This is a genomic window from Kitasatospora sp. NPDC051170, from assembly GCF_044455705.1.
GTDB lineage: Bacteria > Actinomycetota > Actinomycetes > Streptomycetales > Streptomycetaceae > Kitasatospora.
Genome location: NZ_JBITFA010000019.1, coordinates 114,336 through 162,610, shown reverse-complemented (window position 1 = coordinate 162,610; position 48,275 = coordinate 114,336). Strand labels below are relative to the sequence as shown.

Sequence of the window (48,275 nt, the reverse complement as noted above, 5' to 3'; positions counted from 1 at the left end):
AAGCTAAGCCTCATAGCGCCGATGGTACTGCAGGGGGGACCCTGTGGGAGAGTAGGACGCCGCCGAACAATCATTGTGAAGAACCCCCATCCGGGATCCGGATGGGGGTTCTTTGCGTTTCCGGAAAGCCCGGGATATCCCGGATATCCCCGGACTTTCGGAGGCCCGTCCACCCCGCCGGATGGGGGGTTCAGGGCCCGGGGCCGCTGTGACACCGTCAAAAAGCCGCTAAAAGAGCCTGCTCAGAGCACGGATCAGCGGAAATCCTCCTCGCTCGACCGTAGTGTCGAAGGGGAGGGGAACAGGTGTCCGGGGGTGGCTCCCGGGCTGGGCCGGATCAAGAATGGTGCTCATGGGACGAGGCAGGCTGCGGATCTATCTCGGGGCGGCCCCCGGGGTCGGCAAGACGTACGCCATGCTCGCCGAGGCGCACCGGCGCCAGGAGCGTGGGACGGACGTCGTGGTGGCGTTCGTGGAGGACCACGGCCGGCGGCGGACCGCGGACATGGTGGCCGGGCTGGAGATCGTGCTGCGGCAGCAGGTCGTCCACCGGGGGGCCAGGTTCTCCGAGATGGACCTGGACGCCGTGCTCGCCCGGCGCCCCGAGGTGGCGCTGGTGGACGAGCTGGCGCACACCAATGTGCCGGGGTGCCGCAACGCCAAGCGCTGGCAGGACGTCGAGGAGCTGCTAGCGGCCGGGATCGACGTGGTCTCCACCGTGAACGTCCAGCACCTGGAGTCGCTGGGGGACGCGGTCGAGGGCATCACGGGCGTGCGGCAGCGCGAGACCGTCCCGGACGAGGTGGTGCGGCGGGCGGACCAGATCGAGCTGGTGGACATGTCCCCGCAGGCGCTGCGGCGCCGGCTGGCGCACGGCAACGTGTACGCGCCGGAGAAGGTCGACGCCGCGCTCGCTAACTACTTCCGGCCCGGCAACCTGACGGCTCTGCGCGAGCTGGCGCTGCTGTGGACCGCGGACCGGGTGGACGAGTACCTGCAGAAGTACCGGGCCGAGCAGGGCATCGAGGGCGTCTGGCAGGCCCGGGAGCGGATCGTCGTCGGCCTGACCGGCGGCCCGGAGGGGGCGACGCTGATCCGCCGCGCGGCCCGCATCGCGGCGCGGGTCTCCGGTGGTGAACTGCTCGCCGTCCACATCTCCCGCTCGGACGGTCTGGCGGGCTCGGGCTCGCCGCAGACGCTGATCGAGCAGCGCGCGCTGGTGGAGAACCTCGGGGGCTCCTTCCACAACGTCCTGGGCGACGACCCGGCCGGCGGGCTGCTGGACTTCGCGCGGGGTGTGAACGCGACCCAGATCGTGCTGGGCACCAGCCGCCGGCCCGGCTGGCAGTACCTGTACGGGCCGGGCGTGGGCACCACGGTGACCCGGGAGGCCGGGGACATCGACGTCCACATGGTCACCCACGAGCACGCCGGGCACGGCAGGCGCAACAAGGTGCCCGTGCGGCGGGTGACCGACCTGGGGCGGCGCCGGACGGTGGCGGGCTGGCTGGTCGGGCTGGCCGGGCCGCCGCTGCTGGCGGTGGTGCTGACGGCGATCGGCGGGCTGGGCCTGTCGACCGACATGCTGCTGTTCCTGTCGCTGACGGTGCTGGCCGCGCTGGTCGGGGGCCTGCTGCCCTCCATCGCCTCGGCCCTGGTCGGCTCCTCGGTGCTGAACTACTACTTCACGCCGCCGCTGCACACCTTCACCATCAACGAGCCGCAGAACATCATGGCGGTGGCGATCTTCACGGTGGTCGGCATCTCCGTCGCCTCGGTGGTGGACCTCGCCGCCCGGCGCACCCATCAGGCGGCCCGCGCCCAGACCGAGGCGCGCACACTCAGCGCGCTGGCCGGGACGGTGCTGCGCGGCGCCCCGAACGGGGACGGAGTGCTGACGGCGCTGATGGAGCAGGTGCGGGAGACCTTCGGGCAGGAGAGCGCCGCGCTGCTGGAGCGCCCCGAGCCGATGGGCCCCTGGGTGCCGGTGGCGGTCGCCGGGCCGCGCCCGCCGGAGCGGCCGGACGACGCGGACGTGGACGTGCCGGTCGGTGAGAGCCTGGCCCTGGTGCTGCGCGGCCGGGTGCTGCCCGGCGGGGACCGGCGGCTGCTCGGCGCCTTCGCCGCCCAGGCCGCCGTGGTGCTGGAGCGCCGTCGGCTGACCGGGGAGGCCGCCGCGGCCAGGCGGGAGGCGGAGGGCAACCGCATCCGCACCGCGTTGCTGGCCGCCGTCTCGCACGACCTGCGCACCCCGTTGGCGGGCATCAAGGCTTCGGTGAGCTCGCTGCGGTCGGCGGACGTCGACTGGGACCCGGAGGACGAGGCGGAGCTCCTCGCCGGGATCGAGGCGGGCGCCGACCGGCTGGACCACCTGATCAACAACCTGCTCGACATGAGCCGGCTGCACACCGGCACCGTCACCCCGCTGATCCAGGAGACCGACCTCGACGAGGTGGTCCCGTACGCGCTCGGCGGCGTCGCGCCGGAGTCCGTGCGGCTGGAGGTGCCGGAGACCCTGCCGATGATCCGGGCGGACGGCGGGCTGCTGGAGCGCTCGCTGGCCAACCTGGTCGAGAACGCCGTCAAGTACAGCCCGGAGGGCGTGAAGGTGCTGGTCAAGGCCGAGGCGCTGCGGCGGCCCGGCGGGCCCGGCCGGGTGGAGCTGCGGATCGTCGACCGGGGCCCGGGGGTGCCCGAGGACGCCAAGGAGCGGATCTTCGCGCCGTTCCAGCGCTACGGGGACGCCCCGCGCGGCGCCGGGGTGGGCCTGGGGCTCGCGGTGGCGCGCGGGTTCGTCGAGGCGATGGACGGCACCGTTACCGCCGAGGACACCCCGGGCGGCGGCCTCACCATGGTCGTCAGCCTGCCCGCCGTCGAGTGGCCCCCGGACGCGCCCGAGCCGGTCGAGTCGGACCAGCCGGTCGAGTCGGGTCAGCCGGTCGAGCCGGACGAAGTCGTCGAGCCGGACCAGTCGGACGAGTCGGTCGAGCTGGTCGAGCCGTCGGAGCCCGGGATGGCGAAAGTCGTACCGTCAGTTAGTTCCACCGTCATCGAGTCAGACAGCTCAGACCGCACTGAAAGGCGGAGCCCGTAAATGACCCGGGTCCTCGTCGTGGACGACGAACCGCAGATCGTCCGCGCGCTGGTGATCAACCTCAAGGCCCGTAAGTACGAGGTCGACGCGGCCCATGACGGCGCCGGCGCCCTGGAGCTGGCCGCCGCCCGCCATCCGGACGTCGTCGTCCTGGACCTGGGGCTGCCCGACATGGACGGCGTCGAGGTGATCCGCGGCCTGCGCGGCTGGACGCGGGTGCCGATCATCGTGCTGTCGGCCCGGCACGCCTCCGACGAGAAGGTCGAGGCCCTGGACGCGGGCGCCGACGACTACGTCACCAAGCCCTTCGGGATGGACGAGCTGCTCGCCCGGATGCGCGCGGCCGTCCGGCGCGCGGAGCCCGTCGCGGGGGAGGACGACTCGCTCGTCGTCACCGAGAGCTTCACCGTCGACCTCGCCGCGAAGAAGGTCAACCGGGACGGCACCGACGTCCGCCTCACCCCGACCGAGTGGCACCTGCTGGAGGTGCTGGTCCGCAACGCCGGCCGGCTGGTCAGCCAGACCCAGCTGCTCCAGGAGGTGTGGGGGCCCGCCTACCGCACCGAGACCAACTACCTGCGGGTCTACCTGGCCCAGCTGCGCCGCAAGCTGGAGCGCGACCCCTCGCACCCGCGTCACTTCATCACCGAGCCGGGCATGGGCTACCGCTTCGAGAGCTGAGCCCGAGCCGGTTCGGGAGCGTCCCGGAGAGTGACCCCCCGGCGGCCGACGCCTGCCGTCGGGGGGCCGGAAACCGGTACCCTTCCGGCATGAGTGGTGACAAGAACGGCGACCAGCCCCAGGGCCGCCTGCGCCGCATGCTCAGTCGGCTGACCTCCTCGACCGAGGAGCTGCAGGCCGAGGAGCTGCGCCAGGAGAGCGCCGCGGAGTCGGGCAGCCGTCCGATCGCCGCCTGCGGTGACCGCGACCTGGTCACCGTCGCGGGCACGCTGCGCACGGTGACGCTCCGGCCGCGGGCCGGGGTGCCGGCGCTGGAGGCCGAACTCTTCGACGGCACCGAGGCGTTGGACGTGGTCTGGCTCGGTCGCCGCTCGATCGCGGGCATAGAACCCGGCCGCCGGCTCGTCGCCAGCGGCCGCATCAGCCACGCACGCGGGCGCCGCGTGCTGTTCAACCCCCGATACGAGTTGCGTCCGGTCGGACACGGGAGCGAATGAGCGTGAGCAACCAGCCCGGCGGTGACGCCGCCACCCGGCTCGGCCCCGACACGGCCGCCCTCCAGGGGACCGCGGTCCCCTCCCCGGAGGCCCCGGCGCCGCTGACCCCCGAGGAGGAGGCCGCCCGCAGGGCCGCCGCCTCCAAGGAGGCCGCCGACACCGTCCTGAAGGCTTTCGGCGGCGTGCGCGGCATGATCGACATGACGCTGCCCGGCCTGGTCTTCATCGTCACGTACAACCTGACCCACCAGGTCAGCAGCGCCGCCTGGGCCGCACTCGGCCTGAGCGGCCTGTTCGTGGTGGCCCGGCTGGCGCGGCGGGAGACCATCCAGCACGCCTTCAGCGGCGTCTTCGGCGTCGCCCTGGGCGCCTGGATCGCGATGAAGAGCGGCAAGGCCGAGGACTTCTACCTGCCGGGCCTGCTGTGGAACGTCGCCTACTGCGCGGGCTTCGCGCTCTCCGCGCTGGTGCGCTGGCCGATGATCGGCCTGATGCTCGGGCCGATCACCGGCGAGATGTTCACCTGGCGCAAGGAGAACCCGGGCCGCTTCCGCGCCTACACCAAGGCGACTTGGGCCTGGGTGGTGATCATGGGCCTCAAGCCCGTGATCCTCTTCCCGCTGTACTTCACCCACAACGTCAACCTGCTCGGCTGGCTGAAGGTCGCCCTCGGCATCCCGCCGATGCTGCTGGCGATGTACGTGACCTGGCAGATCCTGCTGAAGGCGCCGCCGCCGATCAAGGCGCAGCTGGAGGAGGACGAGGAGGAGCCGGCCAAGTAGCCGGCCCGCACGTACGGGCACAAGACGCAGGGCCCGCACCCTTTCGACGGGGTGCGGGCCCTGCTGCGTGCCGTGCGGTCCTACTGGGCGCCGGGGGAGGACGAGAGCAGCTGCTCGAGCTCCTCCTCGCGCTCCTGCGCGGCGACGAAGAGCAGCTCGTCGCCGCCCTCCAGGGTGTCGTCCTTGCCCGGCACGAGCACCCGGCCCTCGCGGATGATGGTCACCAGCGCGGTGTCCTGCGGCCAGGCGACGTCGCCGACGCGGGTGCCGACCAGCTCGGTGTCGGCGGCCAGGGTCAGCTCGACCAGGTTGGCGTTGCCCTGGCTGAAGCGCATCAGGCGCACCAGGTCGCCGACGCTGACGGCCTCCTCGACCAGCGCGGACATCAGGCGCGGGGTGGACACGGCCACGTCCACGCCCCAGGACTCGTTGAAGAGCCACTCGTTCTTCGGGTTGTTCACCCGGGCGACGACCCGCGGCACCGCGTACTCGGTCTTGGCGAGCAGCGAGACGACCAGGTTGACCTTGTCGTCGCCGGTCGCGGCGATGACGACGTGGCAGCGCTGCAGGGCGGCCTCGTCCAGCGAGGTGATCTCGCAGGCGTCGGCGAGCAGCCACTCGGCCATGGGGACCCGCTCCACCGAGATGGAGTTGGGGTTCTTGTCGATCAGGAGGACCTCGTGGCCGTTCTCCAGCAGCTCGCCCGCGATCGAGCGGCCGACGGCACCGGCCCCGGCAATGGCGACCCGCATCAGTGACCCTCCTCCTTCGGCCCCTGCGCGAACGCGGCCTCCACGGCCGTCAGGTCGCCCCGGCGCAGCATCACGTGCACCAGGTCGCCCTCCTGCACCACCATCTGCGGCGAGGGCAGCACACCCTCGCCGAGCCGGGTGACGAACGCCACCCGGGCGCCGGACGCCTCCTCCAGCTGGCCGAGGCGCCGGCCCACCCAGGCCGGGTCGTACGCGACCTCGGCGAGCTGCACGCCGCCGCTCGGGTCCTGCCACAGCGGCTCGGCGCCGCTGGGCAGCAGCCGGCGCAGCATCTGGTCCGCCGTCCAGCGGACGGTGGCGACGGTCGGGATGCCCAGGCGCTGGTAGACCTCGGCGCGGCGGGGGTCGTAGATCCGGGCCGCGACGTTCTCCACGCCGAAGGTCTCCCGGGCCACCCGCGCGGCGATGATGTTGGAGTTGTCACCGCTGGAGACGGCGGCGAAGGCGCCGGCCTCCTCGATGCCCGCCTCGCGCAGGGTGTCCTGGTCGAAGCCGACACCGGTCACCCGGCGCCCGTTGAACCCGGCGCCCAGACGGCGGAACGCCGTCGGGTCCTGGTCGACCACGGCCACCGAGTGACCCTGTTTCTCCAGCGCTCTGGCCAGGGCCGAGCCCACGCGGCCGCAGCCCATGATGACGATGTGCACCGGCGCCTACCTCACGCGTTCCGTAGGGGTCTTGACCTGCGCAAACACCGATCATCTCCGTTTCCCGCCCGGCTCTGTGCGGGGCGAGTGCTGTGTGGGGGGCCGACTCGGGGAGGCTCCGAACGGCGTCGACGAGGGTCGACAACGTCAGTGTTGCCCGCCGACTCGTATCCGACACGCTAGCCGGTCCGTACAACACAGTCGCGATGAAGGGGGGTAACTCCGGCGCAAGCTCGCGGAGGGAACCCCTACGATTCCTTAACGTGCCTATGCCGACTGACCTACCGAAACGCATCCTGATCGGGCGTGCGCTGCGCAGCGACAAGCTGGGCGAAACGCTCCTGCCCAAGCGGATCGCGCTGCCCGTCTTCGCCTCGGACGCGCTCTCCTCGGTCGCGTACGCCCCCGAGGAGATCCTGCTCACGCTCTCCGTCGCGGGGGCCTCGGCGATCCACTTCTCCTGGCAGATCGGCGTCGTCGTGGCGATCGTGATGCTCGCCGTGGTCGCCTCCTACCGGCAGAACGTCCACGCCTATCCCAGCGGCGGCGGCGACTACGAGGTCGCCACCGTCAACCACGGCCCCAACGCGGGCCTGGTGGTGGCGAGCGCGCTGATGGTCGACTACGTGCTGACCGTAGCCGTGTCCACCGCCTCGGGGGTGGCCAACGTGGTCTCCGCCGTCCCGGCCCTGCGCGGGCACGAGGCGGTGCTGTCGGTGGTCGTGATCGTGGTGCTGATGGGGATGAACCTGCGCGGTGTGCGCGAGTCCGGCTCCGCGTTCGCCGTCCCCACCTACGCCTTCATGATCGGCGTGGTCGGGATGGTCGGCTACGGGTTCTTCCGCAGCACCGTGCTCGGGCAGGACATGCCCGCCGAGAGCTCCGGGTTCACGCTCGAGGCGACCCCGGGCAACGGCTCGCTGGCCGGGTTCGCGATGGTGTTCCTGCTGCTGAAGTCCTTCTCCTCCGGCTGCGCCGCGCTGACCGGTGTGGAGGCGATCTCCAACGGCGTGCCGGCGTTCCGCAAGCCGAAGAGCAAGAACGCGGCCACCACCCTGCTGATGATGGCCTCGATCGCCGTGGTGATGTTCATGGGCATCATCTGGCTGGCCCGCCTCACCCACGTGCAGATGGCCGAGAACCCGGCCGAGCAGCTCGTGGGCTCCGGGTCGGGCTACCACCAGAAGACGGCGCTGGCGCAGATCAGCGAGGCCGTGTTCTCCGACTTCACGCCGGGCTTCTACTTCGTCGCCGCCGTCACCGGCCTGATCCTGGTGCTGGCCGCCAACACCGCCTTCAACGGCTTCCCGGTGCTCGGCTCGATCCTCGCCCAGGACCGCTACCTGCCCCGGCAGCTGCACACCCGCGGCGACCGGCTGGCCTTCTCCAACGGCATCATCCTGCTGGCGATCGCCGCGATCGTGCTGGTCCTGGCCTTCGACGCGGACCCGAACCGGCTGATCCAGCTGTACATCGTCGGCGTCTTCGTCTCCTTCAACATGAGCCAGTCCGGGATGATCCGGCACTGGACCAGGCTGCTGCGCACCGAGACCGAGCCGGCCAAGCGCCGCCACATGCAGCGCAGCCGGGCGATCAACACCTTCGGCCTGGTGATGACCATGGCCGTGCTGATCGTCGTGCTCGTCACCAAGATCAGCCACGCCTGGATCGCGATCGCGGCGATGGCCGTGCTGTTCGTGATGATGAAGGGCATCCGCCGCCACTACGACCGGGTCTCCGAGGAGCTCCTGGCCGTGGAGGAGGCCGACGACACGGTGATGCCCACCCGGGTGCACGCGATCGTGCTGGTCTCCAAGCTGCACAAGCCGGCGCTGCGGGCCATCGCGTACGCGCGGCTCGCCCGGCCGCACACGCTGGAGGCGATCACCGTCAACGTCGACCCGGACGACACGGCGGCGCTGCGGCGGGAGTGGCACGAGCGGGGCATCGAGGTGCCGCTGAAGGTGCTGGACTCGCCGTACCGGGAGATCACCGGGCCGGTGCTGGACTACGTGAAGAACCTGCGTCGCAGCAGCCCGCGCGAGGTGGTGTCGGTGTACATCCCCGAGTACGTGGTGGGCCGCTGGTACGAGCACCTGCTGCACAACCAGAGCGCGCTGCGGCTCAAGGGGCGGCTGCTGTTCAAGCCCGGGGTGATGGTCACCTCGGTGCCGTGGCAGCTGGAGTCCTCGGAGCGCCGCAAGCCGCAGAGGGCCTGGTCGGCGCCGGGCGCCGTCCGCCGTGGCGAGCCGCGGGCGCCGAAGGCCGTACAGTCGAAGGATTCCGTGCGCACCGGTTCGACCGGCGGCGCGCCCACCGACCGCAGCAAGGACTCCGACCAGTGACCCGCAACACTCCGTCCCGTTCCTCGGGCTCCTCCTCCGGCAAGGGCAAGGGCGGCGCCCGCCGGGGCGGCTCCCAGCCCGGGCAGGTGGCTCGTCCGCGCTGGGGCCGTCCGGCCCGCCCGGAGGCCACCGACCGCGACGGGCTGACGGCGCGCACCGCGCCGGTCGTGCCGGGGGAGCCGGAGGAGCGCAGGGCCGAGAAGCCGGCCAGGGCCGCGAAGGCGGACAAGCCGGCCAAGGGCGGAGCGCAGCCGGCGAAGGGCGAGAAGCCGGCCAAGGGCAGCGCGCAGCCGGCGAAGGGCGCGAAGGCTTCCGCCGCGTCGGGCGGCGCCGGGGGCAAGGCGCCGCGCAAGCAGGCGGTCCGGCCGCCGAAGGCACTGCGGGCGGGCGCCGCCCCCGTACGGGCGCAGCGGCCGCAGGCGCCGTCCGGGGAGCCGCTGGCCGGTGAGCGCTACGAGGTCGAGGTCGGCCCGGTCGCGCACGGCGGCGGGCACTGCGTGGCCCGGCACGAGGGGCGGGTGCTGTTCGTGCGGCACGCGCTGCCCGGCGAGCGGGTCGTCGCGCTGGTGACCGAGGGCACCACCACCTCGCGCTTCCTGCGCGCGGACGCGGTGGAGGTCCTGGAGCCGGCCAAGGAGCGCATCGAGGCGCCGTGCCCGTTCTCGGGCCCCGGCAAGTGCGGCGGCTGCGACTGGCAGCACGTCACCCCGGGTGGCCAGCGCAAGCTCAAGGCGTCGGTGCTGACGGAGCAGCTGGCCAATCTGGCCGGGCTCACCCCGGAGGAGGCCGGCTGGGACGGCAGCGTCGAGCCGGTCGGCGACAAGCTGCCCGCCGGGCAGGTGCCGGCCTGGCGCACCCGGGTGCAGTACGCGGTGGACGCGCAGAGCGACAAGGTCGGGCTGCGCAAGCACCGTTCGCACGAGCTGCAGCCGATCGACCGCTGCCTGATCGCCGCCGAGGGCGTCACCGAGCTGGGCGTCGAGGCCCGTGACTGGCCGGGCGTCGCCACGGTCGAGGTGATCGCCGCGACCGGGTCCTCGGACCGCCAGGTGGTGCTGACCCCGCGTGACGGCGCTCAGCTGCCGATCGTCGAGCTGGACAAGCCCGTCTCGATCGCCCGCGTGGACGACCACGGGGGCGTGCACAAGGTGCACGGGCGCTCCTTCGTGCGCGAGCGCGCCGTGGGGCGGACCTGGCGGATCAGCAACGGCGGCTTCTGGCAGATCCACCCCGAGGCGCCGGACACCCTGGTCGACGCCGTCCTGGACGGACTGGACCCGCAGTGGGGCGAGAACGCGCTCGACCTGTACTGCGGCGTCGGTCTGTTCGCGGGCGCGCTGGCCGACCGGGTCGGTGAGGACGGCGCGGTGCTCGGCATCGAGTCCTCCAAGCAGGCGGTGGCCGACGCCCGGCACAACCTGGCCGTGCTGGAGAACGTGCGGATCGAGTGCGACAGGGTCGAGACGCTGCTGCCGCGCACCGGCATCACCGCCACCGACCTGATCGTGCTGGACCCGCCGCGCGCGGGCGCCGGGCGGGAGACCGTCGCGCACCTGGCGGGCCTGGAGGCGCGGCGCATCGCGTACGTGGCCTGCGACCCGGCGGCGCTGGCGCGGGACCTGGCGTTCTTCCGCGAGGGCGGGTACCGGCCGGTGTCGCTGCGGGCCTTCGACCTGTTCCCGATGACGCACCACTTCGAGTGCGTGGCGATCCTGGAGCCAGCCGGGCAGTGACCCGGTGAAGACGGAAGGAGGCGGTCACCCCCGGGGGTGACCGCCTCCGCCGTATGTCCCGCTAGTCGTTGTGTTCCTCTTCCTCGGCGCGGTGCGGCAGGTCGATGCCGTGCTGCGCGGCGAGCCGCAGGAGCGTGGCGACCCGGCCCTCGTACGCCTGGACGCCGTCGGCGTCCCCTTCGGCCCGGGCCGCGGCGAGGTCCTGCCGGGCCTGGGCGAGCTGCTCGCGCAGCTCCTGGTCGAACATGGCTGTCATCTGCCGGCCTCCGCACCGGTCGGTGCCGCTCGGGGAACGCTCAGGAGTGTTCAGGGGTATTCAGGGGTGTTCAGGAGTGTTCAGAGTCCCGGATGGTGAAGGACTCTTCAAGTCTCCCGCCTCCCGGGCGGGGCGCGGCGGGGAGGCGATCGGCCCCGGGGGACGGTCCGGGGACGGCCCGGGGACGTCCGGGCCGGGGTTGTCCAGGCCGGGGATGTTCGGGCCGGGATGCCCGGCAGAGTGCAAAGCCCGGGTAAAAGATGACGGTCAAAGGGCCGATCGGGCCGTGTCAGGGGCTTGACGAGGCAATTCGCCGGGGCGAAGGTGAGCCGCTGACATGTCATGTGTGCCGTTGCACCGCCCGTCCCCGGCAGAGGCCGCGTGACCGTCGTCGCGCGTCGTCGTGGGAGCGGGAGGGGGAGCGTCATGGAGCTGGAGCTGCGGCACCTTCGGGTGCTGTGTGCCATCGCCGACACCGGGAGCGTCGGCCGGGCCGCCGCCCTGCTCGGCGCCTCGCAGCCGGCGACCAGCACCCAGCTGCGCCGGATCGAGCGCCACCTGGGGGCGCCGCTGTTCGAGCGGACGGCCGCCGGGGTGGCGCCGACGGGCTTCGGGGCGGAGGTGGTGGCCGCCGCCCGGGAACTGCTCACCCGGGCCGACGGCCTGGGCCGCCGGACGCAGGGCGACACCGACCCGGCCCCGCGCGAACTGCGGCTGGCGGCCACCAACTCGCCGATCCTGCCGGGCCTGGTCACCCGGGCCCGGCACCAGCGGCCCGGGCAGCGCTTCACCCTGTCCTCCGTCTACCGCTCCTCGGACATCGTCGACCTGCTGGAGCGCGGCGAGGCCGACGCGGCCGTGGCGGTGGACTACCCGGGGCGGGAGCTGCGGCACTCCGCGGCCGTCGCGCACCGGGGGATCGTCACCGAGCCGGCCTTCGTCGCGCTGCCGGCCGGTCACCGGCTGCGCCACAACACGGAGGTGGCGCTGGTGGACCTCGCGGGGGAGGAGTGGTTCCTGACCCCGGACGACGGGGTCGGCTGGCACCGGGTGTTCCACGGGGCGTGCGCGGCGGCCGGGTTCGCGCCGGCGACGGTGCACGAGTACCTCGGCGGGCGGCTGGAGCTGCAGGAGATGATCGCCGCCGGGCTCGGCGTCTCCGTCGTGCAGGCGACCACCCGGCCGCTGGCGGAGGTGGTCGTCAAGCCTCTGGTGGGGACGCCGATCTGGATGCGGCAGCTGCTGGTGTGGCGGCCGGCCGGGGTGGGCGGGGAGGTCGTGGAGACGCTGTTCGGGGCGGCGGCCGCGGCGTACCGGGACCTCATCGCGGCGGCGCCGACCTTCCAGGCGTGGGCCGCGCGGACGTACCGGTCGTAGGGGCTCCGGCGGGCGGCCGTGTTATGGCTGGCTCCCCTGATGTCATATGACCTGTGACATTGTTCTGACGGATGCCCGCTGGCAGGATCATGACCGTTCCCCCCATGCCCCCACGGCACGTCCTCCCCGCGCCTCCCCCACAGGAGAAGGGCCCCCACCAGTGCGCCATCGGATACCCCTCCCCACCCTGCTGGCCGGCTTCGTCGCCGGCTGCTGCGCCGCCGCGACCCTGCTGCCGGCGGTGGCCTCCGCAGCCCCCGTCCCGTCCGAGAAGCCGTCAGCGGGCGCCCCGGCGAAGGCCGATCCGGCCTCCGTCGTGCCCGAGCCGCTGGGGGCCTTCCTCACGGCCTCCCCCTCCTCGGAGGAGCTCGCGCCGGTCGCGGCCCCGCTGCCGCCGGCGCTGCTCGGGCAGGTCGTGATGGGCCAGCCGGCCGGTACGACCGTCCAGATCGCCGCCCGGCCCTCCTCGGCCTCGCCCGTCGCCAAGCCCGCTGCCAAGCCGGTGGCCTCCGCCCGTACGGCTGCCGCCGCCGCGAGCTGTACGCCCGCCGACTTCGGCAGCCGCAGCGGGGCGGACCTGGTCTCGTTCCTCAACGGGGCGAGCACGGACTGCGTCAACACCCTGTTCAACGTCACCGGCACCGACGCGGGAAGCATCTTCAAGGAAGACAAGATGCTCACCGTCACCAAGGCCCTCCAGGCCCAGGCGCCCGGCTACACCGGCGACAACTCCACCGGCATCCTGCAGCTGGTGCTCTTCCTGCGGGCCGGCTGGTTCGTGCAGTCCCACAACGCGGACGCCGTGGGCCCGTACGACGGCGCGCTCACCACCGCCTCGCGCGCCGCGCTGGACGCGTTCTTCGCGAACCCCCACCGCAAGGACGTCAGCGACGCCAACGGCACGGTGCTCACCGAGGTGCTCGTCCTGACGGACAGCGCCAACGTGCAGGGCGGCTACCTGGACGTCTACAAGCAGATCCTGAACAGCTACGACAACTCGTACAACGCCTTCCCGAAGATGCTCAAGGCGGTCAACTCGATGTTGTCCGCGCCGCTGTGGCGCGGCAACTGGAACCCCGACTTCCAGGCCGCCGTCGCCGCGGACCCGAGCGTGGCCACCGCGCTGGGCTCCTTCGCGCTGGGCCACACGGACCTGCTCGGCACGGCCAACGAGTACCTGGACGTCAACGCGGGCAACGACCTCGGCCGGATGGCCGGCGACGGGCCGAAGGTCGAGGCGGCCGTCAAGGGGCAGGTCAAGGCCGTCCTCGACGGCGCGCAGATCACCGGCGTCACCGGCCCGCTGTACGTCCACACCGCGTTCAACGCCAACTACTACGACGGCGGCCTCTGTTCGTACTACGACATCTGCAACCTGCCGGCGAAGCTGACCGCGGCCGTGCTGCCCAACCAGCTGGTCTGCGACAACCGCACCATCCTGACCGAGGCGCTCTCGCCCGCCGACCTCGCCGCCGTCTGCACCAGCCTGCGCGGTGAGGACACCTTCTTCCACAACATGGTGAAGGACAACGGTCCGATCCCCGGCCAGTACGACAAGAACCTCACCCTCGGGGTCTTCGCCAACCGGGCCGACTACCTGACGTACTCCTGGGCGATCTTCAACAACTCCACCGACAACGGCGGACAGACCGTCATGGACCCGACGGACCCGAACAACCGGGCCGTCTGCGTGATGTACCAGAAGGCGTGGAACGACGGCTTCACCGCCAACGTGTGGAACCTCAACCACGAGTACACGCACTACCTGGACAACATCTACGACATGAAGGGCAACTTCTCCACCGAGATCTCCGTCCCGGACATCTGGTGGATCGAGGGCGTCGCCGAGTACGAGTCCTACGCCTACCGCGGCACCACCGACACCCAGGCGATGGAGGAGGCCGCGAAGCACACGTACAAGCTGAGCACCGTCTTCCAGAACACGTACGGCAACTCGGACACCGTGCGCACCTACCCGTGGGGCTACCTGGCCGTGCGGTACATGTTCGAGAAGCACCCGGCGGACGTCCAGACCATGCTCGGCCACTTCCGCGCCGGTGACTACCAGGGCGGCTACGCGGTCTACAACGGCCTCGGCACCTCCTACGACGCCGACTTCGACGCCTGGCTCGACCAGTGCGCCGGCGGGGCCTGCTACGCGGCCGGCCCGACCTCGCTGATCGGCCAGTCCGTCAGCGGCGCGACCGTCTCCCTGACCGACAAGTCCGTGCAGACCGGCTCCGGCCGGATCGTCTCCTGGCACTGGACCTTCGGCGACGGCGCCTCCTCCGAGGAGCGCAACCCCAGCCACACCTACGCGGACAAGGGCTCCTACACCGTCGCCCTGACCGTCACCGACGACACCGGCCGCACCGCCAGCACCCCGGCGACCGTCACCGTCGCCACCGGCGGCGGCACCACCGCCCCGCCGACCTGCACCGACCAGCGCACCGACGCGCTCGGCAAGAACTGCTCCCGGCCGGGCCTGTCCGCCACCGCCGGCAACGTGGACTACCTGTACGTCTACCTGCCGGCCGGCACCAGCACCCTGAAGATCACCACCACCGGGGGCACCGGCACCGCCTACCTGTACTACAGCGACTCCACCTGGGCCTCGCCGAGCTCCTTCACCGCCTCCTCGACCAACGCCGGGACCACGCAGAGCATCACCGTCAGCAACCCGACCGCCGGGTACCGCTACGTGAGCCTCTACGCGAAGACCGACTTCAGCGGGGTGACGGTCAGCACCCAGTTCTGATCCTCCCGTTGTGCTCCGGGGCCGGGTCCGCGGCGGTTCGCCGCGGACCCGGCCCCTTCGCGTGTCGGGGGCCGGTTCGGGGGCCCCGATGACGGGCAGGTAGCCCAGGGGCGTGCGGGAGGTGTGCGGGCGGTGTGCGCGCGCCCTTGTTGTGCTAGCACATCGGCGCTAGCTTGAAGGGTATGGGTAAGAAGCAGCTGAACGTGAGGGTCGACGCCACGACCGCTGAGATGGCCCGGGAGCGGGCGGAGCAGCAGGGGATCAGCATGAACCAGTACATCGAGCGCCTGGTCCAGCAGGACATGGGCGAGTCCGGACGCGCCTTCGTCGACGCCGCCGCCCAGTTCATGAAGGAGTACGAGACGGCGTTCCTCGCCGAGTTCGCGGAGCCGGGAGACCTGCAGGACGTGCGCCGTTGAAGCTGGAGATCGACCTCTCGTGGCTGCTCATGACCGCGGAGCAGTACACGCCCGGTGACCCGCAGGTCACCGACTACGGCTCGCTGCTCGCGGCCGTCACCCGGCACCAGGCGGAGATCTTCGACATCGCCGTCTACCCCGAACCGCACGACCGCGCCGCCGCGTTGATGCACCAGTTGATCCGGGTGCCGGCGCTGGAGAAGACCAACGAACTGTTCGCCACCGCCGTCGCGTACGCCTACCTCGTCGCCAGCGGCTGCACCGTGGCCACCACCGCCCGCGAGGTGCGCAGCCTGTCCCGGGCGATCCGGGAGGGGCGGCTCGGGGTGTCGGGGGTCGCGGAGAGGCTCGCGGCCTGGGTGGTCGACGAGGCCGAGGGGGAGGGGGTCAGCGGGGCGGAGGACGAGGACGAGGACGACGAATGACCGTGTCGTCCTCACCCTCGCGTCTTGGGCCCTGTCCGGGCGATCTTGCCGGGACAGGGCCCAGTGCCGCGTCGGGCAGCACTAGTTCTGGGGAGCGGGCTCCGCGATGAGGGCCGTCGCGAACGGGCGGAAGCCGATGCGGCGGTAGATCCGGGCGACGTCCTCGTCCGCGGCGGAGAGGAAGAGCGTCCGCACGCCGTTCGCCCGGGCGTCCGCGACCAGGGCGGCCGTGACCGCCAGGCCCAGGCCCCGTCGGCGCGCCGCCGGGAGGGTGCCGACGCCGGCCACCTCGGTGACCGCGCCCACCGGGTTGTGCTGGCCGGCGCAGAGCACGACGACGGCGCCGCCGTCCGTGCGCTCGATCGCGGCGGCCAGGGCGGAGGCGCCCGAGGCGATCCGCCCGGAGGTGCGCTCCACCCAGCCCTCGGCCGTCAACTTCTCGGCGGTCGCGGCCACTTGGGCCGAGCCTGCGGTGCCGATGGCCGTGCCGGGCTCGCCGAAGGCCAGGTGTGGGACGGCGACGGCGGTCGCCAACTCCGGTGCGTCGAAGGCCAGGACACGCACCTCGACGCCCTCGGGTAGGGCGGGCGCCGGGGCCGGCTCGTCCTGCGGGCCCAGCACCAGCAGCGGGTGCTCGTGCACCGTCAGCCCCGCCGCCTCCACCGCCGCGCGCAGCTCCGGGTCGTGCTCGGCCACCCACTCGAAGGCCTCCGGGACGCCCAACTCGCGCTGGCGCTCCAGCACTCGGCGGACGTCGTCGACGGTGACGGCCGGGCCGTCGTGGCCGAGGGCGGGGCGGGCGTAGAACGGCCAGCCGGTGCCCTCGCGGACGAACAGGGTCAGCGGGCCGAAGTCCTCGGTGCGGGCGCCGCCGCGCGGCACGGCGTCGTAGTAGCGCTCGATCTCGTCCAACAGGGCGCGGTCGACGTCGTGTTCATGATCGGAATTAGTCACGGACCGTATCCAACCAGCCGCATGGAAGGACCGCCACCTCTTTGGCACGACCGGTCTGACCGGGGATCTTTGGCGTTCCTTGGGGAGTTCTTGGTACGCCTATTGTTGCCGAACGCTTACGAGATCGCGGCGATCTTGCGGGGAGAGCGCGTGGCATGCTGAGGCTTTTCATACTGGGGCTTTTCACGCTGGGACTCCCGTAGCGCCGCCGGGGAAGGCGGGGCGGAGGGCGTCGAGGCCGAGGCCGAGGGAGAGGGGGGAAGTCAGGCCCATGAGGCTCTGCTTTCTGGTGGAGGAGCACTACCGGAGCGACGGCATGCCGCTGGACGTGGCGCGGCAGCTGACCGTGTGGGGGCACCGGGTGGACGTGCTGCGCCCCGGCGACTCGCTGATGGCGATCTCCGAGGCCGTCCGGGCCGGCAGCCACGACGCGTGGGTGCTCAAGACCGTCTCCGGCGGCCCCGGGCTGACCCTCCTGGAGGCGGCCGCCGCCGTCGGCCTGACCACCGTCAACGACGTGCGCTCCATCCGGGGCGTACGGGACAAGGCGCTCGCCGCCGTCATCGCCCGCACGCGCGGGCTGCCCGTGCCCGTCACGTACGCGGCGGCGCGCTGGGAGCGGCTCGCCGAGATACCCGCCGCCGAGTACCCGCTGGTGGTCAAGCCCGCCGACGGCAGCTCCGGGCGGGCCGTCCACCTCGTCGCGCACCCCGAGGAGCTGCTCGCGCTCGGGCCGGCGCTCGCCGGGGAGGGGCTGCTGATCGCGCAGCCGTACGTCCCGAACTCGGGGACGGACCTGAAGGTGTACTGCGTCGACGGCGAACTCTTCGCGACGGAACGTTCCTCCCCGCTGCACCCCGGGCAGGGCGTGCGCGAGCGGCAGGTGCCGCTGCCGGCGGAGGTCGCGCGGATCGCGGCGCAGGTGGGGGAGGTGTTCGGGCTGGACCTGTACGGGGTCGACGTGCTGCTCGGGCCGGACGGGCCGGTCGTGGTGGACGTCAACGACTTCCCGAGCTTCCGGCAGGTGCCGGACGCGGTCGCGCGGGTGGCGCGGGCGGTGCTGCGGCTCGCGCGCAGCGGGACGGCGGTGTCGGTGCCGGGTGTGGTGGAGGCGGGGGTCGTCAAGGCGGGCGTCGTGGAGGCGGGAGCTCTGGAGCCGGGCGTCGGGGAGCCCGGTTCGCTGGTGCCCGGGCTCGGGGCGTACGGGCGGCTGGGGGCGGCACTGTGAGGGTCGGGCTGATCGCCGTCGACCCCGGGCATCCGGTGCTCGCGGCGACCGTGGAGCTGCTGGGGCGGCGGGGGTGCGAGGTCGTGTGGGTCCGGGAGGCGGGGGAGGCGGTGGACGTGTGCCTGCTCAAGGCCCACGGGCCGCAGTTCCTGGCGCTGGCACGGGAGTTGGAGGCGCGGGGCGTTCCCGTGGTCAACTCGGCGGCGGCGACGGAACTCTGCCAGGACCGGGTGCTGATGGCGCGGCGCGCGGAGGAGGGCGGGCTGCCGTTCGCCTCGACGCTCTTCACCGGGCGGCTGGGTGGACTCGCCTCTCCCGCTTACCCGTTCGTGGTCAAGAGCCGGCACAGTCGGCGGGAGGACCTGGTCGCGCGGGTGGACGGCGCGGCGGGGCTGCGGAACCTCCTCGGGCGGTGGGCCGAGGAGCCCGTCGTCGTCCAACCGTTCCTGCCGGGGACGGGGTGGGACCAGAAGCTGTGGGTCGTCGACGGGCGGGTGTTCGCGGCCCGGCGGCGCTCCGAGCTCTGGGCCGCGGGCCCGCCTGCCGCCGGGCCCTGGGAGGCGCCGGCCGAGCGGGCTGAGCTCGCGCTTCGGGCGGGCGAGGTGTTCGGGCTCGACGTGTACGGGGTCGACCTGTTGGACGGGGCCGGGGAGCCGGTCATCGTGGACGTCAACGCCTTCCCCGGGATCCGGGGGCAGGAGGGCGCGCCCGAGGCGCTGGCGGGGCTGGCGATGCGGGTCGCGGAGTCGGGGCCGGGCTCGTCGGGCCTGGCCTCGCCGGGCCTGGCCTCGCCGGGTTCGGCTTCGTCGGGTTCGGCTTCGTCGGGCGTCTAGGCTGGCTGACCAGGGCCCGGCCCGTACGGTCGGAGTCGGAGTCGGGTCGAACGGCGAGGGAAGACGGAACGTTGCTGCAGGACATCGAGCGCTACCTGACCTGCCCCCACTGCGCACAGGCCCTCGCCCCGCACGAGCGCACCCTGCGCTGCGCCGCCGGGCACAGCTTCGACCTCGCCAAGCAGGGATACGTCAGCCTCCTCGCCGGTGACGCCCACACCGGTACCGGTGACACCGCCGAGATGGTGGCCGCCCGGGCCGACTTCCTCGCCGCCGGGCACTACCGGCCCATCGCGGAGGCGCTGGCCTCGGCGGCGGCCGCCGCCGTTGCCGTTGCTGGAGAGGGGGCCGGGGACGGGCTCGTCGCCGACCTCGGGGCCGGGACGGGGTACTACCTGGCGCAGGTCCTCGACGCCCTGCCCGGCAGGGCCGGGGCCGCCCTCGACATCTCCAAGTTCGCGCTGCGCCGCGCCGCCAGGGCCCACCCCCGGATCGGCGCGGTCGTCTGCGACGCCTGGCGCCCGCTGCCGCTGCTCGACGGCTGCGCCGACCTGATGCTGAACGTCTTCGCCCCGCGCAACGGGCCCGAGATCCGGCGCGTCCTGCGGCCCGGCGGCACCCTGCTGCTGGTCGCCCCGACCGGGCGGCATCTGCGCGAACTCGTCGGCGCGCTGGGGCTGTTGTCCGTCGACGAGGACAAGCAGCGGCGGATCGACGACAAGCTCGGGCCGTATCTGACGCCGGCCGGGCGGCGGGAGGTGGAGTTCACCCTGCGGCTCGGGGCGGCGGACGTGCGCACCGTCGTCGGGATGGGGCCGAGCGCCTGGCACACCGACGCGCGGCGGCTCGAGGACGCGCTGGCGGGGCTCGCGGACCCCGTCGAGGTGACGGCCTCGGTGACGGTCGCGGAGTACCGGCGCTGAGCGTCAACGGTGCGGGTGCCGTCGGGGTGGCGGCGGCCACGTTGGGATGAATCCGGGCGCGTTTTGTTTGCGCCGGAACGTTTCGGCCGACGGGCCGGTGGCGGGCCGGGGCTAACGTCCGACGGGTGAACCGCGACGCCAGTCGGCCCGCCGCGCCGGCCCACCCCCGACCGTCCGTCCCGCAGTCCGGCGGGCCTCCCGCCGCCCCGGCGCCGTCCGTACCGCGCCCGACCCTGGAGCGGCTGCGGCTCGCCTCCTTCAAGTCCTACCGGCGCGCGTCCCTGCCGCTCGCACCCCTGACCGTGCTGCACGGGCCCGCCGGGGTCGGCAAGTCCAACGCCCTCGACGCGCTGGCCGTCCTCTCCCGGCTCGCCCTCGGCGAGGAGATCGCCGACTCCTTCGACGGGCTGCCCGACCGCCCCGGCCCGCTCGCCACGCCCGTCCGCGGGGGCCTCGACGGATGCCTCCCGCACGGCGGCGTGGCGATCGGCCTCGGCTGCACCGTCCGCTCGCCGCACGGGGTGATCGGGCTCGACCTCGTCATCCGCCCCGACGAACCGGTCCGCGTCGTCCGCGAGACGCTCACCCTCGACGGGAAGACCCTCGTCGACACCGGCGAACAGGACCTGCGGCGGCGGCGCGTCAACGTCTGCTGGCACAACGACAGCCGCCAGGGCGACATCCGGGCGCCCCTGCCCAGCAGCAGCATGATCACCGCACAGCTGCCGCTGCGGGTCGCCGGCTCCTCGCGCGGCGAACGCAAGGTCCTCGCCGCCGCCGAGGACCTCCTCACCGCGCTGCGCGAGGTCTTCCCCCTCCACCCCGTGCCCGCCCTCATGCGCGGCTGGGCGCGCGCCGACCCCAACGCCAGGCTGCGCAGCAACGCCGCCAACATCTCCGCCGTCATCGACCGGCTCAGCAACGAATGCCCGCGCCGGTACGGGAAGTTGCTGCGGGTCGCGCAGGCCGCCGCGCCGTACTCGCTGCTCGGGCTCGACCTCGACCGCCGCGACACGGCGGCCGGGCGGCGGGTGCTCACCGTCTTCGACGAGGGGCTGCGCGGGCGCACCCGGGCCGACCAGGCGTCGGACGGGATGCTGCGCCACCTCGCGTTCGCGGCGGTGCTGCTCACCGGGGCCGGGGTGCTCGACCTCGACGTGGCCGTCGAGGTGCCGTGGGCGCACCGGCAGCTCACCGTGCTCGCCGACGACCTCGGGGCCGGGCTCTCCGCCGAGCAGACCGGCTCGCTGCTGCGGCTGGCGCGGGACATGGCGGGGCGCAACCAGCTGCGGGTGGTGGCGGCCTTGCAGGAGCCGCAGGCGGCGCGGGAGGCCGCGTCGGAGGCGCGCGCCGGGGAGGAGGTGGTGCTGGTGGAGTGCCGGCGCGACCCTGCGTCGGGGCTGACGGTGCTGCGGCCGGAGAGCCCCGTCTCCTCGGCCCGGGTACCGGGGCAGCGGGTGGCGGGGGCGGATGGGGTAGACCTGGGGGAATGAGCGAACGAGTGACGGGGCCCGCGGCCTCCGGCGGTGCGCCGACCCTGGAGGAGCTGCGGCAGCGGCTGGTGGACTTCGCGGCGGCGCGGCGGTGGGAGCCGTTCCACACGCCGAAGAACCTGGCGGCGGCGCTGAGCGTGGAGGCGGGCGAGCTGCTGGAGATCTTCCAGTGGCTCACGCCCGAGCAGGCGGCCGAGGTCATGTCCGACCCGGACCGGGCCCACCGGGTGCGCGACGAGGTGGCGGACGTGCTTGCGTACCTGGTGCAGTTCTGCACGGCGGTCGGGGTGGACCCGCTGGCGGCCCTCGCGGCCAAGATCGAGCGCAACGAGCACCGCTTCCCGGTGCCGGGGGCCGCTTCCGTCAACCCGAACGTCAATCCGGACGCGGGCGATCAACCCTTGTGAGGGACGGAAGTTATCCACACCCCCGGGTTATCCACAGGATTTCCGAGGGTGGATGCGGGGCCTCGCCGTTTTCCGCACGCTTTCGCCGTGACCACCTGAACCGCCGACCGGTGGTGACGGTGGTCGACGGAGACGGCGAGCGAGAGGAGCGGTGGCCATGGAGGCGCTGCGACTGATCAAGACGGCCCGGCACGCGTTGGCCGAGGCGAGACACGTACCCGACGTCCTGGCGGAGGCGCGGCAGGCCGCGCTGCTGACGGAGGCGGTCGGTGCCCGGCTGGCGGACCTGGACGACGACGAGCTGACGGGCCTGGGCCAGCAGCTCTCCGAGGCGGGCGCGCACGCGGCGGTCTGCCTGGACCGGTCCGTCGTGCGGGCCGCCCTGGTGAGCGGCGGAAGGGTCGGCAGGCTCACCGAACTCGGCGACCTGGGGCCGGCGTTGGGCGCGCTCGACGGCCTGCTGCGGGACGTCGGGGAGACGCTGGTGGTGCTGGCCTGCGGGGCCGACACCGAGAGCCTCTACTGGACGTGCATCGACGGCGTGGACGCGGTGTCGGACTGCAAGGACCTGGCCGGGCGGCTGCGGGAGGCCGCGTGCCGCTCCGGGGCCGGGGAGGTCACGGCACTCGGCGGGGCCCGGGCGGAGCGGGCCGACCGGGGGTCACCCTTACTCGTGGTCCGGCTCGGCCCGCCGGGTGAGGGCGGGCCGAAGGAGGAGGCGCAGGCGCCGCCGGGTCATCGAGTACCGGGTGCGGCTGGAGCTTCGGAGGTGTCGGTGCCGACGGGGTAGCCGGAGGACTGCAACGCGGCGAGGTCCGCGGTCACCGTGGCGAGCAGTTCCTGCATCTGCTCCAGCAGACTCATGGGCGCACCGCTCGGAAGCGGCGGTGTGGCAGACGTATCGGACATGACGGGACCTCTTCGGATCGGTAGCGCGGTGAGAAACGGCCGGCGGTGGCTCGGCCGGAGCGACGGAGGTGGCTGCTGCCCGGCCACCGCGGGCACACACCTCCGCCGCAGCAACCAACGAACCGTTCCGACAGGGGGTCACCGATCACCACCCGATGCGGTCCAACCCCGGTACGGGGTAAGCCTCCCGGGTGAGCCGGGGTTGCCGTCGGGAGACGGCATGGGTAAGGCGCGCGTGCGGGCGGGGCCCGCAGTGGCGGAGGAGGGTGGCGGGGCGCGCGCGAGGCGCGCAGGTGAGTGGGTGAGCGGCGGGCGCGCTGGACGGCCTGCGGATGGTGCTCGGCGCCGGGCATTCACGGCGCCGAGCAGACCAAAAGGGACCCGCGAGAAGCAGGCATGGGCCCCGCGCCGCGAGCTCGCGGCGCGGGGCCCCGGGAAAGACGTGGTGGGTGGCCCCACGGGCGTGGTGCGGGAGCATCACGCGAGGATCCCGCTGGCCCGCGCCCCCGGCGCGGGCCAGCGGGAGGGTGCAGGTGCCCGGCGCGGGTGGGGTGGGTTGCTGGGCGCTGGGGTATGCCCCAGCGCCCAGCAACCCCGGGGAGGGGGAGGGGGAGGGGGAGGGGGAGGCAGACAAGGGGTAAGAGTTTGCCCCCGGCGCCGCGCGTTTCGCGGCGCCGGGGGCAGTACCAAGGCGGCATCGCACCCGTCCTGCGGCCCGGGGTGCTTCATGCTCCAGCTGGGCGCTTGGAGCCTGCGCGGATAGGTGGCCGGTCATGGCCGGCGGCGGTGGCATCGGTCGCGCCGGTAGTCGGTTTGAATCCCTTGACGATGAGCCAGATGGCCAAGGTCAGCTCCCAGACGAACACCGGTATCGCGGTGAGCGCCCCCACCCCGGAGACCTGCTGGTAGAGACCGAACAGCTCGGCGATCGCGGAAGCGAAGATCAGCGGGCCGCCGACCAGCCCCAGCACGGCGATGAAGCGCGGCACGAGCTGCGAGCGGTACATCAGGTACGCCACCACCGTCGTGTTGGCTCCGCAGATGAAGTCGGGCCCGAGCAGGAACGTCCAGTCGTGGACCGCGACCAGCGCTCGGCCCGTGGTGAGGAGGGAGGCTGGATCCGCCCCTTGCGGCGGATGCTGACGCAGCGTCACGACTGAGAGAAGGCTGACGATGCCGACGGCGATGACGGCGGCCTCCAGCGTGCGAAGGCCGACGTAACCGACGGCCAGGCCTTCGCTGTGCCGCCGAGTGACGGGGAACAGTGCGAACGCGCTGCCGACGATCGCGATGGCGAGGACCACCTCGAAGAGGGCGCCCAGGAGCACCCGGGTGTCCGCGCCCCGGCCGACGATGTAGTCGGCGTCGTGCAGCACCGGGCTGTACAGGATGAGCCCGCCTATCGAGGTGACGTGGGTGACGAGGTAGCACACGCCCGCCGCTGTCGCGAGCTTTCTCGGTGAGGCCACCGGGACTCCTTGGGTGATGTGGTGCGCCGCAGGTGTACGGCGTACACCTGCGGTCGTCACAGTATGGTGTACCGCGTACACCCGTCAAGAAGGGATCGGCGACGACCGGTCGAACGGAAGGCGGTCAGAAGATGGCCCAGCAGGCAGAACCAGCGCGCCGGACGCCCCTCAACCGGGACCGCGTGCTGCGTGCCGCCGTCGCGCTCGCCGACCGCGCCGGCAACGAGGCGTTGAGCATGCGCAGCCTGGCGCACGAACTGGACGTCGTGCCGATGGCGCTCTACAAGCACGTGGCCAACAAGGAGCAACTCCTCGACGGCATGGTGGATGTCATCGTCGGCGAGATCGAGCCCCCGGCCGGCGACGCGAACTGGAAGAGCGCGATCCGCCGCCGCATCCTCTCGGCACGACGAGCGCTACTGCGCCACCCCTGGGCTTCGCGCGTCATCGAGTCCCGAACCAGCCCGACCCCCGGCGTACTCGACTACCTGAACTCGATCATCGGCATGTTCCGGGCCGGCGGTCTGTCCGCCGACCTCACCCACCACGCGATGCACGCCCTGGGCAGCCGCGTATGGGGGTTCACCCAGGAGCTGTTCCCGGCCTCGCCGAGCCCGGCTCCGGCCGACGCCGACCCCCAGGCGCTCGCGGACCTGCTGGGCGAGATGGCCGCCCGGTACCCGCACATCGTCGAGATCGTGCTGGCTCGGCCGCACGACGGCGAATCGGTCGTGGGCCAGGGCTGTGACGACCAGTTCGAGTTCGAGTTCGCCCTGGATCTCCTGCTGGACGGCTTCGAACGACTCCACCGGCAGGGATGGACATCCGCCGAGCGATTCTGACGCGACGGCAGTACCTGCCTGCTGGGCCGGGCAACAGATCCTCACGGCGCCCTCTCGCGCCGCGTCACCATGTCAGGGTTTCCGCGCAGGCTCTTGGAGAGTGGGTTCAGTCCGCCGGAAAGGCACTGCTCGTCGCTGGGCGCTTGGGCATGCCCAAGCGCCCAGCGACCCGGGGGCGGGATGCGAGGGCAGGGGGGCGGGCGGGGGAAGTGTTTGAAGGAGTGGGCGAAGGGCGCAAATTGGCCCCTGGAATTCGCCAACTGCGGTGAGGGGCCCTGGGAGGCGTGCTCTTTGCCTTCCCGGTCGTGGTGCGCAGCGCGCGTGGGGCAAATATTGGCCCCTTGGGGATAGAGGAGTGCGGGCAAGGGGCCAAAGTTGGGCCCAGGGCGGGCTGGTCAAGCGGGTGAGTGGGGTGTTGGGCCGGCGGTGCGGTGGTGTTCAACTGGGGGACGCTTGGGGGTGGATGATCTTGGGGGTTGCGTTGGTAGCGTCGGTGGCTGAGTGAGTGTCAGCGAAGTGAGAGCGCGAAAGAGGGTCATATGGCTCCCAAGACGATCCGCCGTGCCGTCATCCCGGCGGCCGGGCTGGGTTCCCGGTTGCTGCCCCTGACCAAGGCGACGCCGAAGGAGATGCTGCCGGTCGGGGACAAGCCGGTGATCGAGCACACCGTGCGGGAGTTGGTGGATTCCGGGGTCACCGACATCACGATCGTCGTGTCGGGTGACAAGAGCCTGATCCAGGAGCACTTCCGGCCCAACCCGGTGCTGGTGGACCAGTTGCGCCGGGACGGTAAGACGGCGTTCGCGGATTCGGTGGAGGAGATCGGGGAGCTGTCCCGCAAGGGGCACATCAGCTACCTGTACCAGCAGGGCCCGTACGGCAACGGCACGCCGGTGCTGAACGCGGCGCGGCACTTCGGGGAGGAGCCGTTCCTGGTGCTGTGGCCGGACGACGTGTTCGTGGCCGAGGTGCCCCGGGCGCAGCAGCTGATCCGCGCGTACGAGCAGACCAACGCGCCGGTGCTGGCGCTGATGCCGATGGCGCCCGAGGACTCGTACCGCTACGGCGTGCCGGTGGTGAAGGAGGACCTCGGGGGCGGTTCGCTGCGCATCAGCGGCCTGGTGGAGAAGCCGAAGCCGGTCGACGCGCCCTCCGAGTACGCGGCCATCGGCGGTTATGTGATCACCCCGGGCATCGTCGACGAGATCCGCGAGCTGACCCGCCGCTGGCACGAGAAGCCGGAGGACGAGGTGTACCTGACCGACGCCATCAACGTCTACGCGACCCGGCGCGCCGTCTACGGCCAGGTCATCGACGGCACCTGGTACGACACCGGCAACCCGGCCGCGTACCTGCGCGCCCAGTTCGCGGCCGCCCTCGCCGACCCCGAGTACGGGCCGGACCTGCGCCGCCTCGCCGCCGGGCTCTCCCCCGCCGGGGAGTAGGAGGACGGCTTCGGCCGTCGCTCGGTCGGGTGAAGTAGAGGGAGTAGGGGGAGTAGGGGGAGTGGAGGGAGTAGGAGAACGAGAAGGGTCCGGCCGCCGCGGGAGGCGGCGGCCGGACCCTTCCGGACGGACAACGTCAGTTGTGCGCGTGCAGGTCCGCGTTCAGGCCGCCCCAGGAGCCGGAGCGGGCGATGACCTCGACCGCGCCGCTCTGCGAGTTGCGGCGGAACAGCAGGTTGTCCTGGCCGGACAGCTCGACGGCCTTGGCCACGGTGCCGTCCGGGGTGGTGACCCGGGTGCCGGCGGTGACGTAGAGGCCGGCCTCGACGACGCAGTCGTTGCCGAGCGAGATGCCGATGCCGGCGTTGGCGCCGAGCAGGCAGCGCTCGCCGACCGAGACGACCTGCTTGCCGCCGCCGGAGAGGGTGCCCATGATCGAAGAGCCGCCGCCGATGTCGCTGTGGTCGCCGACGACGACGCCCGCGCTGATGCGGCCCTCGACCATCGAGGTGCCCAGCGTGCCGGCGTTGAAGTTGACGAAGCCCTCGTGCATCACGGTGGTGCCGGCGGCGAGGTGGGCGCCGAGGCGGACGCGGTCGGCGTGGGCGATGCGCACCCCAGACGGGGCGACGTAGTCGGTCATGCGCGGGAACTTGTCGATCCCGTAGACGGCCAGCTGGCCGCCCTGGGCGCGCACCGCGAGGCGGGCCCGCTCGACCTGGTCCACCGGCACCGGGCCGATGCTGGTCCACGCGACGTTGGCGAGCAGCCCGAAGATGCCGTCCAGGTTCTGCCCGTGCGGCTGGACCAGCCGGTGGCTGAGCAGGTGCAGCCGCAGGTAGACGTCGTGGGTGTCGAGCGGCTTCTCGTCGAGTGAGGCGATGGTGGTGCGTACGGCGACCACCTCGACGCCCCGGCGGGCGTCGGCGCGCAGGGCGTCGGCGGCGCCGACGCCGAGCTCGGCCTCGGCCTGCTCGGCGGTCAGCCGCACGGTGCCGGCCGGGCCGGGCTCGGCGGCCAGCGCGGGCGCGGGGTACCAGGTGTCGAGGACGGTGCCGTCGGCGGCGATGGTGGCCAGGCCCACGGCCACGGCCCCGCTCGGGAGGGAAGAGGAGGAGGTGGTTTCAGCAGTCACACCGAGCACGGTAACCAATGCGGGGGCGCGCTGCCGACCACGCCCGCCGGCCGGACGCTCCCGCGCCCCGACCGCGCCCCGACCGGACCCCGACCGCGCCCCGACCGCGCCCCGACCGCGCCCCGACCAACACCCCGCCCGCGCCGCCGCCGACAGACTCGCAGGTCATGGCGCACCGCCGCCGGAAAACCCGGTGCCCGGCCGCCCACTCGTCGGCAATACTCGCTCGGGTGTTCATGTCGATCTCCACCACCGGCAGCACCGAGAGCCCGGCGACCGATCTCGGATTCCTGCTGCACAAGCACCCGGGCAAGGTCCAGCGGTTCGCGACGTCGCACGGCGAGGCACACGTCTTCTACCCCGAGGCGGGGGACGAGCTGTGCACGGCGGCGCTGCTGCTGGAGGTCGACCCGATCGCGCTCGTCCGCAAGGGCCGTGGCAAGGGTCGCGGCGGCTCGCCGGACTTCGCGCTCGCCCAGTACGTCAACGACCGCCCGTACGCGGCCTCTTCGCTGCTCGCGGTGGCGCTGCGCACGGTGTTCCGCTCGGCGATGAAGGGCTCCTGCGAGCTGCGCCCCGAACTGCCCGGCCGGGTACGGCCGTTGCGCATCTCGCTGCCCGCCGTGCCGGCCAACGGCGCGGGCGAGGGCGGCGGGGTGGCCATGGTGGCCCGGCTGTTCGAGCCGCTGGGCTGGCGGGTCGAGGCCACGGCGATCCCGCTGGACGAGCGCTTCCCGGAGTGGGGCGAGTCCCGCTACGTCCGCCTGGAGCTGGCCTCCGACGCGATACGGCTGGCGGACGCCCTCCACCAGCTCTACGTGCTGCTGCCGGTGCTGGACGGCGCCAAGCACTACTGGGTCGCCCCGGACGAGGTCGACAAGCTGCTCGCCGCCGGCGAGGGCTGGCTGGCCGGTCACCCGGAGCGCGCCCTGATCACCCGCCGCTACCTGTCCCGGCGCTGGTCGCTGACCAGGCTCGCCATGGAGCGTCTGGAGCTGGCCCGCCTGGCGGAGGCGGACGACCGCGAGGTCGAGGAGATCGACAACGCGGTCGACGACCGGCCGGAGGAAGCCCAGGACCAGGCCCAGGAGGAGCAGGCCCCCAAGCCCCCCTCCCTCGCCGAGCAGCGCCGCACCGCGATCCTCGCCGCCCTGCACGAGACCGGCGCCGCCCGCGTCGCCGACCTCGGCTGCGGCCAGGGCGAGCTGATCGGCGCCCTGCTCAAGGATGCCCGCTTCACGGAGATCCTCGGCGTGGACGTCTCCGTGCGCGCCCTCCAGGCGGCCGCCCGCAAGCTGCGCCTGGACCGCATGCCCGAGCGCAAGGCGGCCCGGGTGTCGCTGGCGCAGGGCGCGCTGACGTACACCGACGCCCGGCTCAAGGGCTACGACGCGGCGGTGCTCTGCGAGGTGATCGAGCATCTGGACGTGCCGCGCCTGCCCGCCCTGGAGTACGCGGTGTTCGGCGCGGCCCGGCCGAGGGCGGTCGTCGTGACGACGCCCAACGCCGAGTACAACGTCCGCTGGGAGACCCTGCCAGCGGGTTCCGTCCGGCATGCCGACCACCGCTTCGAGTGGTCCCGCGCCGAGTTCGGTGCCTGGGCGGAGAAGGTCGCCGCCGCGTACGGCTACACCGTGGAGCTGCGCCCGGTCGGCCCGCTGGACGAGGAGGTCGGTGCCCCGACCCAGCTCGCCCTGTTCCGCACCGACACCGCCGAAAGCGCCGCAATCACGGCAGTCACCACGCCCGAAACCCACACCACCACGCCCGAAACCCACGCCACCCCGCCCGAAGGAGGCGACCCCCGATGACCGACACCGACGACACCGACGACACCACCACGGAGAACCGGGCCCCGAGCCGCCTCCTCCCCGTCACCGACGTCTCCCTCGTCCTCCTGATCGGCACCAGCGGCTCCGGCAAGTCCACCTTCGCCCGCCGCCACTTCCTCCCCACCCAGGTCGTCTCCTCGGACTTCTGCCGAGGCCTGGTCGCCGACGACGAGAACGACCAGTCGGCCTCCGCCGAGGCGTTCGATGTCCTGCACTACATCGTCGGCAAGCGCCTGGCCGCCGGCCGCCTCACCGTCGTGGACGCCACCAACGTCCAGCCGGAGGCCCGCCGGCAGCTGGTCGCGATCGCCCGCGAGCACGACGTGCTGCCCATCGCGATCGTCCTGGACGTCCCGCCGGGCGTGTGCGCCGAGCGCAACCGCTCCCGCCCGGACCGCCAGCTGCCCGCCCACGTGATCCCCCGCCAGAACCGCGAGCTGCGCAGGTCCCTGCGGGGCCTGGAGCGCGAGGGTTTCCGCAAGGTGCACATCCTGCGCGGCGAGGCCGAGGTCGCGGCGGCCGGGATCGAGATCGAGAAGCGCTACAACGACCTGCGCCACCTCTCCGGCCCCTTCGACATCGTCGGCGACATCCACGGCTGCCGCTCCGAGCTGGAGACCCTGCTCACCCGCCTCGGCTACGTGCTCACCCGGGACGCCGAGGGCCGCCCGGTCGACGCCGCGCACCCTGAGGGCCGCACCGCCGTCTTCGTCGGTGACCTGGTCGACCGCGGCCCGGACACCCCGGGCGTGCTGCGCCTGGTGATGGGCATGGTCGCGGCCGGCCACGCGCTCTGCGTGCCCGGCAACCACGAGAACAAGCTCGGCCGCGCGATGGACGGCAAGAAGGTCACCGTCTCGCACGGCCTCCAAGAGTCCCTGGACCAGCTGGCGGGCGAGAGCGAGGAGTTCAAGGCCCGGGTCCGCACCTTCATGCGCGACCTGGTCAGCCACTACCTGCTGGACGGCGGCGCCCTGGTGGTCTGCCACGCGGGCCTGCCGGAGCGGTACCACGGCCGCACCTCCGGCCGGGTGCGCTCGCACGCCCTGTACGGGGAGACCACCGGCGAGACCGACGAGTACGGCCTGCCGGTGCGCTACCCGTGGGCGGAGGAGTACCGGGGCCGCGCGATGGTCGTCTACGGCCACACCCCGGTGCCGACCGCGAGCTGGATCAACAACACCATCTGCCTGGACACCGGCTGCGTCTTCGGCGGCAGCCTGACGGCGCTGCGCTACCCGGAGCGCGAGCTGGTGAGCGTCGAGGCCGAGCGGGAGTGGTACGCCCCGGTGCGCCCGCTGGTCACGGACGCGCCGGGCGCCCGCGAGGGCCGTCCGCTGGACCTCGCCGACGTGGCAGGCCGCCGGGTCGTGGAGACGGCCCTGCACGGCCGGGTCGCCGTCCGCGAGGAGAACGCGGCGGCGGCGCTGGAGGTGATGAGCCGTTTCGCGCTGGACCCGAGGCTGCTCGCCTACCTCCCGGCGACGATGGCGCCGAGCGCCACCTCCCGCCGCGAGGGGTACCTGGAGCACCCGGAGGAGGCGTTCGCCGGCTACCGCGCGGACGGCGTGCGCCACGTGGTCTGCGAGGAGAAGCACATGGGCTCGCGCGCGGTGCTGCTCGTCTCCCGGGAGGACGCGGCGCTGGAGCGGCGCTTCGGCACCGCCGGGCCGGGTGCGATCTGGACGCGCACCGGCCGGGCCTTCCTCGCGGACGACGGCCTGAGCGCGGCCGTCCTGGGACGCGTCCGTGAGGCGGCCGAGCGGGCGGGCCTGTTCGAGGAGCTGGGCACGGACTGGCTGTTGCTGGACGCCGAGCTGATGCCCTGGTCGCTCAAGGCGGTGGAGCTGCTGCGCCGCCAGTACGCGGCGGTCGGCGCGGCCGCCGGCGCCGCCCTGCCCACGGCGCTGGAAGCCCTGGAGCGGGCGGCCGGGCGCGGCCTGGACGTCGAGGAGCTGACCGGCCGCCAGCGCCGGCGCGCCGCTGACGCGCAGGCGTTCACCGAGGCGTACCGGCGCTACTGCTGGCCGACCGAGGGCCTGTCGGGCATCCGGCTGGCGCCGTTCCAGGTGCTCGCCGCCGAGGGCGCCAACCTCGCCGTGCGCCCGCACGACGAGCACCTCGCCTGGATCGACCGCATGGTGGAGGCCGACGGCGGGAAGCTGCTCCACCGCACCGGCCGGCTGCTGGTCGACACCGGGGACGAGGCGTCGGTGGCCGCCGGCATCGCCTGGTGGGAGGAGCTGACCGGCGCGGGCGGCGAGGGCATGGTGGTCAAGCCGCTGGCCTCGCTGGTGCGCACGCGGCGCGGCGAGGGCCGCCCCGGCGGGCTGGTCCAGCCGGGTGTGAAGGTGCGCGGGCGCGAGTACCTGCGGATCATCTACGGCCCGGACTACACCGGGCACCTGGACCGGCTGCGCGAGCGCGGGCTCGGCCACAAGCGCTCGCTGGCGCTCCGCGAGTACGCGCTGGGCCTGGAGGCGCTGGACCGGCTGGCGGCGGGGGAGCCGCTGTGGCGGGTGCACGAGCCGGTGTTCGCGGTGCTGGCACTGGAGTCGGAGCCGGTCGACCCGCGGCTGTGACCCATCGACCACGCGAGCCGGACGAGGGGGAGTTCCACCAGGGGCTTCCCCTCATTCACCGCCCATCCTGCATATAAATTCGAACTCTCGTATACACTTGCCGCTTCGTTCGGTCCGCCCCGTCAACCCAGGAGCCCGGCATGGCCTTCAACCTCCGGAACAGGCACTTCCTCAAGGAGCTCGACTTCACGCCCCAGGAGTTCCGCTTCCTGGTGGACCTGGCCGCCTCGCTCAAGGCGGCCAAGTACGCCGGCACCGAGCAGCCCCGGCTGCGCGGGAAGAACATCGCGCTGATCTTCGAGAAGACCTCCACCCGCACCCGCTGCGCCTTCGAGGTCGCCGCCCACGACCAGGGCGCCACCACCACCTACCTGGACCCGTCCGGTTCGCAGATGGGCCACAAGGAGTCCGTCAAGGACACCGCCCGGGTGCTGGGCCGGATGTTCGACGGCATCGAGTACCGGGGCCACGGCCAGGAGGTGGTCGAGGAGCTGGCCGCGTACGCGGGCGTCCCCGTCTGGAACGGGCTGACCGACGAGTGGCACCCCACCCAGATGCTGGCCGACGTGCTGACCGTCACCGAGCACACCGCCAAGCCGCTGGCGGAGGTCGCCCTCGCCTATCTCGGCGACGCCCGCTCCAACATGGGCAACTCGCTGCTGGTCACCGGCGCACTGCTGGGCATGGACATCCGGATCGTCGCCCCGCGCGCCCTCTGGCCGGCCGAGGACGTGCAGAAGGCCGCCCAAGCTCTGGCCGAGAGCAGCGGCGCCCGGATCACCCTCACCGAGGACGTGGCGGCGGGCGTGGCGGGCGCCGACTTCCTCTACACCGACGTCTGGGTCTCGATGGGCGAGCCCAAGGAGGTCTGGGCCGAGCGCATCGAGCTGCTCAAGCCGTACCAGGTGTCGATGGACACCGTCCGCGCCACCGGCAATCCGGACGCCAAGTTCCTGCACTGCCTGCCGGCCTTCCACGACCTCGGCACGGCGCTGGGCCGGCAGATGTACGAGGCCACGGGCATGACCGAGCTGGAGTGCACCGACGAGCTGTTCGAGTCGGCGCACTCCATCGTCTTCGACCAGGCCGAGAACCGCCTGCACACCATCAAGGCCGTCCTGGTCGCCACGCTGGGCTCCTGAGGGCGCAGCGGCGGAGCAGCGGCTACAGCTTCACGCAGGCCACCCGGTCGCCCGCCGCGTGGCGGCCGGCCGGGGTGCCCGCGTGCAGCACCAGCGAGCGCGCCTCGCCCGGCCGTGGCTGCCAGGCCACCGTCGCCGAGGCCGCGCCCTCCCCGGTCGCGTCGGTGCGCAGCACCAGCCGCAGTTCGTTGCGCTCGTTGGCGTAGGCCGGGTCGGTGGAGGGCTGCACCGGATCGACGGCGTCCTGGTAGTGCGGCCCGGAGGAGGCCGGCTCGGCCCCGCAGGTGCCGGTGTGCAGGTGCACCGGGAAGGTGTGGTCGGCGGCCAGCCCGCGCACCGTCAGGGTGAGCCTGGTACGCCCGGGCGCGGAGCGGTCGGTGACGATCCGGGCGTGCGAGCCGTACGGGACCAGGTCCTGCGCGTAGCTGATCGCGGCGGGCGGGACGAAGGCGGTCGCCGGGTCGAAGTCCGCCTCGACGACGGAGACGGGGGAGGCGGCGGGCGCGAGCAGCGCCAGCGGCAGCAGGGCGGCGGCGAACGGAGCGGTCATCGGACGGGCCTTCCACGGGCGGCGGGTCGATCGTCCCCCTGCCTAACGCCCCGGGGGCGGCCGAGGACACCGCCGCCGCCCTCGCCCCGGCCTCGCCCCGCCCTCATCCGCCCTCACCCCGCCCCCGCCCGGCGTCGTCCCCGGCCTCACCCGGCGTCGCCCGGAAGGGGTGGGGCTGCGATGGTGGAGGAGGCGCCATGCACTATGGTTTATCTCGACATCGAGATACCTGGCCCGTAGGATATATCTCGACATCAAGATACTTGCCGAGAGGCGCTCGCCGGCGATGCGGGTGAGGCAAGCCTAAGTAAGGCTGACCTTACCACCGTGTGACGGCCGGATACCGCACGAAGCACCCATGAAGGAGTCAGTCGTGTCCGCGAACAGCTTCGACGCCCGCAGCTCGCTGCAGGTGGGCGACGAGTCGTACGAGATCTTCAAGCTCTCCGCCGTCGAGGGTTCCGAGCGGCTGCCCTACAGCCTCAAGGTGCTGCTGGAGAACCTCCTCCGCACGGAGGACGGCGCGAACATCACCGCCGACCACATCCGCGCCCTCGGCAACTGGGACGCCACGGCCCAGCCGAGCCAGGAGATCCAGTTCACGCCGGCCCGCGTGATCATGCAGGACTTCACCGGCGTGCCCTGCGTGGTGGACCTCGCCACCATGCGCGAGGCCGTCAAGGAGCTGGGCGGCGACCCGGCCAAGATCAACCCGCTGGCCCCGGCCGAGCTGGTCATCGACCACTCCGTCATCGCGGACAAGTTCGGCACCCCGGACGCCTTCGTCCAGAACGTCGAGATCGAGTACGGCCGCAACAAGGAGCGCTACCAGTTCCTGCGCTGGGGCCAGACCGCCTTCGACGAGTTCAAGGTCGTCCCCCCGGGCACCGGTATCGTCCACCAGGTCAACATCGAGCACCTGGCCCGCACCGTCATGGTCCGCGGCGGCCAGGCGTACCCGGACACCTGCGTCGGCACCGACTCGCACACCACCATGGTCAACGGCCTGGGCGTGCTGGGCTGGGGCGTCGGCGGCATCGAGGCCGAGGCCGCGATGCTCGGCCAGCCGGTCTCCATGCTGATCCCGCGCGTGGTCGGCTTCAAGCTCAACGGCCAGCTGCCGGCCGGCACCACCGCCACCGACCTGGTCCTCACCATCACCGAGATGCTGCGCAAGCACGGTGTGGTCGGCAAGTTCGTCGAGTTCTACGGCGAGGGCGTCACCGCGATCCCGCTGGCCAACCGCGCCACCATCGGCAACATGTCGCCGGAGTTCGGCTCGACCTGCGCGATCTTCCCGATCGACGCCGAGACCATCAACTACCTGAAGCTCACCGGCCGCGACGAGCAGCAGCTCGCCCTGGTCGAGGCGTACGCCAAGGAGCAGGGCCTCTGGCACGACCCGTCGGTCGAGCCGGTCTACTCCGAGTACCTCGAGCTGGACGTCTCCACCGTCGTCCCGTCGATCTCCGGCCCGAAGCGCCCGCAGGACCGCGTGGTCCTGGCCGAGGCCGCCACCAGGTTCGCCGAGGCGCTGCCGGCCTACTCGGCCGAGGCGTCGAAGCCGACCACCGTGACCGCCGCCGACGGCTCGACCTACGAGATCGACAACGGCGCGGTCGTGATCGCCTCGATCACCTCCTGCACCAACACCTCCAACCCCTCCGTCATGCTGGGCGCCGCCCTGCTGGCGAAGAAGGCCGTGGAGAAGGGCCTGCACGTCAAGCCCTGGGTCAAGACCACCCTGGCGCCCGGCTCCAAGGTCGTCATGGACTACTACGAGAAGGCCGGCCTGCTCCCGTACATGGAGAAGCTGGGCTTCAACCTGGTTGGCTACGGCTGCGTCACCTGCATCGGCAACTCGGGCCCGCTGCCCGAGGAGGTCTCGGCCGCCGTCAACGAGGCCGACCTGGCCGTCGTCTCGGTGCTCTCCGGCAACCGCAACTTCGAGGGCCGGATCAACCCCGACGTCAAGATGAACTACCTGGCCTCCCCGCCGCTGGTGGTCGCCTACGCCCTCGCCGGCAACATGAACATCGACATCACCCGCGACGCCCTGGGCCAGGACGCCGACGGCAACGACGTCTTCCTCGCCGACATCTGGCCGTCGGAGCAGGAGGTCGCGGACACCGTGGCCGGCTCCATCGACGAGGCGATGTTCGACAAGGGCTACCAGGACGTCTTCGCCGGCGACCACCGCTGGCAGTCGCTCCCGGTCCCGACCGGCAACACCTTCGAGTGGGACTCCGAGTCCACCTACGTCCGCAAGCCCCCGTACTTCGAGGGCATGGCCAAGACCCCGAGCCCGGTGACCGACATCGCCGGCGCCCGCGTCCTGGCCAAGCTGGGCGACTCGGTCACCACCGACCACATCTCCCCGGCTGGCAACATCAAGCCCGGCACCCCGGCGGCGCAGTACCTGACCGCCAACGGCGTGGAGAAGCGCGACTTCAACAGCTACGGCTCGCGCCGCGGCAACCACGAGGTCATGATCCGCGGCACCTTCGCCAACATCCGCCTGCGCAACCAGATCGCGCCGGGCACCGAGGGCGGCTACACCCGCGACTTCACCCAGGCCGACGCGCCGGTGTCGTTCATCTACGACGCCTCGCAGAACTACCAGGCCGCCGGCATCCCGCTGGTCGTCCTGGCCGGCAAGGAGTACGGCTCCGGCTCGTCCCGCGACTGGGCCGCCAAGGGCACCGCGCTCCTGGGCGTCAAGGCCGTCATCGCCGAGTCGTACGAGCGCATCCACCGCTCGAACCTGATCGGCATGGGCGTCCTGCCGCTGCAGTTCCCCGAGGGCGAGAACGCCGAGTCCCTGGGTCTGACCGGCGAGGAGACCTTCTCCTTCACCGGCGTGACCGAGCTCAACGAGGGCCGCACCCCGAAGACCGTCAAGGTCAAGGCCGTCGGCGCGGACGGGACCAGCAAGGAGTTCGACGCGGTCGTGCGCATCGACACCCCCGGTGAGGCGGACTACTACCGCAACGGCGGCATCCTGCAGTACGTGCTGCGCTCGCTGATCGGCTGATCGAGCACATCGGCTGATCGAGCACATCGGCTGAGAAGTTCAGTAGCTCCTGAAAAGGGGGCCGGACCCGCGACTTCGCGGGCCCGGCCCCCTTTTGCATGCTGCGCCGACCGCGCCCACCCCCTTGTGCGATGAACGGCGGATGGACTAAACCTCTGTGCAATCTGGTCCAGACCATTATTCGACGCCGCCTCAGAGAACGGGTCCGGTATGCCCAATCGCGCCTCAGCCCTGCTCGCCGCCGCCACCGTCGCCGCGCTGCTCGCCGCCCCCGCCACCGCGAACGCCGCGGACGGCGGCCACGGCCACGGCCCGAAGCTGAAGGGCCAGCGGGTCGGCTACTTCACCCAGTGGGGCGCCGACAGCTCCGCCAAGCGCGTCCAGGAGTCCGGGCAGGCTTCCAAGCTGACCGTCATCAACTACGCCTTCGGCAACGTCTCCGCGGACGGCACCTGCTTCGAGTCCAACGACTCCGGCCAGGGCGACGCCCTCGACGACTACCAGCGCCCCTTCTCCGCCGCCGCCTCGGTGGACGGTGTCGCCGACGCCCCCGGCCAGAAGCTCAAGGGCCACTTCAACCAGCTGCGCAAGCTCAAGGCGAAGAACCCGCAGCTGCGCGCCGTCATCTCGCTCGGCGGCTGGAGCTGGTCCAAGTACTTCTCCGACGCGGCCGCCACCGAGGCGTCCCGGCAGAAGTTCGTCTCCTCCTGCCTCGACCTCTACATCAAGGGCAACCTGCCCGTCCTGCCCGGCTCCCCGGAGGGCGGCGCCGGAGCCGGCGCGGGCGTCTTCGACGGCATCGACATCGACTGGGAGTACCCGGGCGGCGGTGGGGACGCGGGCAACGTGGTGCGCCCCGAGGACGGCCGCAACTACACCCTCCTGATGCGGGAGTTCCGCCGCCAGCTCGACGCACTGAACGGCAACGGCAGCGGCAAGCACGGCAAGCACTACCTGCTCACCGCCGCCGTCGCCGCCAACGAGACCGTCGCCGACCGGCTCGAACTGCCCGAACTGAGCGAGTCCGTGGACTGGCTCAACCTCATGACCTACGACCTGCACGGCCCCTGGGAGGGCAAGGGCCCGGCCAACCACCAGGCCAACCTCTACTCCGACCCCACCGACCCGGAGCCGCGCCAGCGCTCTGCCGACAAGGCCGCCGAGCACTACCAGGAGCGCGGCCTGCCCGGCGAGCAGCTCGTCCTCGGCGCCCCGCTGTACGGCCACGGCTGGACGGGCGTCGCCCCCGGCCAGCGCGGCGGCCTCTACCAGAAGGCCACCGCCTCCGCCCCCGACGTCTCCTACCGGGAGGCCGACGCCCTGCCCGGCAAGGTCTACTACGACCGCGAGCACGGCGCGTCCTGGAAGTACGACGGCAGCACCTTCTACAGCTACGACACCGCCGACGTCCTCACCCAGAAGGCCCGCTACGTGCGCTGGAACGACCTCGGCGGCGTGATGGTCTGGTCGCTGGACGGCGACGACGATCGCGGCAGCGCGATCGCGGCCCTCGACCGGGGCCTGCGCCGCGACTGACCCGCGCCGCACAGGAAGAGCCGGAGGGGCCCGCCGTACGCGTGTACGGCGGGCCCCTCCGTGAGTCGGTGCGTCAGCCGGTCAGCTCCGGTCGCAGGCCTGCGCCCGCAGCGCCCGGGCCAGGTCGTCCCGGCGCTCCAGCACCAGGCGGCGCAGCGCCGGAGCCGCCTGCGGGTGCCCGTCCAGCCAGGCGTCGGCCTCGGCGAGGGTCGGCTCGTCGGTCTGGGCGATCGGGAAGAACCCGCCGACGAAGCGCATCGCGATCTCGATGGTCCGCTCGGACCAGATGCGCTCCAGCAGCTTGAAGTACGGCGCCGCGTAGAGCGCGGTGAGGTCCCGGTGGGAGGGCAGCGCGAAGCCCGCGATGTTGGCCTCGACGAGGGCGTTGGGCAGCTCGTCGGAGTCCACCACGGCGGACCAGGCGGCGGCCTTGGCCTCCGGGGTGGGCCGGGCGGCCAGGCACACGGTGTACTGGCGCTTGCCGCCGGCGGTGTTGTCGGCGGCGAGCTCGGCGGCCAGCTCCTCGTCGCTCGCCTGCCCGGCGGCGGCCAGGGCCAGCCACAGGGCCCAGCGCAGCTCCTGGTCGACGTCCAGCCCGTCGATGCGGGCGCTGCCGGTCAGCAGGCCACGCACCAGGCCGAGGTGCTCGGCGCCGCCGGCGGTCTGGGCGAGGAAGCGGGCCCAGGCCAGCTGGTGGTCGCTGCCGGGGACGGCGGCGCGCAGCTCGCGCAGGGCGCCGTCGGCGAGGAGGCGGGCGCCCTCGCCGCGCCAGGCCGGGTCGGCGTACAGGTCGACGGCGGTCTTGGCCTGGGCGTGCAGGGACTGCAGCACGCCGATGTTGCCCTCCTGGCCGGCGAAGCGCAGCACCAGCGCGACGTAGTCGCGGGCCGGCATCAGGGCGTCGCGGGTGAGGTTCCAGACGGCGGACCAGGCGAGCGCCCGGGCGAGGTCGTCGCCGATGTCGCCGAGGCCCGTGCGCAGCGCCTCCAGGGACTCCTCGTCGAAGCGGACCTTGCAGTACGTCAGGTCCTCGTCGTTGAGCAGGACGAGCGCGGGGCGGGTGCGGCCGGCGGCCTCGGGGACGACGGTGCGGGCGCCGGTGACGTCGACCTCCAGGCGCTCGGCGCGCACCAGGGCGCCGTCGGCGTCGCGGTCGTAGAGGCCGATGGCGATGCGGTGCGGACGGAACACCTCGCCGTCCTGGAGGACGGCCAGCTCGGTGATCCGGCCCTCGGCGTCCGTGGTGACCTGCGGGGTGAGCGCGTTGACGCCGGCGGTCTGCAGCCAGGCGGCGGCCCAGGACTTGAGGTCGCGGCCGCTGGTCTCCTCCAGCACGCCGAGCAGGTCTGCCAGTTCGGTGTTGCCGAAGGCGTGGCGCTGGAAGTAGCGGCGGGAGCCCTCGAAGAAGGCGTCCGAACCGGCGTACGCCACCAGCTGCTTGAGGACGGCGGCGCCCTTGGCGTAGGTGATGCCGTCGAAGTTGAGCTTGGCGTCCTCGAGGTCGCGGATGTCGGCCGTGATCGGGTGGGTGGTGGGGAGCTGGTCCTGGCGGTAGGCCCACGCCTTGCGCTGGTTGGCGAAGGTGACCCAGGCGGAGGAGTAGCGGGTGTTGGCGCCGATCAGGGCGTAGGAGCCCATGAAGTCGGCGAAGGACTCCTTGAGCCACAGGTCGTCCCACCAGCGGGGGGTGACGAGGTCGCCGAACCACATGTGCGCCATCTCGTGGAGGATGACGTTGGCGCGGTTCTCGTAGGCGGCGTCGGTGACCTTGGAGCGGAAGACGAAGTCCTCCTTGAAGGTGACGCAGCCGGGGTTCTCCATCGCGCCGATGTTGTACTCGGGCACGAACGCCTGGTCGTACTTGCCGAAGGGGTACGGGTAGTCGAACCGCTCGTGGAAGAAGTCGAGTCCGAGCTTGGTGACGCCGAGGATCTCGTCGGCGTCGAAGTGCGGGGCGAGGGACTTGCGGCACATCGCGGACAGCGGGATGTCCAGCACGGTGCCGTCGGCGAACTCGCGGCTGTAGTGGTCGCGTTCGACGTGGTACGGGCCTGCGACGACGGCGGTGAGGTAGGTGGAGATCGGCCGGGTGGGCGCGAACTCCCAGGTGCGGGCGCCGTCCTCGGTGGTGACGTTCCCGTGGACGGCGTTGGACCACACGTCCCACGCGGCCGGGGCGGTCACGGTGAAGGTGAACGGGGCCTTGAGGTCGGGCTGTTCGAAGGTCGCGAACACCCGGCGGGCGTCGGCCGGCTCGTAGTGGGTGTAGAGGTAGGTCTCGCCGTCGGCCGGGTCGACGAAGCGGTGCAGGCCCTCGCCGGTGCGGCTGTAGGCGCAGTCGGCCTCGACGGTGAGGACGTTCTCGGCGGCGAGGCCGTCCACGTGCACCCGGGCGCCGTCGTAGGCGGTGGCGGCGTCGAGGGCGCGGCCGTTGAGGGTGACGGAGCGGACGGCGGGGGCGAGCAGGTCCAGGAAGGTGCTCGCGCCGGGCCGGGAGCAGCGGAACGTGACGGTGGTGGTGGAGCGGAAGGCGGCGGCCGCCGGATCGGGGGCGGAGGTCACGTCGAGGCGGACCTCGTAGCCGTCCACGGCCAGGATGCCAGCCCGCTGCTGGGCTTCCTCACGGCTCAGGTTCTTGCCCGGCACGGCGGTACTCCTTTGTCCGGCTCGCACGGTGGTGCGGGGGGTGGGTGGTGCGGTCCCGCGCGCCGGGTCGTCGTGTGGTCCGTGCGCGCAGGGGCATCCTTTCACGAGCCCCCGCGCCGGTACCATTGCACAGCCCGCGCACCGGGCCGCTCGCCCGGACATGCCGGAGGGCCCCCGGAAGCCGGTGCTTCCGGGGGCCCTCGCGTACGTACCGGCAGGATCAGCCGGCCGCGTCGCGGCGCTGCTTGAGGACGCCGGCGGTGATGAGCAGGGCGACCAGCACGGCGGCCGCGTACAGCTGCTCCCGGTTGCTCTCGGTGGTGGTCATCAGCGCGAGGATGCCGACGACGGCGGCCATCGCGACCCAGGTGAGGTACGGGTAGCCCCACATCCTCACGGTGAGCAGTTCGGGGCTCTCGCGATCGAGGCGCCGGCGCATCTTCAGCTGGACCAGGCAGATGAACAGCCAGACCACGAGGATGGCCACGCCGGTGGTGTTCATCAGCCAGGTGAACACGGTGTCGGGCCAGAACCAGGCGGCCAGCACGGCGCCGAAGCCGAACAGGCAGGAGGCCAGCACCGCCCGGCGCGGCACCCCGCCGGAGACCTTGGCCAGCGCCTTCGGGCCCTGGCCGCGGTCGACCAGCGAGTACGCCATGCGGGAGGCGCCGTAGATGTTGGCGTTCATCGCGGACAGCAGCGCGATCAGCACCACGGCCTGCATGATCGCCCCGGCCCCGGGCACCCCGAGGTGGCGCAGCACGGTGACGTACGGGCCGTCGGCGGCGACGGCCGGGTCCTTCCAGGAGACGAGCGTGACGACCAGGGCCATCGAGCCGATGTAGAAGATCGCGATGCGCCACACGGCGGTGCGCACCGCGTTGGCGACGTTGCGCTTGGGGTCGTCGGACTCGGCGGCGGCGATGGTGACGGTCTCCAGGCCCCCGTAGGCGAAGACGGAGGCGAGCAGGCCCACGATCAGTCCGCTGACGCCGGTGGGCAGGAAGCCGCCCTGGCCGGTGAGGTTGGTGGTGCCGGGGGAGCCGGGGCCGATGACCCCGGCGATGCCGAGGCCCCCGAGGACGAGGAAGGCGACGATCGCGGTGACCTTGATCGCGGCGAACCAGAACTCGAACTCGCCGAAGTTCTTCACGGCGGTGAGGTTGCTGGCGCAGAAGAAGGCCATGAACAGGGCGACCCACACCCAGGAGGAGACCCCGGGTATCCAGCCGTTGACGATCTTCCCGGCGGCGGTGGCCTCGGCGGCGACGCCGCAGCAGAGCATCACCCAGTACATCCAGCCCGCGGTGATCCCCGCCCAGGGGCCGATCTCCTTCTCGGCGTGCACCGAGAACGAGCCGGAGGCGGGCCGGGCGGCGGACATCTCGCCGAGCATCCGCATGATCAGCATGACGAGCAGGCCGGACAGGGCGAAGGCCAGGATGATCGCGGGGCCGGCGGCCGCGATGCCCGCGCCGGAGCCGACGAACAGGCCGGCGCCGATCACCCCGCCCAGCGCGATCATCGACAGGTGGCGCTGCTTGAGCCCGTGACCGAGCTGCGGGCCACCGGAGGCCGGGTCGGCGTCGGTGGTCCCGGAAGCCGGGGGCGCGGTGGTGGGGGCCATAGGAGCGGAACTTCCAGACTGTGCGGAATGCGACATGAGTTGTCCAATATCCGGGGACACGCCTGTCCATGCCAAGGAGCTCGCCCCCGGGCCCATCATGCGGACCGGATGTTGACGCACCGTGATGGTTCGGATGCCGAGCGTCCTTTCCGGCCCGGACCCGACAACGCCCGCCGTCGCGTGTTTGTCCGAATCCGCGCCGTTCGCGGAGTGGATCACCGCGTAGGTTCACAGGTGTTCACTCACCTGGGTTCACCCGGACCTCACGCCTCACGGAGGAAGCCCCGATGGCCACAGCCGCCACCGCGACGCCGCACCGCGCCGTCCTCGCCGACCTGCTGCCCGCCGCCACCACCCGCCTCGGCGCCCAGGCCCGCGACCTGGCCCTGGTGGCCGGCGGCGCCGCGCTGACGGGCCTCGCCGCCCAGCTGTCGGTCAACGTGCCCGGCTCGCCGGTGCCGGTCACCGGCCAGACCTTCGCGGCCCTGCTGGTCGGCACCGCGCTCGGCGCCCGCCGCGGCGTCGCCTCGCTCGCCCTCTACCTGCTGGCCGGCATGGCGGGCCTGCCCTGGTTCGCCGCGGGCGCCTCCGGCTGGGCCATGCCCTCCCTCGGCTACGTGCTCGGCTTCGTGCTCGCCGCCGCCCTCACCGGCGCGCTGGCCCGCCGCGGCGCCGACCGCACCCCGCTGAACACCGCCGTCACGATGGTCCTCGGCAGCCTGGCGATCTACGCGGTCGGCGTCCCCTACCTGGCCGTGTCGCTGCACGTCTCCCTCGCCCGCGCCGCCGAGCTGGGCCTCTACCCGTACCTGGTCGGCGACGCCCTCAAGGCGGCCTTCGCCGCCGGCGCCCTCCCGCTGGCCTGGAAGCTCCTCGGCCGCCGGTGAGCGACCACCGCCGGTAGCAACCACCGGCCCTTGTCGGGCCCGGGCGCACGCGCATGCCACACTCGTGCCATGCGCGTGTACCTGGGCTCCGACCATGCCGGATACGAACTGAAGAACCACCTCGTGGAGTGGCTCAAGGGGGCCGGCCACGAGCCGGTCGACTGCGGGCCGCACATCTACGACGCCGAGGACGACTACCCGCCGTTCTGCCTGCGCGCCGCCGAGCGCACCGCCGCCGACCCGGAGGCGCTGGGCATCGTGATCGGCGGCTCGGGCAACGGCGAGGCGATCGCCGCCAACAAGGTCAAGGGCGTCCGTGCGGCGCTGGCCTGGAGCACGCAGACCGCGGAGCTCGGCCGGCAGCACAACAACGCCAACGTGATCTCCATCGGCGGCCGGATGCACACCGAGGACGAGGCCACCAAGTTCGTCGAGGTCTTCCTCAACACCCCCTACAGCGGCGAGACCCGGCACACCCGCCGGATCGAGATGCTGACCGAGTACGAGACCACCGGCGAGCTCCCGCCGATCCCGGCCCACCACCCGCAGGGCTGATCGCTCCGTCGCTCCAGCCTTCCCTCCTGCCTTCCCTCCTGCCGTCACTCCAGCCGTCCACCCCGGCCGGCCGCACCCCGTGCGGCCGGCCGTCGCCGTTCCCGGAACCGTTCCTGTGGGATCGGCCACAGGAACCGTCCGGCGCACGCCCCCGCACGCGGGGCGCGCACAGGGCCCCCGAGCTCCGTACGGCCAACCGGCGCACGCTTCCTGACGGGGCGCCCGCCACCACGGCGAACGGCCGAAACCGGCTGAGCACCCTCGGCCCCCGCCCGTATGCCCGCCCCCGGCCCGTCGACGCGGGGCCGCCCCGTGGATAGGGTCGGACCCCATGGCTGGCAGACCGCCGGGCGCACCGCCCCAGACGACTGCGACGAGGCCCGGCGCCGCCACGGCGTCCGAGTCCGTGACGGCCCGGTTGCGCAGGACGCTGCGCCGGGCCCGCCGAAGGCTGCGCACGGCCGGGGTCGACTACTTCCGCGGCGGCGCCGCCGACTGGCCCGTGCTCTGCGCGCTCGCCCTGCTCGTCCCCCTGATGGTCCTGCTCAACGTCTGGCTCCCGGACTGGGCCCCGCCCACCACCCTGGTCCTGCCGATCCTGGCCGGCGCCCTGCTGCTGCGCCCCGGCAGCCTGGTGGTCCTCTACGCGCTGGCCGCGCTCGGCCTCTCCGCCGAGTCCGTGATCCACACCGGCCAGCGGGTGGCCAGCGACAACCCCGAGGCGTACGTCTACGGCGTCACCCCCGGCGCGGCCCTGGTCGTCGGCGCCGCCGGGGTCGGGGGCCTGCTGCTCGCCCAGTTCCGCGCCCGCGTCGGCGTGCCCTGGTGGGGCGGCTCCACCATGCTCTTCGACCTGCGCGAACGGCTGCGGGTGCAGAGCCGGGTGCCCCGGCTGCCCGACGGCTGGCACGCGGACATGGCGCTGCGCCCGGCCGGCGGCCAGTCCTTCTCCGGGGACTTCGTGGTCGCCGCCCGCACCGGCCCCGGCCAGCGGCTGCTGGAGGTCGTCCTCGCGGACGTCTCCGGCAAGGGCATGGACGCGGGCTCCCGGGCCCTGCTGCTCTCCGGCGCCTTCGGCGGCCTGGTCGGCTCGCTGCCCGCGCACGACTTCCTCCCCGCCGCCAACGGCTACCTGCTGCGCCAGTCCTGGGAGGAGGGCTTCGCCACCGCCGTCCACCTGGTGCTGGACCTCGACACCGGCGAGTACGAGCTGCTCTCGGCCGGGCACCTGCCGGGCATGCAGCGCCTGGCCGGCGAGGGCCGCTGGGAGGTCAAGGAGGCCGAGGGTCCGCTGCTGGGCATCTACGACGGCGCCAAGTTCGAGGGCGTACGCGGCCGCCTGGGCCGCGGCGACGTGCTGATGCTCTGCACGGACGGCATGGTCGAGGCCCCCGGCCGGGACCTCACCGAGGGCATGGACCGCCTGATGGGGGAGGCCGACCGGCTCGTCGCCGGCGGCGGCCGCGGCTCCGGCGTGGGCGCCGCCGCCGCGCTGATCGAGACCGTCGCCCGGGACATCAACGACGACCGCGCGGTACTGCTGCTCTGGCGGGACTGACGCGCCGCTCCGCGCCCCTTCGGCCCGGGGCGGGGAGCGGGCGAGTAGCGGCATGTGCCATCGGCAGCTGTCAAGACCCTTAGCTGATCTTCGGCCAAATCGGACGGCCCGTCGGCGGACCGGACCAGCGGCTTCCGTTCCCCGCCCGTCACCGCTCCGGGGCCGCTCAGCCCGCCCCGCCGACGATTCGTCAGAACGGACCGGCTATCGTCCCGGTCGGCGGAAACTCGTCTCGCATCGCAGGATGTCGGCGTTGGGCTGACTGTCAGACCTTTACGCAATCGGCACGGTCGACCACACTGAGTCCGGGCGGGACTGTTCAGGATTCGGGGGATGGGGGGTGACACGTGCGACAGGGCAGAAGACGGTTGGGCGTGGCCTCTCGCACCGGCGGCGTGCCGGACGGTCCGCGATTCCGCCTCGGGACCGTCGGATCGGCCGGGGTCCGGCATTCGCAGGTGTCGCCGGGCGGTGGCACCACGCTATGAAATCGAGGAAGTGAGTCCGGGTGGCACTCTCCGTCTCCGCGCTGGTCCTGTTCGCGATCCTGTGCATCATCTTCATCCGCAACGGGCAGATGAAGATCCCGCACGCCATCGTCGCCGCCCTGTTCGGCTTCATGCTGCACGAGACCACCGTCGCGGGCTCGATCACGTCACTGCTGCAGAACCTGTCGCACAGCATCTCCAACATCACCGGAGGCTGACCGGAGCCGGGCCGCCCGGACCCCAGGGGGACGGGGGACTACCGGCCGGCCCGTCTGGCCTCCCGCCAGCGCGCGAACAGGCCCCGGGGGCGTACCGCCGGGGCCGTCACGATCGACGGCCGCGCGACCGCGGCCGGGGCGACGGGCTCCTCCGGCGTTGCCCGATCGGCCGTCAGCAGCACGAACAGCCGCGCCCAGCACAGCCGTTCACCGCGCGGCCAGTCCAGCGCGCGCAGCGCCGCCGACGCGGCCTCCGAGACCTCGCCGCCCACCCTGACCTCGGCCACGTCGTCGCCCGCCTTCCCGCCCAGGAAGAGCTTGACCCCCACCGGCCCCGCCCCGGCCAGCTCCGCCCGCAGCGCGGGCGCCAGCGCCGGCAGCACCCGGTTCTCGGCGAGCCAGGTCGCCAGGTGCTCGTTGCCGAAGCCGAACACCGCCGCCGGCCCCTGCACCGCGTGCCAGCCCGGCAGTTGGGGGACGTCCGTGTGGTCGGCGTGCACCCCGCGCCCGTCCGCGAGTTCGACCAGCACCGAGGCGGTGGTGGTCGCCCACATCTTCACCGCGTTGGCGAGCTTCTCCTCCTCGGTCTTGCCGAGGCCCGCCGCGCAGTCCCAGACCACGGGCACGTCCGCCCGCCCCAGGTGCAGCACGAAGCCGAGGTCGACGTGCCCGGCGCCGTCGTCGCCCGGGTGCTCGCGCACCGCCACCGCCGTGGTGCCCGGGCCGCGCACCACCTCGCCGTCCACCGTGAACTCCTGGCCCAGGCGCGCCATCTCCCGCACCACACAGCGCTGAATGACGGCCAGCCGCTCCTCGGGACGCACCGGGACTCCTCCACCTAGGGAGCGCGGCGGGTCCAGGCCCGTTCGAACCGCACTCGAACGGGCCGAGGCTATCGGCCCGGACCCCCGCCGGGAAACCACACGGTCACCATCGGTCTCCGGTCGCGAAAGTTTCCGTTATGCCCCAGTTTGGGGATCGGAACCCGCACCACGGCCCGCCCGGAGAGCCCGACATGCCCCGCACCGCCCCCACGTCCCCCGCGTCCCCCGCGCGCCCCGCGCCGCTCGTCCACCCGGACGGCTCCGGCCTGGTCGCCGAGATCGAGGCGTACCTGGCCTCGCTGCCCGCCCCCGTACGCGCGCTCCAGCCGTACTCCCCGCCCTACGCCCCGCCGCTCGCCACGCCCTACGTCTGCCCGTACGGCAGCGTGCCGCAGCCCTGGTGGGCCGGCCACGCCCGGCCCCGGGCCACCCTGCTCGACCGGGCCCTGCGCCGCCCGCCCCGCCCGGTGCCCGTCACCGCCGCCGACCACCTGCGGCTCGCCTCCCGCTACCTCGTGGCCCACGGATGGCTGCAGGGCGCGATGTGGGACGAGCGCGGCCGGGTCTGCCTCCTCGGCGCCCAGGCCGCCGTCCTCGCCCACGGCTACGGCACCCCGGCCGTGGTGCGCACCGCCCGGGCGCAGCTGATGGAGGTGCTGCACGCCACCGGCCACCCGGTGGCCTCCCCGGACGCCTACAACGACGACCCCGCCACCCGGCAGGCCGACGTCCACCGGCTGCTCGACCGCACGGCCGCCCGCGCGGCCTGGCTGGGGCTGTGACCGGGCCTGACCGAGCCTGACCGCGTCCGGGAACGCGAACGGCCCCGGTGCATGAGCACCGGGGCCGTCGAGGCGAGCGGGCGACGAGAATCGAACTCGCGTGACTAGTTTGGAAGACTAGGGCTCTACCATTGAGCTACGCCCGCGCGATCCGCCGGGCGCCACCGCCCGGAAGGTCTGGGACAGCGTACCTGGTCCCACCGCCCTCGCGCACACCGCATTTCCCCGATCGCCGCCCGAACCGGCCCGGAATAAGTCCACGAGCCGTCCCGACCCGGCGTGTACGCTTCCTCTCGGCACCACGGGGTGTGGCGCAGTTTGGTAGCGCGTCCGCTTTGGGAGCGGAAGGCCGTCGGTTCGAATCCGGCCACCCCGACAGTGCGGCAGGGTCTCGTCCGAATGGGGCGGGGCCCTGTTCTGTGTGAGCGCTCCACGACGACGGTACGACGGCGGGTACGGTGGCGCCTGGCGTCCGCCTTTCGTGGTACCGGTAGGATGGGGCGCTGGCGGTAGTCCCTGTGGCGTCAACCCAGGTCAACCGCACGAGGGCGAGGAGTCAAGCTCACCGTCCACCCCACGGGAGATGCAG

The 48,275-nt window shown here is 72.7% G+C and carries 38 protein-coding genes and 2 tRNA genes; 29 read left to right on the top strand and 11 right to left on the bottom strand.

All coding sequences use genetic code 11. From position 1 onward, the window contains the following. Window positions 1-352 precede the first annotated feature (352 nt). From ACIBCA_RS32475 to ACIBCA_RS32460, 4 genes are all read left to right on the top strand, one after another. Window positions 353-3,094, top strand: coding sequence for an ATP-binding protein (locus ACIBCA_RS32475; protein ID WP_396286647.1), 2,742 nt, complete (start codon window positions 353-355; stop codon window positions 3,092-3,094). Beyond that, the gene (locus tag ACIBCA_RS32470) at window positions 3,095-3,775 is read left to right on the top strand and encodes a response regulator (protein WP_045703856.1); all 681 of its coding nucleotides are present in this window, start codon (window positions 3,095-3,097) and stop codon (window positions 3,773-3,775) included. 89 nt (window positions 3,776-3,864) lie between these two features. Then, on the top strand, window positions 3,865-4,272 hold the full coding sequence (locus tag ACIBCA_RS32465; protein ID WP_396286646.1) for an OB-fold nucleic acid binding domain-containing protein: 408 nt from the start codon (window positions 3,865-3,867) through the stop codon (window positions 4,270-4,272). A 2-nt stretch (window positions 4,273-4,274) separates the two neighbouring features. Next, window positions 4,275-5,054, top strand: a complete 780-nt coding sequence (locus tag ACIBCA_RS32460) for a DUF3159 domain-containing protein (RefSeq protein ID WP_396286645.1) — start codon at window positions 4,275-4,277, stop codon at window positions 5,052-5,054. A gap of 80 nt (window positions 5,055-5,134) precedes the next feature. Here ACIBCA_RS32460 and ACIBCA_RS32455 read toward each other — a convergent pair whose 3' ends face one another. Together ACIBCA_RS32455 and ACIBCA_RS32450 are read right to left on the bottom strand one after the other, a co-directional pair. Further along, window positions 5,135-5,806: a potassium channel family protein gene (locus ACIBCA_RS32455; protein WP_396286644.1), complete on the bottom strand. Its 672-nt coding sequence runs from the start codon at window positions 5,804-5,806 to the stop codon at window positions 5,135-5,137. Beyond that, on the bottom strand, window positions 5,806-6,474 hold the full coding sequence (locus tag ACIBCA_RS32450; protein ID WP_396286643.1) for a potassium channel family protein: 669 nt from the start codon (window positions 6,472-6,474) through the stop codon (window positions 5,806-5,808). The genes ACIBCA_RS32455 and ACIBCA_RS32450 overlap by 1 nt, the downstream gene beginning before the upstream one ends. Before the next feature lie 269 nt (window positions 6,475-6,743). Here ACIBCA_RS32450 and ACIBCA_RS32445 point away from each other — a divergent pair, with 269 nt between their 5' ends. Continuing rightward, the gene (locus ACIBCA_RS32445; RefSeq protein ID WP_396286654.1) at window positions 6,744-8,819 is read left to right on the top strand and encodes an APC family permease; all 2,076 of its coding nucleotides are present in this window, start codon (window positions 6,744-6,746) and stop codon (window positions 8,817-8,819) included. 437 nt (window positions 8,820-9,256) lie between these two features. After that, window positions 9,257-10,552 (top strand): class I SAM-dependent RNA methyltransferase, encoded by a 1,296-nt coding sequence (locus tag ACIBCA_RS32440; protein ID WP_396286653.1) that lies wholly within the window; start codon window positions 9,257-9,259, stop codon window positions 10,550-10,552. Between the two features lie 61 nt (window positions 10,553-10,613). Here ACIBCA_RS32440 and ACIBCA_RS32435 read toward each other — a convergent pair whose 3' ends face one another. Then, a complete protein-coding gene (locus tag ACIBCA_RS32435) occupies window positions 10,614-10,808 on the bottom strand; it encodes a hypothetical protein (protein ID WP_396286642.1) in 195 nt (64 codons plus the stop codon). A 426-nt stretch (window positions 10,809-11,234) separates the two neighbouring features. Between ACIBCA_RS32435 and ACIBCA_RS32430 the strand changes: the two genes are divergently transcribed. From ACIBCA_RS32430 to ACIBCA_RS32415, 4 genes are all read left to right on the top strand, one after another. Next, a complete protein-coding gene (locus ACIBCA_RS32430; RefSeq protein WP_396286641.1) occupies window positions 11,235-12,185 on the top strand; it encodes a LysR family transcriptional regulator in 951 nt (316 codons plus the stop codon). 160 nt (window positions 12,186-12,345) lie between these two features. Further along, entirely contained in the window at window positions 12,346-14,943 is a 2,598-nt protein-coding gene (locus tag ACIBCA_RS32425) for a collagenase (protein WP_396286640.1), read from the top strand. Between the two features lie 182 nt (window positions 14,944-15,125). Beyond that, on the top strand, window positions 15,126-15,362 hold the full coding sequence (locus tag ACIBCA_RS32420) for a toxin-antitoxin system HicB family antitoxin (RefSeq protein ID WP_396286639.1): 237 nt from the start codon (window positions 15,126-15,128) through the stop codon (window positions 15,360-15,362). A 29-nt stretch (window positions 15,363-15,391) separates the two neighbouring features. After that, window positions 15,392-15,787 (top strand): fic family toxin-antitoxin system, toxin component, encoded by a 396-nt coding sequence (locus ACIBCA_RS32415; RefSeq protein ID WP_396286652.1) that lies wholly within the window; start codon window positions 15,392-15,394, stop codon window positions 15,785-15,787. 81 nt (window positions 15,788-15,868) lie between these two features. Here ACIBCA_RS32415 and ACIBCA_RS32410 read toward each other — a convergent pair whose 3' ends face one another. Continuing rightward, on the bottom strand, window positions 15,869-16,741 hold the full coding sequence (locus ACIBCA_RS32410; RefSeq protein ID WP_396286638.1) for a GNAT family N-acetyltransferase: 873 nt from the start codon (window positions 16,739-16,741) through the stop codon (window positions 15,869-15,871). A 271-nt stretch (window positions 16,742-17,012) separates the two neighbouring features. On the opposite strand from ACIBCA_RS32410, the gene ACIBCA_RS32405 reads away from it, so the two are divergent. The 6 genes from ACIBCA_RS32405 to ACIBCA_RS32380 all read left to right on the top strand — a co-directional run bounded on the left by ACIBCA_RS32405 (window position 17,013) and on the right by ACIBCA_RS32380 (window position 22,415). After that, window positions 17,013-17,969: a RimK family alpha-L-glutamate ligase gene (locus ACIBCA_RS32405; protein WP_396286637.1), complete on the top strand. Its 957-nt coding sequence runs from the start codon at window positions 17,013-17,015 to the stop codon at window positions 17,967-17,969. Then, window positions 17,966-18,802: a RimK family alpha-L-glutamate ligase gene (locus ACIBCA_RS32400; protein WP_396286636.1), complete on the top strand. Its 837-nt coding sequence runs from the start codon at window positions 17,966-17,968 to the stop codon at window positions 18,800-18,802. Before ACIBCA_RS32405 ends, ACIBCA_RS32400 begins: the two co-directional genes overlap by 4 nt. Window positions 18,803-18,873: 71 nt before the next feature. Further along, window positions 18,874-19,725 carry a putative RNA methyltransferase gene (locus ACIBCA_RS32395; RefSeq protein WP_396286635.1) on the top strand — a complete coding sequence of 284 codons (852 nt, stop codon included), beginning with the start codon at window positions 18,874-18,876 and terminating at the stop codon, window positions 19,723-19,725. Between the two features lie 125 nt (window positions 19,726-19,850). Further along, window positions 19,851-21,218 carry an AAA family ATPase gene (locus tag ACIBCA_RS32390; protein ID WP_396286634.1) on the top strand — a complete coding sequence of 456 codons (1,368 nt, stop codon included), beginning with the start codon at window positions 19,851-19,853 and terminating at the stop codon, window positions 21,216-21,218. Then, complete coding sequence (locus ACIBCA_RS32385; RefSeq protein WP_396286633.1) at window positions 21,215-21,625, top strand: nucleotide pyrophosphohydrolase; 411 nt, start codon at window positions 21,215-21,217, stop codon at window positions 21,623-21,625. Before ACIBCA_RS32390 ends, ACIBCA_RS32385 begins: the two co-directional genes overlap by 4 nt. Window positions 21,626-21,782: 157 nt before the next feature. Next, window positions 21,783-22,415 (top strand): DUF6099 family protein, encoded by a 633-nt coding sequence (locus tag ACIBCA_RS32380; RefSeq protein WP_396286632.1) that lies wholly within the window; start codon window positions 21,783-21,785, stop codon window positions 22,413-22,415. A gap of 844 nt (window positions 22,416-23,259) precedes the next feature. Here ACIBCA_RS32380 and ACIBCA_RS32375 read toward each other — a convergent pair. Then, a complete protein-coding gene (locus tag ACIBCA_RS32375; protein WP_396286631.1) occupies window positions 23,260-24,003 on the bottom strand; it encodes a DUF4386 domain-containing protein in 744 nt (247 codons plus the stop codon). A 131-nt stretch (window positions 24,004-24,134) separates the two neighbouring features. On the opposite strand from ACIBCA_RS32375, the gene ACIBCA_RS32370 reads away from it, so the two are divergent. Together ACIBCA_RS32370 and ACIBCA_RS32365 are read left to right on the top strand one after the other, a co-directional pair. Continuing rightward, window positions 24,135-24,845 (top strand): TetR/AcrR family transcriptional regulator, encoded by a 711-nt coding sequence (locus ACIBCA_RS32370; protein WP_396286630.1) that lies wholly within the window; start codon window positions 24,135-24,137, stop codon window positions 24,843-24,845. A 539-nt stretch (window positions 24,846-25,384) separates the two neighbouring features. Further along, entirely contained in the window at window positions 25,385-26,290 is a 906-nt protein-coding gene (locus ACIBCA_RS32365) for a UTP--glucose-1-phosphate uridylyltransferase (RefSeq protein ID WP_396286629.1), read from the top strand. 136 nt (window positions 26,291-26,426) lie between these two features. Here ACIBCA_RS32365 and dapD read toward each other — a convergent pair whose 3' ends face one another. Next, complete coding sequence (gene dapD / locus ACIBCA_RS32360; RefSeq protein ID WP_396286628.1) at window positions 26,427-27,425, bottom strand: 2,3,4,5-tetrahydropyridine-2,6-dicarboxylate N-succinyltransferase; 999 nt, start codon at window positions 27,423-27,425, stop codon at window positions 26,427-26,429. Between the two features lie 230 nt (window positions 27,426-27,655). Between dapD and ACIBCA_RS32355 the strand changes: the two genes are divergently transcribed. The 3 genes from ACIBCA_RS32355 (at window position 27,656) to argF (ending at window position 32,981) form a co-directional block, all read left to right on the top strand. Beyond that, window positions 27,656-29,236: a 3' terminal RNA ribose 2'-O-methyltransferase Hen1 gene (locus ACIBCA_RS32355; RefSeq protein ID WP_396286627.1), complete on the top strand. Its 1,581-nt coding sequence runs from the start codon at window positions 27,656-27,658 to the stop codon at window positions 29,234-29,236. Then, window positions 29,233-31,839 (top strand): polynucleotide kinase-phosphatase, encoded by a 2,607-nt coding sequence (locus tag ACIBCA_RS32350; RefSeq protein ID WP_396286626.1) that lies wholly within the window; start codon window positions 29,233-29,235, stop codon window positions 31,837-31,839. The genes ACIBCA_RS32355 and ACIBCA_RS32350 overlap by 4 nt, the downstream gene beginning before the upstream one ends. Window positions 31,840-31,979: 140 nt before the next feature. Further along, window positions 31,980-32,981 (top strand): ornithine carbamoyltransferase, encoded by a 1,002-nt coding sequence (gene argF, locus ACIBCA_RS32345; RefSeq protein WP_396286625.1) that lies wholly within the window; start codon window positions 31,980-31,982, stop codon window positions 32,979-32,981. Between the two features lie 22 nt (window positions 32,982-33,003). Here argF and ACIBCA_RS32340 read toward each other — a convergent pair whose 3' ends face one another. After that, complete coding sequence (locus ACIBCA_RS32340) at window positions 33,004-33,531, bottom strand: superoxide dismutase family protein (RefSeq protein ID WP_396286624.1); 528 nt, start codon at window positions 33,529-33,531, stop codon at window positions 33,004-33,006. A gap of 358 nt (window positions 33,532-33,889) precedes the next feature. On the opposite strand from ACIBCA_RS32340, the gene acnA reads away from it, so the two are divergent. Both acnA and ACIBCA_RS32330 read left to right on the top strand, forming a co-directional pair. Then, window positions 33,890-36,565 carry an aconitate hydratase AcnA gene (gene acnA, locus ACIBCA_RS32335; RefSeq protein WP_396286623.1) on the top strand — a complete coding sequence of 892 codons (2,676 nt, stop codon included), beginning with the start codon at window positions 33,890-33,892 and terminating at the stop codon, window positions 36,563-36,565. A 210-nt stretch (window positions 36,566-36,775) separates the two neighbouring features. Continuing rightward, entirely contained in the window at window positions 36,776-38,101 is a 1,326-nt protein-coding gene (locus tag ACIBCA_RS32330) for a glycoside hydrolase family 18 protein (protein WP_396286622.1), read from the top strand. Between the two features lie 81 nt (window positions 38,102-38,182). Here the strand turns inward: ACIBCA_RS32330 and pepN are convergent, their stop codons facing one another. Together pepN and ACIBCA_RS32320 are read right to left on the bottom strand one after the other, a co-directional pair. Further along, window positions 38,183-40,747 carry an aminopeptidase N gene (gene pepN, locus ACIBCA_RS32325; RefSeq protein WP_396286621.1) on the bottom strand — a complete coding sequence of 855 codons (2,565 nt, stop codon included), beginning with the start codon at window positions 40,745-40,747 and terminating at the stop codon, window positions 38,183-38,185. A 220-nt stretch (window positions 40,748-40,967) separates the two neighbouring features. Then, window positions 40,968-42,374 carry an amino acid permease gene (locus ACIBCA_RS32320; protein WP_396286620.1) on the bottom strand — a complete coding sequence of 469 codons (1,407 nt, stop codon included), beginning with the start codon at window positions 42,372-42,374 and terminating at the stop codon, window positions 40,968-40,970. 287 nt (window positions 42,375-42,661) lie between these two features. Between ACIBCA_RS32320 and ACIBCA_RS32315 the strand changes: the two genes are divergently transcribed. The 4 genes from ACIBCA_RS32315 to ACIBCA_RS32300 all read left to right on the top strand — a co-directional run bounded on the left by ACIBCA_RS32315 (window position 42,662) and on the right by ACIBCA_RS32300 (window position 46,080). After that, window positions 42,662-43,261: a biotin transporter BioY gene (locus tag ACIBCA_RS32315; protein WP_396286619.1), complete on the top strand. Its 600-nt coding sequence runs from the start codon at window positions 42,662-42,664 to the stop codon at window positions 43,259-43,261. Between the two features lie 69 nt (window positions 43,262-43,330). After that, window positions 43,331-43,816 carry a ribose-5-phosphate isomerase gene (locus ACIBCA_RS32310; RefSeq protein WP_396286618.1) on the top strand — a complete coding sequence of 162 codons (486 nt, stop codon included), beginning with the start codon at window positions 43,331-43,333 and terminating at the stop codon, window positions 43,814-43,816. A gap of 331 nt (window positions 43,817-44,147) precedes the next feature. Then, the gene (locus tag ACIBCA_RS32305) at window positions 44,148-45,374 is read left to right on the top strand and encodes a PP2C family protein-serine/threonine phosphatase (protein ID WP_396286617.1); all 1,227 of its coding nucleotides are present in this window, start codon (window positions 44,148-44,150) and stop codon (window positions 45,372-45,374) included. Between the two features lie 508 nt (window positions 45,375-45,882). Then, window positions 45,883-46,080: a hypothetical protein gene (locus tag ACIBCA_RS32300; protein WP_396286616.1), complete on the top strand. Its 198-nt coding sequence runs from the start codon at window positions 45,883-45,885 to the stop codon at window positions 46,078-46,080. Between the two features lie 38 nt (window positions 46,081-46,118). Here ACIBCA_RS32300 and ACIBCA_RS32295 read toward each other — a convergent pair whose 3' ends face one another. Next, window positions 46,119-46,904, bottom strand: a complete 786-nt coding sequence (locus ACIBCA_RS32295) for a DUF6348 family protein (protein ID WP_396286615.1) — start codon at window positions 46,902-46,904, stop codon at window positions 46,119-46,121. Window positions 46,905-47,095: 191 nt separating this feature from the next. On the opposite strand from ACIBCA_RS32295, the gene ACIBCA_RS32290 reads away from it, so the two are divergent. Then, window positions 47,096-47,686: a hypothetical protein gene (locus tag ACIBCA_RS32290; protein WP_396286614.1), complete on the top strand. Its 591-nt coding sequence runs from the start codon at window positions 47,096-47,098 to the stop codon at window positions 47,684-47,686. A gap of 75 nt (window positions 47,687-47,761) precedes the next feature. On the opposite strand, the gene ACIBCA_RS32285 is transcribed toward ACIBCA_RS32290, so the two are convergent. After that, window positions 47,762-47,832 (bottom strand) — tRNA-Gly (locus tag ACIBCA_RS32285). 156 nt (window positions 47,833-47,988) lie between these two features. Between ACIBCA_RS32285 and ACIBCA_RS32280 the strand changes: the two genes are divergently transcribed. Further along, window positions 47,989-48,062 (top strand) — tRNA-Pro (locus ACIBCA_RS32280). The last annotated feature ends 213 nt before the right edge of the window (window positions 48,063-48,275 follow it).

Coding starts and splice junctions, on each gene's coding strand:
- ACIBCA_RS32470 (WP_045703856.1), top strand. CDS start 3,095: ATGACCCGGGTCCTCGTCGTGGACGACGAACCGCAGATCGTCCGCGCG.
- ACIBCA_RS32350 (WP_396286626.1), top strand. CDS start 29,233: ATGACCGACACCGACGACACCGACGACACCACCACGGAGAACCGGGCC.
- ACIBCA_RS32475 (WP_396286647.1), top strand. CDS start 353: ATGGGACGAGGCAGGCTGCGGATCTATCTCGGGGCGGCCCCCGGGGTC.
- ACIBCA_RS32445 (WP_396286654.1), top strand. CDS start 6,744: ATGCCGACTGACCTACCGAAACGCATCCTGATCGGGCGTGCGCTGCGC.
- ACIBCA_RS32305 (WP_396286617.1), top strand. CDS start 44,148: ATGGCTGGCAGACCGCCGGGCGCACCGCCCCAGACGACTGCGACGAGG.
- ACIBCA_RS32385 (WP_396286633.1), top strand. CDS start 21,215: ATGAGCGAACGAGTGACGGGGCCCGCGGCCTCCGGCGGTGCGCCGACC.
- ACIBCA_RS32430 (WP_396286641.1), top strand. CDS start 11,235: ATGGAGCTGGAGCTGCGGCACCTTCGGGTGCTGTGTGCCATCGCCGAC.
- ACIBCA_RS32310 (WP_396286618.1), top strand. CDS start 43,331: ATGCGCGTGTACCTGGGCTCCGACCATGCCGGATACGAACTGAAGAAC.
- ACIBCA_RS32370 (WP_396286630.1), top strand. CDS start 24,135: ATGGCCCAGCAGGCAGAACCAGCGCGCCGGACGCCCCTCAACCGGGAC.
- ACIBCA_RS32365 (WP_396286629.1), top strand. CDS start 25,385: ATGGCTCCCAAGACGATCCGCCGTGCCGTCATCCCGGCGGCCGGGCTG.
- ACIBCA_RS32330 (WP_396286622.1), top strand. CDS start 36,776: ATGCCCAATCGCGCCTCAGCCCTGCTCGCCGCCGCCACCGTCGCCGCG.
- ACIBCA_RS32420 (WP_396286639.1), top strand. CDS start 15,126: ATGGGTAAGAAGCAGCTGAACGTGAGGGTCGACGCCACGACCGCTGAG.
- ACIBCA_RS32315 (WP_396286619.1), top strand. CDS start 42,662: ATGGCCACAGCCGCCACCGCGACGCCGCACCGCGCCGTCCTCGCCGAC.
- ACIBCA_RS32455 (WP_396286644.1), bottom strand. CDS start 5,806: ATGCGGGTCGCCATTGCCGGGGCCGGTGCCGTCGGCCGCTCGATCGCG.
- acnA (WP_396286623.1), top strand. CDS start 33,890: ATGAAGGAGTCAGTCGTGTCCGCGAACAGCTTCGACGCCCGCAGCTCG.
- ACIBCA_RS32320 (WP_396286620.1), bottom strand. CDS start 42,374: ATGGCCCCCACCACCGCGCCCCCGGCTTCCGGGACCACCGACGCCGAC.
- ACIBCA_RS32380 (WP_396286632.1), top strand. CDS start 21,783: ATGGAGGCGCTGCGACTGATCAAGACGGCCCGGCACGCGTTGGCCGAG.
- argF (WP_396286625.1), top strand. CDS start 31,980: ATGGCCTTCAACCTCCGGAACAGGCACTTCCTCAAGGAGCTCGACTTC.
- ACIBCA_RS32435 (WP_396286642.1), bottom strand. CDS start 10,808: ATGACAGCCATGTTCGACCAGGAGCTGCGCGAGCAGCTCGCCCAGGCC.
- ACIBCA_RS32290 (WP_396286614.1), top strand. CDS start 47,096: ATGCCCCGCACCGCCCCCACGTCCCCCGCGTCCCCCGCGCGCCCCGCG.
- ACIBCA_RS32465 (WP_396286646.1), top strand. CDS start 3,865: ATGAGTGGTGACAAGAACGGCGACCAGCCCCAGGGCCGCCTGCGCCGC.
- ACIBCA_RS32405 (WP_396286637.1), top strand. CDS start 17,013: ATGAGGCTCTGCTTTCTGGTGGAGGAGCACTACCGGAGCGACGGCATG.
- ACIBCA_RS32340 (WP_396286624.1), bottom strand. CDS start 33,531: ATGACCGCTCCGTTCGCCGCCGCCCTGCTGCCGCTGGCGCTGCTCGCG.
- ACIBCA_RS32415 (WP_396286652.1), top strand. CDS start 15,392: ATGACCGCGGAGCAGTACACGCCCGGTGACCCGCAGGTCACCGACTAC.